Annotated in this window: 42 protein-coding genes and 4 tRNA genes (2 of these 46 only partly in view); 24 read left to right on the top strand and 22 right to left on the bottom strand. The window is 45.5% G+C overall.

Annotation, left to right across the window (positions count from 1 at the left end; all coding sequences use genetic code 11):
- Window positions 1-6,159: the start of an Ig-like domain-containing protein gene (locus B5Z18_RS22255; protein WP_143313658.1), read on the bottom strand. 6,831 nt of this gene lie to the left of the window's left edge; the window shows 6,159 of its 12,990 coding nt (coding positions 1-6,159); its start codon is at window positions 6,157-6,159; its stop codon lies off the left edge, out of view.
- Window positions 6,160-6,792: 633 nt separating this feature from the next.
- Here B5Z18_RS22255 and B5Z18_RS22250 point away from each other — a divergent pair.
- From B5Z18_RS22250 to B5Z18_RS22230, 5 genes are all read left to right on the top strand, one after another.
- A complete protein-coding gene (locus B5Z18_RS22250) occupies window positions 6,793-9,390 on the top strand; it encodes an NACHT domain-containing protein (protein WP_133256125.1) in 2,598 nt (865 codons plus the stop codon).
- A 21-nt stretch (window positions 9,391-9,411) separates the two neighbouring features.
- Window positions 9,412-10,332 (top strand): transglutaminase-like domain-containing protein, encoded by a 921-nt coding sequence (locus B5Z18_RS22245; protein ID WP_235015985.1) that lies wholly within the window; start codon window positions 9,412-9,414, stop codon window positions 10,330-10,332.
- Between the two features lie 16 nt (window positions 10,333-10,348).
- Window positions 10,349-12,199 (top strand): chloride channel protein, encoded by a 1,851-nt coding sequence (locus tag B5Z18_RS22240; protein ID WP_079471687.1) that lies wholly within the window; start codon window positions 10,349-10,351, stop codon window positions 12,197-12,199.
- A gap of 73 nt (window positions 12,200-12,272) precedes the next feature.
- Window positions 12,273-12,878 carry an NAD(P)H-dependent oxidoreductase gene (locus B5Z18_RS22235; RefSeq protein WP_079471686.1) on the top strand — a complete coding sequence of 202 codons (606 nt, stop codon included), beginning with the start codon at window positions 12,273-12,275 and terminating at the stop codon, window positions 12,876-12,878.
- A 1-nt stretch (window position 12,879) separates the two neighbouring features.
- Window positions 12,880-14,772: a monovalent cation:proton antiporter-2 (CPA2) family protein gene (locus tag B5Z18_RS22230; protein WP_079471685.1), complete on the top strand. Its 1,893-nt coding sequence runs from the start codon at window positions 12,880-12,882 to the stop codon at window positions 14,770-14,772.
- Window position 14,773: 1 nt separating this feature from the next.
- Here the strand turns inward: B5Z18_RS22230 and B5Z18_RS22225 are convergent, their stop codons facing one another.
- The 3 genes from B5Z18_RS22225 to B5Z18_RS22215 all read right to left on the bottom strand — a co-directional run bounded on the left by B5Z18_RS22225 (window position 14,774) and on the right by B5Z18_RS22215 (window position 16,627).
- The gene (locus tag B5Z18_RS22225; protein ID WP_079471684.1) at window positions 14,774-15,025 is read right to left on the bottom strand and encodes a hypothetical protein; all 252 of its coding nucleotides are present in this window, start codon (window positions 15,023-15,025) and stop codon (window positions 14,774-14,776) included.
- Between the two features lie 7 nt (window positions 15,026-15,032).
- A complete protein-coding gene (locus B5Z18_RS22220) occupies window positions 15,033-15,254 on the bottom strand; it encodes a hypothetical protein (RefSeq protein ID WP_079471683.1) in 222 nt (73 codons plus the stop codon).
- A 191-nt stretch (window positions 15,255-15,445) separates the two neighbouring features.
- Entirely contained in the window at window positions 15,446-16,627 is a 1,182-nt protein-coding gene (locus B5Z18_RS22215) for a DUF5009 domain-containing protein (protein WP_159454389.1), read from the bottom strand.
- Window positions 16,628-16,767: 140 nt separating this feature from the next.
- On the opposite strand from B5Z18_RS22215, the gene B5Z18_RS22210 reads away from it, so the two are divergent.
- From B5Z18_RS22210 to B5Z18_RS22200, 3 genes are all read left to right on the top strand, one after another.
- Window positions 16,768-18,819: a M13 family metallopeptidase gene (locus B5Z18_RS22210; protein WP_079471681.1), complete on the top strand. Its 2,052-nt coding sequence runs from the start codon at window positions 16,768-16,770 to the stop codon at window positions 18,817-18,819.
- Window positions 18,820-18,960: 141 nt separating this feature from the next.
- Entirely contained in the window at window positions 18,961-20,061 is a 1,101-nt protein-coding gene (locus tag B5Z18_RS22205; protein WP_079471680.1) for a carbohydrate-binding family 9-like protein, read from the top strand.
- 5 nt (window positions 20,062-20,066) lie between these two features.
- A complete protein-coding gene (locus B5Z18_RS22200) occupies window positions 20,067-21,155 on the top strand; it encodes a family 10 glycosylhydrolase (protein WP_079471679.1) in 1,089 nt (362 codons plus the stop codon).
- Between the two features lie 81 nt (window positions 21,156-21,236).
- On the opposite strand, the gene B5Z18_RS22195 is transcribed toward B5Z18_RS22200, so the two are convergent.
- Window positions 21,237-23,525, bottom strand: coding sequence for a GH92 family glycosyl hydrolase (locus B5Z18_RS22195; protein WP_079471678.1), 2,289 nt, complete (start codon window positions 23,523-23,525; stop codon window positions 21,237-21,239).
- Between the two features lie 63 nt (window positions 23,526-23,588).
- The gene (locus B5Z18_RS22190; protein ID WP_079471677.1) at window positions 23,589-24,806 is read right to left on the bottom strand and encodes a glycosyltransferase family 87 protein; all 1,218 of its coding nucleotides are present in this window, start codon (window positions 24,804-24,806) and stop codon (window positions 23,589-23,591) included.
- A 338-nt stretch (window positions 24,807-25,144) separates the two neighbouring features.
- On the opposite strand from B5Z18_RS22190, the gene B5Z18_RS22185 reads away from it, so the two are divergent.
- Complete coding sequence (locus B5Z18_RS22185) at window positions 25,145-26,992, top strand: ABC transporter ATP-binding protein (protein ID WP_235015983.1); 1,848 nt, start codon at window positions 25,145-25,147, stop codon at window positions 26,990-26,992.
- A gap of 80 nt (window positions 26,993-27,072) precedes the next feature.
- On the opposite strand, the gene B5Z18_RS22180 is transcribed toward B5Z18_RS22185, so the two are convergent.
- Complete coding sequence (locus tag B5Z18_RS22180; RefSeq protein ID WP_079471675.1) at window positions 27,073-27,444, bottom strand: hypothetical protein; 372 nt, start codon at window positions 27,442-27,444, stop codon at window positions 27,073-27,075.
- Window positions 27,434-27,919, bottom strand: coding sequence for a sigma factor-like helix-turn-helix DNA-binding protein (locus tag B5Z18_RS22175; RefSeq protein WP_133256126.1), 486 nt, complete (start codon window positions 27,917-27,919; stop codon window positions 27,434-27,436). Before B5Z18_RS22175 ends, B5Z18_RS22180 begins: the two co-directional genes overlap by 11 nt.
- Window positions 27,920-28,062: 143 nt before the next feature.
- Between B5Z18_RS22175 and B5Z18_RS22170 the strand changes: the two genes are divergently transcribed.
- The 6 genes from B5Z18_RS22170 (at window position 28,063) to B5Z18_RS22145 (ending at window position 35,898) form a co-directional block, all read left to right on the top strand.
- Window positions 28,063-28,479, top strand: a complete 417-nt coding sequence (locus tag B5Z18_RS22170; protein ID WP_079471673.1) for a very short patch repair endonuclease — start codon at window positions 28,063-28,065, stop codon at window positions 28,477-28,479.
- A 57-nt stretch (window positions 28,480-28,536) separates the two neighbouring features.
- The gene (gene dcm, locus B5Z18_RS22165; protein ID WP_079471672.1) at window positions 28,537-29,817 is read left to right on the top strand and encodes a DNA (cytosine-5-)-methyltransferase; all 1,281 of its coding nucleotides are present in this window, start codon (window positions 28,537-28,539) and stop codon (window positions 29,815-29,817) included.
- Between the two features lie 4 nt (window positions 29,818-29,821).
- Complete coding sequence (locus B5Z18_RS22160) at window positions 29,822-31,075, top strand: type II restriction endonuclease (RefSeq protein WP_079471671.1); 1,254 nt, start codon at window positions 29,822-29,824, stop codon at window positions 31,073-31,075.
- Window positions 31,076-31,387: 312 nt separating this feature from the next.
- Complete coding sequence (locus B5Z18_RS22155; RefSeq protein WP_079471670.1) at window positions 31,388-34,159, top strand: EcoRII N-terminal effector-binding domain-containing protein; 2,772 nt, start codon at window positions 31,388-31,390, stop codon at window positions 34,157-34,159.
- 2 nt (window positions 34,160-34,161) lie between these two features.
- Window positions 34,162-34,914, top strand: coding sequence for a hypothetical protein (locus B5Z18_RS22150; RefSeq protein WP_079471669.1), 753 nt, complete (start codon window positions 34,162-34,164; stop codon window positions 34,912-34,914).
- 9 nt (window positions 34,915-34,923) lie between these two features.
- On the top strand, window positions 34,924-35,898 hold the full coding sequence (locus tag B5Z18_RS22145; protein WP_235015982.1) for a ComEC/Rec2 family competence protein: 975 nt from the start codon (window positions 34,924-34,926) through the stop codon (window positions 35,896-35,898).
- Window positions 35,899-35,954: 56 nt separating this feature from the next.
- Here the strand turns inward: B5Z18_RS22145 and B5Z18_RS22140 are convergent, their stop codons facing one another.
- Window positions 35,955-36,683 carry a hypothetical protein gene (locus B5Z18_RS22140; RefSeq protein WP_079471667.1) on the bottom strand — a complete coding sequence of 243 codons (729 nt, stop codon included), beginning with the start codon at window positions 36,681-36,683 and terminating at the stop codon, window positions 35,955-35,957.
- 18 nt (window positions 36,684-36,701) lie between these two features.
- The gene (locus B5Z18_RS22135) at window positions 36,702-36,914 is read right to left on the bottom strand and encodes a helix-turn-helix transcriptional regulator (protein ID WP_079471666.1); all 213 of its coding nucleotides are present in this window, start codon (window positions 36,912-36,914) and stop codon (window positions 36,702-36,704) included.
- Between the two features lie 164 nt (window positions 36,915-37,078).
- Here B5Z18_RS22135 and B5Z18_RS22130 point away from each other — a divergent pair, with 164 nt between their 5' ends.
- Window positions 37,079-37,375: a hypothetical protein gene (locus B5Z18_RS22130; RefSeq protein WP_079471665.1), complete on the top strand. Its 297-nt coding sequence runs from the start codon at window positions 37,079-37,081 to the stop codon at window positions 37,373-37,375.
- A gap of 471 nt (window positions 37,376-37,846) precedes the next feature.
- Here the strand turns inward: B5Z18_RS22130 and B5Z18_RS22125 are convergent, their stop codons facing one another.
- The 3 genes from B5Z18_RS22125 to B5Z18_RS22115 form a co-directional block, all read right to left on the bottom strand.
- A complete protein-coding gene (locus B5Z18_RS22125) occupies window positions 37,847-38,122 on the bottom strand; it encodes a hypothetical protein (RefSeq protein ID WP_079471664.1) in 276 nt (91 codons plus the stop codon).
- Between the two features lie 172 nt (window positions 38,123-38,294).
- Window positions 38,295-38,591, bottom strand: coding sequence for a winged helix-turn-helix domain-containing protein (locus B5Z18_RS22120; protein WP_079471663.1), 297 nt, complete (start codon window positions 38,589-38,591; stop codon window positions 38,295-38,297).
- Window positions 38,588-38,971, bottom strand: coding sequence for a response regulator (locus B5Z18_RS22115; RefSeq protein WP_159454388.1), 384 nt, complete (start codon window positions 38,969-38,971; stop codon window positions 38,588-38,590). Before B5Z18_RS22115 ends, B5Z18_RS22120 begins: the two co-directional genes overlap by 4 nt.
- Before the next feature lie 899 nt (window positions 38,972-39,870).
- On the opposite strand from B5Z18_RS22115, the gene B5Z18_RS22110 reads away from it, so the two are divergent.
- The 5 genes from B5Z18_RS22110 to B5Z18_RS22090 all read left to right on the top strand — a co-directional run bounded on the left by B5Z18_RS22110 (window position 39,871) and on the right by B5Z18_RS22090 (window position 42,019).
- Window positions 39,871-39,944 (top strand) — tRNA-Ile (locus tag B5Z18_RS22110).
- 7 nt (window positions 39,945-39,951) lie between these two features.
- Window positions 39,952-40,025: transfer RNA gene (locus B5Z18_RS22105), tRNA-Gln, on the top strand.
- A 65-nt stretch (window positions 40,026-40,090) separates the two neighbouring features.
- Window positions 40,091-40,165, top strand: a tRNA-Phe gene (locus tag B5Z18_RS22100).
- Window positions 40,166-40,658: 493 nt separating this feature from the next.
- Window positions 40,659-41,753: a slipin family protein gene (locus B5Z18_RS22095; protein ID WP_079471661.1), complete on the top strand. Its 1,095-nt coding sequence runs from the start codon at window positions 40,659-40,661 to the stop codon at window positions 41,751-41,753.
- A 56-nt stretch (window positions 41,754-41,809) separates the two neighbouring features.
- Entirely contained in the window at window positions 41,810-42,019 is a 210-nt protein-coding gene (locus tag B5Z18_RS22090; protein ID WP_079471660.1) for a YwbE family protein, read from the top strand.
- Here B5Z18_RS22090 and pth2 read toward each other — a convergent pair.
- A complete protein-coding gene (gene pth2, locus B5Z18_RS22085; RefSeq protein ID WP_079471659.1) occupies window positions 42,016-42,411 on the bottom strand; it encodes an aminoacyl-tRNA hydrolase in 396 nt (131 codons plus the stop codon). The genes B5Z18_RS22090 and pth2 overlap by 4 nt on opposite strands.
- A 23-nt stretch (window positions 42,412-42,434) precedes the next feature.
- Window positions 42,435-42,992 carry a hypothetical protein gene (locus tag B5Z18_RS22080; protein WP_143313657.1) on the bottom strand — a complete coding sequence of 186 codons (558 nt, stop codon included), beginning with the start codon at window positions 42,990-42,992 and terminating at the stop codon, window positions 42,435-42,437.
- Window positions 42,993-43,089: 97 nt separating this feature from the next.
- Between B5Z18_RS22080 and recD the strand changes: the two genes are divergently transcribed.
- From recD to recB, 3 genes are read left to right on the top strand one after another with little or no spacing between them, the layout of a single operon-like run.
- Window positions 43,090-44,910: an exodeoxyribonuclease V subunit alpha gene (gene recD / locus B5Z18_RS22075; protein WP_235015981.1), complete on the top strand. Its 1,821-nt coding sequence runs from the start codon at window positions 43,090-43,092 to the stop codon at window positions 44,908-44,910.
- Window positions 44,911-44,955: 45 nt separating this feature from the next.
- Window positions 44,956-48,165 (top strand): exodeoxyribonuclease V subunit gamma, encoded by a 3,210-nt coding sequence (gene recC / locus B5Z18_RS22070; RefSeq protein ID WP_079471657.1) that lies wholly within the window; start codon window positions 44,956-44,958, stop codon window positions 48,163-48,165.
- A complete protein-coding gene (recB, locus tag B5Z18_RS22065; RefSeq protein WP_079471656.1) occupies window positions 48,162-51,581 on the top strand; it encodes an exodeoxyribonuclease V subunit beta in 3,420 nt (1,139 codons plus the stop codon). The genes recC and recB overlap by 4 nt, the downstream gene beginning before the upstream one ends.
- Window positions 51,582-51,614: 33 nt before the next feature.
- Here recB and B5Z18_RS22060 read toward each other — a convergent pair whose 3' ends face one another.
- From B5Z18_RS22060 to hflX, 7 genes are all read right to left on the bottom strand, one after another.
- The gene (locus tag B5Z18_RS22060) at window positions 51,615-52,328 is read right to left on the bottom strand and encodes a hypothetical protein (protein ID WP_079471655.1); all 714 of its coding nucleotides are present in this window, start codon (window positions 52,326-52,328) and stop codon (window positions 51,615-51,617) included.
- A 67-nt stretch (window positions 52,329-52,395) separates the two neighbouring features.
- On the bottom strand, window positions 52,396-53,565 hold the full coding sequence (locus B5Z18_RS22055) for a glycoside hydrolase family 76 protein (protein ID WP_079471654.1): 1,170 nt from the start codon (window positions 53,563-53,565) through the stop codon (window positions 52,396-52,398).
- Window positions 53,566-53,797: 232 nt separating this feature from the next.
- On the bottom strand, window positions 53,798-54,487 hold the full coding sequence (gene tmk / locus B5Z18_RS22050) for a dTMP kinase (protein ID WP_079471653.1): 690 nt from the start codon (window positions 54,485-54,487) through the stop codon (window positions 53,798-53,800).
- 98 nt (window positions 54,488-54,585) lie between these two features.
- A tRNA-Asn gene (locus tag B5Z18_RS22045) sits at window positions 54,586-54,659 on the bottom strand.
- Window positions 54,660-54,796: 137 nt separating this feature from the next.
- Complete coding sequence (locus B5Z18_RS22040; RefSeq protein WP_235015980.1) at window positions 54,797-56,419, bottom strand: ArnT family glycosyltransferase; 1,623 nt, start codon at window positions 56,417-56,419, stop codon at window positions 54,797-54,799.
- Between the two features lie 72 nt (window positions 56,420-56,491).
- Window positions 56,492-56,833 (bottom strand): Rieske (2Fe-2S) protein, encoded by a 342-nt coding sequence (locus tag B5Z18_RS22035; RefSeq protein ID WP_079471652.1) that lies wholly within the window; start codon window positions 56,831-56,833, stop codon window positions 56,492-56,494.
- Window positions 56,833-57,671, bottom strand: the 3' portion of a protein-coding gene (gene hflX, locus B5Z18_RS22030) for a GTPase HflX (RefSeq protein WP_079471651.1). 352 nt of this gene lie beyond the right edge of the window; only the last 839 of its 1,191 coding nucleotides appear in the window; its start codon lies beyond the right edge, outside the window — the gene reads right to left on this strand; the stop codon is at window positions 56,833-56,835. Before hflX ends, B5Z18_RS22035 begins: the two co-directional genes overlap by 1 nt.

Genomic DNA, 57,671 nt, shown 5'->3' with positions numbered 1-57,671 from the left:
CAGGGTAAGCAATCTTGACAGGGTGTCTGTTTTAACCAGTGTATTATTATTATAGAGACGGATCAGTGTACCTCCCAGGAGACTAACATCCGCCAGTCCTACTGAGTTACCCAGACGTATCTGAACACTATCTGCTGCAGATCCTGCATGCGGGAAGATCAGCTGTTGATATACAGAGCCTCCGAGCGCACCAACAGGCACAGACAGTGTAGTGAAATTGGTTTTGACACTGTCGATATCATTGGTAGGATTATTTACGCTACACAGGATACAACCCAGGGTAGTACCTGAAGTCTGACTGGTAGGAACGTTACAATCCGGAGAAGGAATCACACCTCCTGTTACTTTCACATTTACAGCTGCGCGGGCAGATTCACAGGCACCGGCAATTCTTACCGCTGCATAGTAAGTGTAAGTACCCGGCGTATTAAATGGTCCTACCTGGATGGTGTCACCCATACCCTGAACAGTAGTTGCATCTCTATACCATACGATGGTAGCACCTGGTACCGGCTGCGCGCTTAAAACAGCCTTTACACCAGTAGTTACTACTACATCGCCGGTTACAACCGGAGCAGCAGGAGCTGGTACTACGCGTACTGTTGCAGCTTTCAACGTACCGGCTGCATTTTCACACTGACCGGTTCCGGATACACTTACATAATATGTATAAGCACCGGCAGTCAAACCAGTAATGGTCAGGTTACCTGTGCTGTCCAGTGCATAGCTTACCGCACCTTCTACCAGGCCGTTGGTAATCGGAGATGTTTTGTTTGCATTTTTATACCACTTGAATACAGGAGCTGTAACACCCGGTGCAGTTGGTGTTAATACTGCCGGTCCGCTGGTGCAGGCGGTAGTAGTGTCTGCGATCGTGATATCACCAGACTGGCTGATCGGGTTAACCGTTACCCTAACAGGTACACGGTTTGGATTCGCACAACCATTTGCGCCAACTGCCTGAACATAGTAGGTAAATGTACCTGCTGTTTTCAGGGTGTCTGTAACATATGTATTTGAAGTGCTCTTTACAATAGTGGTGGTAGAATCAGTATACCAGCGTACAGTTGTTCCTGCGGCCGGTGTTACAGTTAATGTGGCAGGTTGACCAGCACATACCACCAGGTTTTGTGTAGTAACGGTAGGATCAGGAACAACGGCACGTACATCATAGATGTCCAGTGAATTCAGCAGGTTGGCAACACCTGTCAGTTTTATTTCCACACGATCATAAGCGCCGCCTGCCGGAACAGTGGCATAATAGCGGGTACCGCTTAATATTCTCAATGTAAGCAGCTGAGATAATGTTTTGGTGCTTACAACGGTTGTTCCGTTATAAACAGTTACCACTGCACCACCGAGTAAGCTTACATCCGCCAGTCCGCCCGGTGAAGCCAGCTCAAAACGGATGCTGTCTGATGCCGCGCGTACTGCAGGGAAGATGAGACGTTGATAAACAGAACCTCCCAATAAACCTACCGGTATATTGAGGCGGGTAAAATTAGTAGTAATAGAATCGATGTCGTTGTTTGGATCAACAACGCTACACAGCACGCAACCCAGCGTAGTTCCGGTTACCTGGCTGGTAGGCATATTACAGTTGGCAGGTATAACCGGTCCGGTTACTGTAATCACGATTGGCAAGCGGTTGGATAAACAACCACCTGCCAGGCTATCGCCTACATAATATGTATATACTCCCGGACTTGCGAACGGAGGCAAAGTAATGGAATTGCCGGTGGCTATCGGCGCCAGTGTGGTATCGCTATACCACAACACGGTAGTGCCGGGAGCAGGAGTTGCTGTGATGGTTAACGGCAACCCGGTGCTGATGGAATAATTCTGTACTACTGTTGGCGGAGCCGGAGCGGTGGTGACCTTGATAGTCGCAGCTTTCAAACTTCCGGCGGCATTTTCACAACGGTTAGCACCGGATACACTTACATAATAAGTGTGATTGCCTGGTGTAAGACCGGTAACACTAAGCTGACCGCCCGCGGTGATGGTGAAGGTAGCGCCGCCTATAACAGCACCGTTTGTAATCGGATTGGTTTTATTGGCATTTGCATACCATTTGAATACAGGTGTAGTAACACCGGCCGCAGTTGGTGTCAACACTGCCGGTCCGCTACCACAGCTTGCTGTAGTATCTGCTATTGTAATATCTGCCGCAGTAGCTAATGGGTTTACAGTGGCTGTAACCGGGATACGGTTTGGATTAGGGCAGGTGCCATCCATTACCTGTACATAGTAGGTGAAGGTACCGGCTGTTCTTAAGGTGTCTGTTGTAAAGGTAGGCTGATTACCCAGGGAAACGCCACCGGTTGAATCAGCATACCACTGAACAGTAGTACCTGCAGCCGGAGTAGCTGTGAATACTGCAGGTAGGCCAGCGCATACCGCTACATTTCTGGCGGTAATAACCGGATCCGGAACAACGGAACGAACACCATAAATATCCAGGGAATTTAGCAGGTTCGCTAAACCGGTTAATTTTATTTCTACGCGGTCATACACGCCACCGGCAGGTACTGTAGCATAGTAACGGTTACCGCTTAATAATCTTAGGGTGACTAACTGTGATAAATTCTGTGTGCTTACCACTGTGGCGCCATTGTACACAGTTACTACTGCACCGCCCAGTAAACTTACGTCTGCCAGTCCGCCTGGTGAAGCCAGGTCAAAACGAATGCTGTCAGTTGCTTCGCCTAAGCCGGGGAAGATGAGCTGTTGATAAACAGAACCTCCCAATAAACCTACCGGTATATTGAGGCGGGTGAAATTAGTACTAACAGTATCGATGTCGTTGGTTGGGTTTACAACACTACACAACACGCAACCAAAAGTAGTTCCGGTTACCTGGCTGGTAGGTACGTTACAGCTGGTAGTAGTAACAGGCCCCGTTACAGTGATGGTGATCAGCACGCGGCTTGAAACACAACCACCTGGCAGGCTGTCGCCCGCGAAATAGCTGTATACACCCGGAGTGGTAAACGGCGGTAACGTAATAGAGTTACCGCTACCAATGGATGCCTGCGTAGTATCGCGGTACCAAACGATCGTTGATCCCGGAGCAGGTGAAGCTACCAATGTTAATGGTAACCCGGTAGTTACGGTGTATGACTGAACCAGGGTAGGAGGTGCAGGTGGGGTAGTTACTTTTACAGTAGCAGGTTTCAGGCTGCCGGCTGCATTTTCGCAACGGTTGGCACCTGATACGCTTACGTAATAAGTATGGTTACCCAGTGAGAGGCCGGTAACGGAGAGGCTGCCGGCTGCATTTATAGTAAAGGTAGCACCGCCAATAACAGCGCCGTTTGTAATAAGCGTTGTTTTATTGGCGTCTGTATACCATTTGAATACCGGAGTTGTTACGCCTGCAGCAGTTGGTGTGAGTGTGGCAGCACCGCTTCCGCAAACATTGGTAGTATCGGCAACAGTGATATCAGCTGCAGTACCCAAAGCATTTACAGTAACGGTAACCGGTATACGATTTGGATTCGCGCAGGTACCGTCCATTGCCTGTACATAATAAGTAAAGGTACCGGCTGTTCTCAATGTATCGGTAGTAAATGTCGGTTGACTACCCAGGGAAATGTTACTGGTTGAATCAGCATACCACTGAACAGTTGTACCCGCAGCAGGTGTAGCCGTGAATACAGCAGGCTGGCCAACGCATACATTTACATTGCCGGCGGTAATAACAGGATCCGGTACAAGAGAACGTATACCATAAATATCAAGGGAATTGAGCAAATTGGCTACACCGGTAAGTTTCACTTCCACCCGGTCGTATACGCCACCCGCGGCCACTGTAGCATAGTAGCGGGTACCGCTCAATAATCTCAAAGTGACCAATTGTGATAAGGTGTGTGTACTTACAACCGTTGCACCATTATAAATGGTAACCACGGCGCCTCCAAGTAAGCTTACATCTGCCAGTCCGCCCGGGGAAGCGAGATCAAGACGGATGCTATCTGTTGCATCACCTGCAGCAGGGAAGATAAGTTGTTGATAAACTGATCCTCCCAATAAACCTACCGGTATATTGAGGCGGGTGAAATTAGTAGAAATAGTATCTATGTCAAACCCAGGGTTTGTAACACTACACAATATGCAACCTAAAGTGGTTCCGGTTACCTGGCTGGTGGGCACGTTACAACTGGTAGTAGTAACAGGGCCGGTTACAGTAATCACCACAGGAACACGGTAAGACGTACAGCCACCGGTAGTTTTTACACCTGCGTAATAAGTAAACACACCCGGATTGGTAAACGGTGGCAGGGTAATGGAATTCCCTACCGCAATAGGTGCCTGCGTGGTATCGCTGTACCATTCAATATTGGCACCGGATACCGGGGTGGCTGTTAATACCAATGGTATGCCGGTTGTTACCGCGTACGCCTGAGAAAGTACAGGTGGCGCAATTTGCGCAGCTACAGTTACCGGAGCTGCCTTCAGGGCGTTAGCTGCATTTTCACAATGATCGCTGTCTGATACGCTTACATAATAGGTGTATGATCCTGCAGCCAGACCGGTAATACTTAATTTTCCGGTTATATCGATGTTATACTTAACGGCTCCTTCTATCAGGCCATTTGTAATAGGACCGGTTTTATCAGCATTTTTATACCAGCTGAATACCGGGTTATTATTAACGGTAGCAGAAGTAGGTGTAATTGTTACGGTGTCCGCCAGGCAGCCCTGCGTACTGGCAGGAACTGTGATATCTGCAGCGGTTGAGAAATTATTAACCTTTACTGTTACCAGTGTTTTGGCTGATTCAGTTGAACAGCCAACCCTGGTGGCAGAAACATAATAGCGGAAACTTCCGGCTACCCCTACAGGAGGACTGTAGCTGATACTATTGGATGCTACAATGGTGGTTTGGGTAGAGTCGTACCATGTATAAGTTAATCCGACTTCCGGATTACTTACATTCAATGTAAGCGGCGCATTTAAGCAGGTGGTCCTCAATGGTCCACCAGCTCCTGTTGACGGGCCCGCCGGGAAACGTTGTATTTCATGTACTCTCAGGGAGGCGAGGGCGCCTACCAGTCCCGATCCGATCTGCACCTGTACATGGTCGAAAGGAGCGGTAGGCAGGAAAGTTAATGCCTGCAAATTTCCTGCTCCTGAAAGAAGATTGAGATGTAATAAGTTGCCGTCGGCCTGAATATTATCAACCACGTTAGGACCATTGTAAGTAATGATTCTAACTGAACTGAGCAGCTGTAAAGTAATCAATGAGGCAGGATCAGAAATCACTACGCGGATAGAATCACCGCTTTTAGAGAGACCAGGGAATACTGCAGTTACCTGGGCACTGCTGCCTAATGCACCTACAACGCTGCTCAGCGTTGCATAGTTGGCTGCAGTGACAATACCATCGCCTGCTGCTGCAGGATTGGTTACCACACCGAGTGAAGCTGCCTGCCCGGTAACACCGTATAGCACATCTATTGCTGCGCCACAGTTTATTGTACCTGAAGCAGGTGTATCATAATATGCTGAAAATACCTGTATGCTGCCAGCTACTCCTGCTAATCCGCCATCTACTGTTACCCGTACCCGGTCGTATGTTCCGGCGGGAGCAGGTAAAAATATTTCCGCCTGGTTACCGCTTGCCAGCAGGGTTAATACTGAATTATTGGCGAATACAGTACCTCCTACCGGGGTACTGCCGTTATATGCCTGAACATAAACACCTCCAAGCAGATTTAGATTCACCAGGGTGCCGAGTGTACCGGCCGTACCGATTTTAACCACCGCCGGCGTGTTATTGGTAACTGGCGCCGGAAAGATCAGATCCTGTGATGCCGTAGCGCCTAAGAGTGTAACCAATGTAGAGATGGTGGATGCTGTAGTAAGGGAACCATCCACTGCCTGCGCGCCATTTGTTACACCACAACCAATGCAAAGCCCTGTGGCCCTGCCTATCTGGGTATTGGCATACACCCTGGTGGTGTACGTTTGCGCCTGACTAACCTGAGCGCCTATACTAAATAGTAATAATAGTAACACGAGACTTTTCCATACTATTGACCCGGCCTTATGAAAGAAGTGGGCAACGCTGGTTTTCACAGCATCCTTCCCTGCGAAGCTAGGGAAACAGAAAAGGGCAGTAAAAGGGCTATTAGGAGTAGCTTTTGAATGCATAGCATCAAATATTTGAATAAAAATTGTTCAGTTTCATTGCAATACAACAAAACTCTAAAGGGAGGCAGGCAGGTTAGGAATGGCTTGGGGAAGGGATACTGGTTGATAAAAAAGTATACTTCCTTGCGGTTATTTGTTAAAAGAATGTTACAAAAACGCTACGAATGTATATTGAAGGGCTGGTTTATTGATATGTCTTTCTTGTTCATTTCCGGTTAACAGTTCAGTTTGTTCAATCATAATTTTCACTGTTCATTTTGTTCATTCAGAAAGAGGGATTAGGAGAAAAACAGGCCGGAGAATGCGTGGTAACCTCGTTAAAACGGGAATAGAGAAAAAAAATTAGCGTCGTCAGCAAAAAGTTATACTTCCCTCCATCTCTTTCAAAGTTTAAAAAAATAATATATTAATATTATTTATATAAAAATATTATATTGTACGTCATCATATTTATATATGATATCCAGATAACAACTAAGGAGGTAGGTATTTATTATTATCTATTTTTATATATATAATTCAGTTTAATATTTTCTGTTCATTTTGTTCATTCAGCAATTCGAAAATCTAAACGCAAATACGATACGTAATTAAACAAGTACCGACAATTCGAAAATCCATTTATTGTCCCCTATGATTGATCTATCCTATGACTTTATCATTACCCTGCAGAATGAAGTTCTACGCAGGTTTGGTGTTGAAGTCATGTTGCCAGGAGATTGCAAACATCTCTCTCAGTCCATATTGGATAACACCACGAAACTGGTAAGCGAAACTACGCTTAAAAGGGTGTTCGGATTCGCTGTAGCTCAACACAGCTTCTCCAGATACACCCTGAATACGCTTTCGCAATATTGCCAATATAAAGACTGGGAAGACTTTCAGCAACATCACTACCGGAAGCTGAACACCGCTTCCAGGACAACCAATGCGTCTACTTCAGCCGCAGCATTGGATAATAGTAAATGGTCTGATTTGAAAAACAAAGCAGATGCCGTTTCCCATTACACCATGCTTACCCTCAAGAACCGCTCTGGTATTGCCTTCCCGTACACCGTTCACAGGCCATTCTGTAACGCCCACATTGAAAAATTCCTGGAAAGCGACTACGCGGCCACCGCCTTAATAGCGCCCTCCGGATGGGGCAAATCACTGGCATTGGTGCATCTCGCGGAATACTGCTGGTTTGGTAAAGAAGCCCGTTATAAACAGGATGTTTGCTGGTTTATCCACGCTCATGCCGCCGGCAGCCTCCTGCTGAAAGGATTCTCCCTTTCATCCTGGCTGGATAACCAGATGAACCTCGGTAACGGCGAAAACTTCCGCGAATACTTTTCCAGCCACTTCGATAAAAAAGGCGGACGCCTTATATTAATAATAGACGGCTTCGACGAAATCGCTGTAGCTGGCGAAAAACTCCGTTTACTATATTCCAAACTGGAAGACTTCGTATATTCCAACGATTTATACCCCTGGGTAAAAGTGATCCTTTCTATCCGGAGCAGCACCTGGGCCGAAATATTCCAGCACTCCCAGCAATATCCCGCCTTCCGGCGCTATTGGTACCTGGGCGCTGAAATGGATGAAGAAACCAATATCAACATGCCCCGGCTTACGGAACAGGAAGTGAAGTCTATTCTTTATAACCACCAGTTTGATCCTGCTACTGTACGACTGTTCTCTGAAAACTTCCTGCAAAAACTGCGTTATCCTTATTACCTGCAACTCTTTTGTCAGCTTAACAGCGGTCCGGATCAAACCTTTGTAGATGAACACCTTAGCCTGTTCGAGATTGTATCGCGCTTTATCCAGAACCGCGTGTTCAACTCCCAGAGCAATTCTTTCAAAATAAAAATCATCGAAAAATTACTGACCCTGCTCGATCTCGGCAGAACAGGAATCTATGCGGATAAAAATTTACTGCTCACTCAAAACGCTGATCTGTTCCCTGCCTACAAAGAACTGCTCGCCGATAATATATTAGTGGAAGAAAACCTGAGCCAGGAAATTATGTTCAACGTGAAGGTGCGCTTTGCCCACACCATGCTGCTCGAATATTTTGTGGCCATGCACTACCTGAAAGAAAATGGCCAGGAAATAAATGAACCACTGCTGATGGCGATACTCGAACACCTGCCACAGTCGCCATACCGTATAGGCGTATTCAGATGGCTGCTCCGCTATGCCATTAACCACGCGCAGATCGATGGCATCATCAAAATGTTGCATTTACCATTATCCAACATAGAAAAATCCCACCTGCTGGAATACCTGGTATTACATTACCAGCACGACGGCAACAATCAAGGAGAACTTAAATCCATCTTCCCGGCGGGCTTCTTCAAGAAAAACCCTATTGGCCCCTTTATCAGTGACGAATTTATTCATTTCAGGAAACGCAAAGTACTTACCGCTTTGCTGGGACTTGCTGAAGCCCGGGAAGATAAACTCAAAATCAGAAGCAAATTATTCACAATGGCCCTGCTGCAACTCGATGCAGAACAGTGCGAAATAGAACTCAACAACATAAAAAAAATCTACACAGCCGATGAATTTGAAGATGAACTTTGGGTAACACCTTATGAAATCCAGCTCTTCATCTATGAATTCCTCAAATTTGGTATTATAAACGAAGATATCCGGGAGAAGATCTATAACTATTTCCGCTACTGGACCGGCGGTGGCAAGAAGCCCATCAGTGAGCCCCAGGAAATCGTATTCCGGAATATGGGCATCGTTTTCACCCTGCTGGGAGATAACGAACACTTGCTGAGCTTTACTACCCGGATCTTTGAAACATATCCATCTTTACAACACCGTAAAACAGATTCACTCCGCCTCATGCTGCTCTGCTGGCAGGCACAAGCCTACCTCGGCCTCGGCCAAACAGCGTCTGCTGCGAGGATTTGCCGCCATACCGACCAGGTGATCAAGAAATATTCTGTCGATTATTTTGGTGGAAAATACCTGGAATCTGTGCAGAAACTGCTATACGCAGGCGTATATTTTAACGAACACGAATTCAATAAAGCCATCCGTACAGCAGAAACAGCCGTGGAAAACGCACAAAAACTGGATTTCAAAGTATTGGCGCTGATGAATTTCGGACTGCTGAACAAGATCTATCAGCAACTGCAAATGGATAAACAAAAAAATGATACGGTGCAGCAAATAGAACTCATCCGGAAAAGTACTTCCTTTAAACAGGCAGTTTCAAACTTTGCGAGGTGATTATGGCATAATTTTGCTTTATTGCGTAGCATAATGGCCATAGACGAAAGCAAATATACCGTAGTACAGAATATATTGTTCAACACATTGAGTCTGTTGACTTTACTATTGCTGGCACCCTATATCAACAGCTTTACGCCTCCACTCGTGGCAAATGGCTGGCACATCGATCTGCTATTGGCCGTAGTGGCTAGTTTCATAGTCGTTTATGTACTCCGCTGGATCTTCAGGCCACTGATCATTCCCATCTTTTTACTGGTATGCAGTGTAATGGTCGTTAACAAACTTAGTGACCGCTATACCTTTTATAATGTGCTCAACGATTATAAAGGTATGGTGCAGGGAAACCTCAACACCAAAGGCAGCAAGCAGCTGGATATCCTCAGTCTTTACCCGAGAAGGGTAGAAAGCTACCGCGATAAAACCGTTCGCGGCATGCGGGAAAAGATCAACTTCCAGGACTCGGTGGTCCGCAACTTCTCCGTGAAGCACTCCCTCGATTATTACGATGAGTATTTCTATAAATACGGAAAAATAACCCGGTTCCTGTCCCTGTTCCGGTTTATCAACAGCCAGTTCAAATATGTGCTGGACTCCCGCCGTGATGAATACTTTGCCACCGCACAGGAAACCATACAAAATGGCCTGGGCGGCGACTGCGACGATCACTCTATCCTGATGACCTCCTGTCTGCAATCGATCGGGGCGAGGTGCCGTATTGTACTGGTAAAAGGCCATGCCTACCCGGAGCTTTATTGCGGCGACAAAGAGGAGTTTGAAATCATGAAACAGGCTATCATCACGCTTTTTCCGAAACCCGCCGTGAAAGAAATATACTATCACGAGCTGAAGGGCGAGTACTGGATTAACCTGGACTACACGGCCCGCCGCCCTGGCGGACCTTATATGAATGATAAAGTTTATGCCCTGATTGAGCTTTGATCCTTAAATTTGCCGCATGAGTCAATTTAACCGCCTGCGGAAATACCATAGCTTTTTTCGATTCAAAAAGGATTTCGAACAATACAGTTTAAAGAGTGCCAAAAGCTATGAGCTCATATTACATTGGTTACACAGTAAAATGAGCCGCAGCCAGTTCCTCCTGCTCTCCGGTATCCTGGTAGGATGTTCCGCAGGATTAGCCGGCGTCATCTTAAAAAGCCTGGTCCACTATATTCATTATGTAATCACCTATAAAGTACATTTCAGCACCCAGGTTATTTTTTATGTAGTGTTCCCCTTTCTGGGAATTGTGCTTACTACACTCATGGTCATCTGGTTTTTCAAGGGGCAGTCGAGGAAAGGCATACCAGCTATCCTGCACGAAATAGCCCGGAACTCCAGCCTGATCCCTCCTGTAAAAATGTATTCCCAGATATTGCAGAGTGCCATCACCGTAGGGCTTGGTGGCTCCGCCGGATTGGAAAGTCCTATCGCTGTTACCGGCGCCGCCCTTGGTTCCAATTATGCACGTACCTATAAACTTGGTTATAAAGAACGCACGCTGTTATTGGCTGCCGGCGCTACTGCCGGTATAGCGGCCGCATTCAATGCACCCATTGCCGGGATGATGTTTGCTTTTGAGATATTACTTACCGGCGTGGTATTTTCTGATTTCATGCCGCTGATTGTGGCGGCCGTTTGCGGTAGTTTACTTTCTAAAATTATTTTACAGGAAGAAGCGCTGTTTCATTTTGAGTCAAGGGTTGCTTTTAACTATCACAACGTACCCTATTATATAGCCCTGGGCATACTCAGTGGATTTTACGCAAGATATTACGTAGTCATCTCACAAAAAATAGAACATTTCTTTCACTCGCTCAACTGGACAGCGTTGCAACGCGCCATCCTGGGCGGTGTGCTGGTATCCGCCCTCTGCGTGGCGCTGCCGCCTTTATTCGGGGAAGGATACTCCAGTGTGAAATCGCTGGCTGCCGGCAACGGCGAAGCTATTCTCCAAAACAGTTTCTTCCGGTATCTTCCCATACAAAGCTGGATGATACTGGTGTTTACCGGCTGCGTGTGTTTGCTGAAAGCATTGGCTGCATCCGTCACTATACAAAGCGGTGGTAACGGGGGGAACTTTGCGCCATCCCTCTTTGCAGGCGGCTTCCTGGGATTTTTTTATGCGATGGTTTGTCAGCAGATGGGATTCACTGATATCCCGGTTACCAACCTGGTAATTGTGGGTATGGCTGGTGTAATGGCCGGCGTGATGTATGCCCCGCTTACCGCCATCTTCCTGATTGCCGAATCCAGCTCCGGGTACGATCTTTTCATCCCGCTGATGATTGTTTCTACCATCTCTTTCCTGATGGCAAAATGGTTTTCACCTATCTCACCGGAAATCAAGGAACTGGCAAAAGACGGTAAAGTATTTACGCATGCCCATGACAAAAACATCCTGCTGCTCCTGAAAATGGAAGACCTCCTGGAAACAGATGTGCAAACAATTTCCATTGACGCTACCCTGCGGGATATCATAGAACTGGTGAAAGAAGGCAGCCGGAATATTATTGCCGTGGTAAGCCATGAACAACTGTTTGAAGGCATTATTACGCTGGACGAGATCCGGCCGGTTATGTTTAATCCCGAACTGTACGATACCATTACCGTAAAGAAACTGATGCAGGCCCCGCCGGCAGTAGTTAATTTAAAAGATAACATTAACGTGGTGATCAAAAAATTTGATGCTGCCCAGGCATGGAACCTGCCGGTGGTACAGGATAAGCAACTGGTGGGCTTTATCTCCAAATCCAGTATCCTCAATAAATACCGGTTACTTTTGCAGGAATATTCGGAAGGCTGACGGGGAATTTGTGAACACAGAAGGGCTACTTTTGAAACAAAATACCTAAATTTCTTTATACGAAAATCCGATAATGGCGAGAGTTCTGATAAATTTTGCACATCCTGCCCTGGAGAAATCCAGGGTACATTCCCAGCTGCTGCGGGTGGTTAAAAACATCCCGGGGGTTACTTTCAATGACTTGTATGAACAATACCCCGATCTGGATGTGGATGTGGCCCGTGAGCAAAAGCTGCTGGAGCAGCACGATATTATTTTTATGCAGCATCCTTTTTACTGGTACAGCGCACCGGCTATTGTAAAGCAGTGGCTCGACCTGGTGCTGGAACATGGCTGGGCATACGGGCATACCGGTAAAGCCTTACAGGGAAAATATTTCGGCAATATTATTACAGCGGGAGGCGCTGCACATTCCTATGAGCCGGATGGCCATCATGGACATACCGTGCATGAATTTCTGCTGCCTTTTATGCAAACCGCCAAATTGTGCAACATGCATTATACCGCTCCTTATGTGATATACGGCGTGCACCGGCAGGATACTTCAGATATCCAGGAGGATGCAGCCCGGCTGAAACAGGTGCTGGAGCGCCTCCGCGACGATAAATTTGATCTTACACCTTTGCCTGGCCTGAAAGATCTGACTCAAATACTTCAACTACCCGCTCAAACCAGATAATATGGATCAACATTCTTTGCTATTTCAGTCGATGGTATACCTGGCTGCGGCCATTGTATTTGTACCGCTGGCCAAAAAGATGGGACTGGGAGCTGTTTTAGGCTACCTGATCGCGGGTATTATCATTGGTCCTTCTTTACTGGGTTTTATAGGAAGGGAGGGAGAAGATATTATGCATTTCGCGGAATTTGGCGTAGTAATGATGCTGTTCCTCATAGGTATAGAGCTGGAACCGGCGCTGCTGTGGCGGCTGCGTTCCTCCATACTCGGGCTGGGAGGGCTGCAGGTGATATTGAGTGCCGCGGCCATTGCGGGCATTGCCTACCTCGTAGGACAACCAGTGAATACATCGCTGGCGCTGGGAATGATCCTCTCACTGTCGTCTACCGCTATTGTGTTGCAAACCCTGAATGAAAAAGGATGGATGGGCACTTCCGCCGGGCAGAGCGCCTTTTCGGTGTTACTGTTCCAGGATATTGCCGTGATCCCCATGCTGGCCATATTTCCTTTGCTGGCGGGGAACGCCGCCGCAGATGCTGCTTCGCACAATGCTTCCCTAAGGGATAATTTACCTGGCTGGGCGCAAACGCTGGTAGTGCTGGGAGCCGTAGCCATTATCATCATTGCAGGCAGGTACCTGGTGCGGCCGCTGATGCGTATCATTGCCCGCACGCGTGTACGTGAATTATTTACCGCCACCGCTTTGCTGATGGTGGTAGGCATTGCGGTGCTGATGAACCTGGTGGGCCTCAGTTCCGCGCTGGGCGCATTTCTGGGCGGAGTAGTACTCGCCAACAGTGAATACCGGCATGAGCTGGAAAGTGATATTGAACCTTTTAAGGGATTGTTACTCGGCTTGTTTTTTATTGCCGTTGGAGCGTCTATTGATTTCAACCTGATTATGAAGCAGCCCTGGCTGATCATGGGTTTAGTGGTGGGTATTATGGCATTGAAAGGTATTGTACTACTGTTGCTGGGAAAGATTTTCAAACTGAGCACCGATCAGAACCTGCTATTTGCCTTTGCCCTCGCGGATATCGGTGAGTTTGCGTTTGTGTTGCTGTCGTTCACCGGCCAAACAGGGCTGATGAGTAAGGAAATGACCGCCATGATAACAGCGGTAGTAGCCATCAGTATGGCGCTCACCCCGCTGATTATGCTGGTGTATGAAAAAGTGATCCAGCCATATTATACCCGGTCGGAAATAAAGGCCGAAAGGGAAGCGGATGAGATCAATGAAAAGAATCCGGTGATCATTGCAGGCTTTGGCCGCTTTGGCAGTATGACCGGGCGTTTCCTGCGGGCCAATGGCATTCATGCTACGGTGTTGGACCTGGATTCCGACCGGGTAGATGCACTGCACAACCTGGGTATTAAAGTATATTATGGAGATGCATCCCGTTACGACCTGCTCGTTGCCGCAGGCGCTAAGGACGCCAAAATGCTGATCATTGCTACCGATCATGCGGAACAAACGCTGGAGATAGTGAGAATGGCCCAGCGGTATTTTCCGCATCTGCAACTACTGGTAAGGGCAGAAAATAATGAAGATACTTTTGAACTGATGGACCTCGGCGTACTGCATATTTACCGCGAAACGGTAGACACTTCCCTGCGCCTTGGCGTAGACGCCCTGCGCATGCTGGGCGGAAGGGCTTACCGGAGCGAACGTGCCGCACGGACGTTTTTCCGCCAGGACGAACGTACCCTGAAAGGCTTATCTGCACTGCGCGACGATAAAAAGCAATATATCAGTTCCATGAAGGAACGTATTGATGAAATGGAAAAGCTCATTTCATCCGACCGTGTAAAAACATGGCTGGATGAAGGACAGGGCTGGGATCCTGAATCATTGCGTGATGAGATCCGGGGAGAAAAAATTGATGAGGAATAATTTACTGCTGAATATGCTGGATAATGAGTTCCGCCACATGATGTAACAAACCCACATCTACCGGGTTTAAATGATCGTGAATAGGCTTACTGGAAACAGCGCGTACATAGCCTTCTTCATCGGGCTCAAAAGTAATTTCATGCTCTTCAATGGCTACCTTATAAACCGTTTTAAATTGCTGATGAGCGGTTTGCACATCCAGGATGTGCGGATGCCCTTTGTATTCAAATTTAAGTGTGAAGAAGTCAGACATATCATTATTACCGTTGTGCAGTATTCACTTCGCTTTCATCGTGCTGGCGATGATAGTAACGTTTGATCCTGTTTTTTTCATCACGGGAAAACTGATGAATTAACCACAGGAAAAAACAAGCAAGACCGCTGATGATCAATATGTAGCCTATAAAACCCAGGGTATGGAACACTTTGAACCACATCCAGTCGTTGGTTAGGGCATACTGCGCTAAGATAGCTAAAATCAATCCTGCTGACGCTAATACAATTGCAATTTTTTTTATGGGGGGAACTTTGTGGATGTAAAAATCTGTTTCCAGGAATTAAAGGGACAAACGAAATGCCACACATATTTACGCGCTATACTCCATTACGGATGTAATTCACGTAGATATTTCTCTACATTACGAGAGCTATAACGGAGCAATGTGTAAGATTGTTACAGTTGCAAACGAATTCCCAGCTTGTTTAATCCCTTTACCAGGAAGAGCATGATTACTGCAAAAAAAGCGCACCAGGCAATACCCGGCAGTCCTTCTCCCAATACAGCCGGCAGGCTGATCCCCGCAAGCAACATTCCATAAAAAACAATATCCGGTAGTATATAGGTAAGCAAAGGATTGGAACCGGCAGGCCGGAAGAAAGCCGTCCACTTACTGATCTGTTTTACATCTATCAGAAAATATAACAAAGAAAATATGGCCACGCATATCGCGCTGCTATACAGGCACCAGCTGGGTGTAGCCTGGATCTTGGATAGTTTATAGGCAGGTCTTAACAGCATGCCGGCAATCAACAGTAAAGCAAAGTACCCCGTTACACGCGACACCAGCTTACTCCCCTTCAGACCGAGGTCTTCATCAAAATAAAATAATGTCAGCAACATACCCGACAAAACAATAGCCGTATGCGCCGCGTGGCCTGCCTGTGAAGTAAGCCAGCTCCATTCTCCCATGAATGGCTGCTTGCATAAAATATAATACCCGATACACACAGCAATCATCAGCATAATAGCGCCAGCCACCCCTTTAAATACCTGGTAAATAATACATGCATACAGGTATGCCCAGCCTATGAGTCCCAGGATGCCCCACCAATCCGGCGTTAACCGCTCCGTTCCATCTTCACCACCGCGAAAAATCAATGCCAGTATAATCAACCCAATCATGCCCACCCCTTTGAAACACCACGAAAGCCATGCGTTTTTGAACTTATAAACATTCCATACCAGTATGGCGGATATATAAAATAAAAGCGACCATGCGGCGCCACTCATCCCGGTAGCAGCAGCATTCACTTTTTCGGCATTTACCATAAAAATACCCAACACCCACAAACCCAATGTGCGCCAGGCAATATGCCGCTGCAACTGCCAGAAGGTATCTCCTTTTGCCAGCCGGCTATTGATGGCGAAAGGCACCGACATCCCCACTATAAACAGGAAAGCAGGGAACACAACATCTACAAATGTCATCCTGTCTTCATTACCATGCGCATGCTGCATCCATGAAGGGATACCGCTCACACCCGCCACACTGTTAACGAAAATCATGACAAGAATAGTAATCCCGCGGAAAGCATCGATAGATAAAATGCGGCCAGTCTTTAAATTGTTGATCATAAGCGTTGCAGGTAAGGAAATGACTTTGTACCAAAATACATTATTTACTTTATATTCTTCTGCTGCCGTTAAGCCCATTTTAATAATCAGGGTGATAAAAAATAATTACCTTTCTTCCGGTAACAAAATCTCAACAGCTTATGATAAAATCTATCCTCACCGGAACCGGTTTGGCTGCCATTACCTGTTTCACTGCATGTAACCAGGGGCAGAAACAACCCGATGCCAACGCTTCTTCCACCCTCGACGCAGTAGCCGCTAATGTAGACAGCACCGTAAATCCCACACAAGATTTTTTTGATTATGCCAACGGCGGCTGGATAAAACGCAACCCTATTCCAGCAGAATACAGTTCATGGGGTATCGGCAACCTGGTACAGGAAGAACTGTACAAACGCCTGCGTATCATCAATGAAAAAGCAGTAGAAAATCCGACCGATCCTATCTCCAAAAAGATTGCCGCCTTCTGGACCAGCGGAATGGATTCTGTCCGCATCAACCAGGATGGTATAAAGCCCATCGAAGCAGACCTGAAAGCGATTGATGCCATTACCACCATTCCGCAACTGGTGCAGGTAGCCTCCAAACTGAACATCACTACGGGCGCATTCTGCAGCCTGTACATCGCGCAGGATGCCAAAAACAGCGACGTCATTGCTGTGCAGCTGGCGCAGGGCGGCTTAGGGCTTCCTAACCGCGACTACTACTTCAACACCGATGCGCGTACCACCAACATCCGGAACGCATATCCCGGCCACGTCGCCAAAATGCTTCAATTTGTTGGCTACGACAGCACCGCCGCTAAAAAAGCCGCTGCAGGCATCATACAACTGGAAACAAGCCTGGCTAAAAACAGCCGCAAGCTGGAAGCACTCCGCGATCCGGAAGCCAACTATCATAAAATGGCTGTAACCCAGCTAAATAAAATTGCAGGGAATATCAACTGGAATGAGTTCATCAAACAACAGGGTATCAACAAATTTGCCGATACCATTATTGTTGGTCAGCCGGAGTTTTATTCCAACCTGAGCAACGCCGTTAAATCGCAACCACTCCAAACCTGGAAAGACTACCTCAAGTGGAACCTGATCAACTCCGCCTCTCAGCATCTCAGCGATACCATCGCCAACACCGACTTCGCGTTTTATGGCACCCTGCTCAAAGGACAGGACAAGCAGAAACCGCGCTGGAAAAGAGTGCTGGATGCTGAGGAAAGCGCAATGGGAGAGGCCCTGGGCCAACTGTTTGTAAAAGAGTTCTTTAATACTACCGCTAAAAAAAGATATGAAAACCTGGTAGAGGAAATACGTACTGAACTAAAAATACGCATTGAACACCTCGACTGGATGAGCGACAGCACCAAGCAAAAAGCATTGTACAAACTCTCCAAAATCACTAAAAAAGTAGGCTATCCTGATAAGTGGAAAGACTTTACCGCGATGGATATCAAGGAACAGTCGTACCATCAGAATATCGAAGCGGCTCACCAGTGGTGGCAAAATTACCAGATCAACAAACTGGGTAAACCGGTTGATCGTAACGAATGGGATATGACTCCGCAAACGTACAACGCTTACTACAACCCCAGCAACAACGAAATTGTGCTGCCCGCCGGTATCTTCACCGTTCCAGGTAAGCGCGACGAAGAACTGGACGATGCCATTGTATACGGCTATGCCGGCGCCTCCACCATTGGTCATGAAATTACGCACGGGTTTGATGATGAAGGCCGTCAGTTTGACGCAGCCGGTAACCTGAAAAGCTGGTGGACCAAAGACGACGAAAAGAAATTCAACGAGCGCGCGGCCGTAATGGTGAAGCAGTTCAACAACTATGTAGTTGTAGATACTTTACGCATCAACGGTAAAGCTACACTTGGTGAAAATATCGCGGATCTCGGCGGTATCCTTCTCGGATGGGAAGCTTTCAAAAAAACAGATCAATATAAGAAGAACGAAAAGATCGCCGGATACACCCCATCACAGCGTTATTTCATGGGTTACTCCCTGGGCTGGCTCGGACATACCAAAAAAGAATCACTGGCCAGGCAGGTGCTCACTGATGTACATTCCCCCGCTAAATTCAGGGTGAACGGACCTTTCAGCGATGTGGACGCGTTTTATGAAGTATACAGCGTGAAACCGGGAGATGGTATGTACCGGCCGGATAGCACGCGGGTGCGCATCTGGTAACGTACATTGTTTATGACACTTATTGTTAAGCCGGGCCTCACGCCCGGCTTTTCTTATGTTTTTATCGCAGGCAAAAAATTATCTTGATGTATATTTGGGGCTTCCGGCCTGGAATTAAAAGAATTGTCAACGAAAAAATAAATGAGAAGAGATCCTGCCAACATAAAGAAAATTATCGGTGTAATCAGTGTAGTCAGTTTAATGCTGGGTAAGCCAACCTTCGCGCAAACTGGCCTTGAGTTGTATAAACCGGCAAAGGAAACTCCCCTCCACTACGTGTGTAAGGAAACTAAAGACAAAGTGGTGATTGATGGTAAACTGGATGAAGCCGGGTGGCAGCAAGCTACCTGGACAGCCGATTTTAAAGATATTGAAGGCGACGCCAAACCCGCACCACCACTACGTACCCGGGTAAAGATGATGTGGGACCAGCAATACCTTTACATCGCAGCCACGCTGCAGGAGCCTCATATCTGGGGAACGCTGGTAGATCATGATGCTATTATTTTCCAGGATAATGATTTTGAAGTATTTATAGATCCCGATGGAGATACCCACCAATACTACGAAATAGAAATCAATGCTTTAAATACGGTGATGGACCTGTTTATGGGTAAGCCGTATCGCAATATGGGAGAGGCTTTGATCAACTGGGACACCAAAGGCATTATCACTGCTATACATATTGATGGTACGATTAATAACCCTTCAGACACCGATAAAGAATGGACAGTGGAGATGGCCGTGCCTTTCAGTGCCCTTAGCTTCTTCAATAAAAATCAACGGCCGGTGGAGAATAGCCTCTGGCGGATCAATTTCTCACGGGTAGAGTGGGACACAGACATTAAAAACGGCAAGTACGTAAAACAACAACGGCCAGAGCATAACTGGGTTTGGTCGCCACAAGGAATTGTGAATATGCATGCGCCGGAACGGTGGGGATACCTGTTGTTTACCAGTAAAGCCAATACTACTTTCCAGTTACCTCCGGCGGAGGAAGCCAAACAATACCTCTGGCAAATCTACAGCGCCCAACTGCAATACAGGCAAGCCAATGGGCGGTATGCCAAAAGTTTAAAAGAGCTGAAGATCCCTGAAAAACAAACCGGTACTAATAAAGAAGTATATACGTTATCAATGGAAAGCATTTCATCACAATACAATGCCAGTGTTTCCGGTAGTAATTTCCCTGGTTCCGTAAATATCAACCAGGAAGGTAAAGTGTATAGTAACAGAAAATAACAGCTATGGATAAACGTCTTTTTATAAAATCATTGGGTATCGGTGGATTGGCATTGGTAAAACCTACGCTGCCAGCCAGCGCTGCTGCTATAAAGGAAACAGCGCCCACGCTGGAAAAGAACGCCGTGCAACACCGGGTGTGGATCAATCCTGATCATAAAGATACCGCTGCCATCTTAAAAGCAAGATATGCTGCTTACAGAAGAGCAGGGATCACAGATATCATGTTTGAGGCAGATAGCGAACTACATTTTAAAACCGCCAAAGCTAATGGTATCAAAGCGCATCGCTGGATGTGGACAATGAACCGCGGAGAAAAAGAATTGCTGGCCAGTCACCCGGAATGGTATGCGCAAAACAGGAAAGGCGAGTCCTGTGCAAACCATCCTCCTTATGTAGATTACTACCGCTGGCTGTGTCCCAGTAAACCGGAGGTAGTGAATTATCTGAAAGACCAGGTGGAAAAAATCCTCTCACTGGATTATGTGGATGGCATTCATCTCGATTATGTTCGCTACTGCGATGTGATATTACCCGTAAATCTCTGGAGCAATTATGGTATTGATCAGTCGAAAGAATTGCCGGAGTATGATTTCTGTTATTGCGAACAATGCCGCAATGCCTATAAAGAAAAACATGGCGTAGATCCGTTACAGATAGAACATCCCGACCAAAGCCCTTCCTGGCGCAAGTTCCGCTACGACCGCATTACTAACGTAGTGAGCAACCTGGCGCAGGTAGCCCAGCAACATAAGAAACCAATTTCTGCAGCAGTGTTTCCTACTCCTGAAATTGCCAAACGTATCGTACGGCAGGACTGGACCAACTGGCCGTTGAACGCCATTTGCCCGATGATCTATCACGGCTTTTACAGGGAAAATGTGAGCTGGATAGGCGATGCGGTGGCAGAAGGGGTGAAGGGGCTGCATGGCGCATTCCCGTTGTATGCAGGGCTGTATCTTCCTGACTTCCACGGCAACTATAACGACCTCGGCGAAGCCGTGAAACTGGCCATCCAGAATGGAGCGGCAGGCGTTTCTATCTTTGGAGAAGTAACACCGGAGGTATTGCGGGTGCTGGGTGAAAATGCTTAAAACAATGGTAAATATTTCGGGGAGATGAAAGCAATAAATATGCTTTCATCTCCCCGAAAATTTTATACCAGTACCTTGAAATTAAAGGGCATTCGATGGTCTGTCTGCTACGGCTTTACCAAAGCTGAGGTTTGGTTTGTTCCCCATTTTAACTACCAGCGTTCCACCGGCCACCACATCCTGGTGGGTGATAAAGCTTTTCGTATATGGTTTACCGTTAAGAGTAACGCTTTGGATATAGATATTCTCTGCACTATTATCGATCGCCTGCACTGTAAAAGTTTTATTGGCGCCTACTTTAATAGATGCTTTGTCGAACAGCGGGCTACCTAATACATATACGCCGCTGGCGGAGTTTTCAGGATAGAAGCCCAGCGAAGAGAATACATACCAGGACGACATCGCGCCGCAATCTTCATTACCCGCAAGTCCTTCCGGCTGGTCGAAGTAGAATTCTTTCATTACCTGTCTTACTTTTTCAGCGGTTTTCCATTGGTAACCGGAGAAAGCGTACATATAGGTAACGTGGTGACTTGGCTCATTACCATGCGCATACATACCTATAAGGCCGGAGATATCGTTAGATGCTTCTGCGCCCATATCGCCTTTAGCGGTGAAGAGGCTATCGAGTTTACTGGTGAAGGCATCGTCGCCGCCCATGAGTTGGATCAGTCCTTCCACGTCCTGTGGCACCAGCCAGGTGTATTGCCAGCCGTTGCCTTCGGTGAAGTCGCCTTTTTCATGAACGGAGTTAAACGGATCGTAAGGTGTTTTGAAGCTGCCATCGCTCATACGCGGGCGTACGAAGCGGATGGTGCTATCGAAATAATTGCGGTAGTAAGCTGCGCGTTTTTTGTAGTATTCAAAATCGGCTGTTTTGCCTAATTTCTTTGCCATGGCTGCAATACACCAGTCGTCGATGGCGTATTCCATTGCTTTGGAAACGGATTCATATTCTTTGTCTGCCGGGATGTAGCCCAATTCTTTTACGTATTTCAGGCCAAGATCATCACGGTTGGCGGTAACTTTCATGGCTTCAAAAGCTTCTTCTGCGTTGAATCCTTTAAATCCTTTCAGGTAAGCGTCCACAATAGGAGGTACTGCGTGATAGCCCACCATACAGTTGGTTTCATTACCCATCAGCGGCCATACCGGCAATTTGCCCTGTTGTTTGTGGATGGTGAGCATCGAGTTCACGAAGCTGTTCACCTTTTCAGGATGCAGGATGGTAGCGAGTGGTGCGCAGGAACGATAAATATCCCAGAGAGAAAATACGGAATAGTTATCGAAGCCTGGGTTGGCATATACTTTTTTATCGGTGCCACGGTAGCTGCCATCATGATCGTTGAACAACGCCGGATCAATCATGGTGTGATACATGGCGGTATAAAATACGCGGCGTGCGGCCTCGTCTCTTGTTTCAATGCTTACTTTGGCCAGTTCCTTGTCCCATTTAGCATTGGCGCTGTTAATGGTTTTGATAAAGTCCCATCCTGGTATTTCCGCCTTGATATTAGCCAGTGCGTTTTCGCTGCTTACAGGGGAGATGCCTACTTTCAGCATTACCTGTCCGGGCGATTTATCGAATACGATAACGCCTTTGGCTTCTTTCGATTTTACTTCTTTACCGGTTTGTTTATTATCTCCATCAAATACCTGGAATTGTTTCACCGGCACATTTGATTTAATGGCAAACCAGAGGCGTTGGTCCTCCGCCCATCCTTTGGAGTAGCGGTATCCTTCGAGCGTATATTCATCTACCTGGCGGATAAATGTTTCCACCGGTGCATCCCAGCCGATACCTTCTTTCAGGTCGATGATGATATTGGCAGGTTGATTTTTCGGGAAAGTGTACTTATGAAAAGCCACTCTTTCTGAAGCGGTTAATTCTGCTTTAATGTTGTAGTCGTCCAGCTGAACGGCGTAGTAGCCGGGACGCGCGGTTTCGCGGTTATGAGAATAGTGGGAGCCATATCCGGAGGTGGGATCTTCCTGTGTGCCGCGGCTGGTTCTCACTTTACCGGTGTAGGGCATAATGAGTACATCGCCCAGGTCGCCGATACCGGTTCCGCTGAGGTGCATCTGCGAGAAGCCTATTAATACGCTGTCTGAATAGTGATACCCGGAGCACCAATCCCAACCTTTTACAATATTGGTAGGTCCTGTTTGTACTGCGCCATAAGGAACGCTGGCGCCAACAAATACGTGACCGTGGCCGCCGGAGCCGATATAAGGATCTACTGAAGCAACTGATTTACTTTCAACAAAGCCTGGCAATGGTGCTGACTTCTTCTGTGCACTTGTTTGAATGCCGTGAAACAGCATCGCTGATAACGCAAATGCACTACCTATCTTGATTCCCGTGTTCATAATCAAAAACCTTTAATAATCCGGCAATTTACGCCCGGATTATTACTTTTTCAGTTAATTTTTTCACAATACAGGAACGGGCTCCAGGTCCTTGACTGGCGCGGGGGAAACATCTTTTTTTAATAAATATTTCCGCGTGTAGATCTGATAAACGATCACCAGCCATAATACCAGGCAGGGCAAGGCTTTCACGGCATAGGGCATCGATATATTCTTCCTTACCCAGGGAGTAAGAATATCCGAGTGGGAAAAGCTGATCAGGAAAATGACAAAAAACATAAATATGTTGTTCTGTCTTGTGGATGGCTGCAATACATACCAGATACACACCGCCGGTATAGCGATGATGTAGGTAGGCGACTCAGAACTGGTACTGAAAAGCACCGGGAATATCAGTGTAGAGCAGAGAATATAGAAGCGATAACGGGAGTTATAGCGATCTTTTAACCGGGTATATTGTAAAAAGAAGAGTACTACCGCAGGAATGAGCACTACGTTATTACTCATGCCCGGCAAATGAAATACCCTTTTTATAAAGCCTCCGGCAGATATATCCTGGAACAGGGTATTCGCGCCTTCATTCAGTTCGTTTTTGTGTACCAGCGCAGCATACCAATCAAAGTAACATTGAATAATATATTGGGGAGAAGATATCACCATGGGCAATGCAAACATCACTGCACCCCATAAAAACAGGTACCCGATAAACCGCCTGGGATTAGGACTGAAAAAGAAAAATGCGAGTCCTACTATGCCATAAAACTTTGTAAGCGTTCCCAACACAATAAAGAAAGCGGCCCTATGTTCTTTTCCCTTAATAGTATTGGTAAAGGTGAGGATAACGAAAGCGCCGATGAACTGGTTCATCTGGAACCAGCTGCTGGCGCCCATCAGCTCCATTGAACACAACAGCAGGATAATATTCTGTTGCAGGCGTAAAAGCGGCAACTGCCGGATGGCGTAAAATAAAACAGCCGAACCGGTGAGCGACCACAACATGGCTCCCAGGTGAATCTCCAAACCTGCAAAAGGAGCTATCACGATGCTGAATACCGGGCCATAAAGATTTACATCGTAATAATCGGCCGGGTAGGGGATATATAAAGGCTGCTGGTGAATGACGTGAAAAAATACGTCTCTGAATATGCGATAGTTATTGAAATTATTCCGGGAAACCTCCATGAAGGCCCCGATAAAGGACAAGCCAAACCATAAACTCATGATCAGCCATTCCTTTTCTGCCAGGTAAGTCAGCACATTCCTTTTTTCACGCATATCCATAATTGCTAATTAAATAAAAGCTATAGTACGCAGGTATAACGCACCTGGAGGGGCTATCCCTCTATTGTAGTTTTTATTTATTCGGCCTGGATATCCGGATTTATAAAGAAATGTTACTGCAACTAAAGCGCAGTATTAATTCTCTGAAGCCGCCCATTGTTTAGATTGTTCATTTACAGCGTATACAACGCCGGCAATAATCACACAACAAACTATCAGTAAGGAAACGATCAATAATAACATAGCATCCTGGTTTATTCACATGAACCCAAATTTAAAACAAATCCTTTTAGATAATGCGCTTATGTTTGGAGAAGCAATTTTCGTAAATTACTTCTATGAGTGCAATGGCAGCTCCCCGGAAAAAACGCCCGGGGAAAGATGAAAAATTAACCTTCAAAGAGCGGCTGGCGGCCCTTCGTAACTTACCGGCATTTTTCAGGATGGTATGGCAAACCAGTCCGGGGCTCGCTATAGGAAATACTGTTCTCAGGGTGGCGCAATCGGCCATGCCGTTATCGTTGTTATATGTGGGTAAGCTGATCATCGACCAGGTGGTGCATCTCACCAAAGATCCAGGGCACTCCACCACCTGGCTGTGGCAACTGGTGGCGCTGGAATTTGGGCTGGCCATATTATCCGATGCGCTTAGTCGCGCTATTTCACTGCTGGATGGCCTTTTGGGCGACCTCTTCGCCAACCATACCTCCGTGAAAATCATGGAACATGCCGCCAAACTGGACCTCGACCAATTTGAAGACGCCGAATTTTATGATAAGCTGGAACGGGCCCGGCAGCAAACCTCCGGCAGAACCGTGCTGCTGGCGCAGGTACTGAGCCAGGTGCAGGACATCATCACGATCGTTTTCCTGGCGGCGGGACTAGTATTCTTCAACCCCTGGCTGATATTATTATTGTTGCTGGCCGTAATCCCGGCCTTCCTGAATGAATCGCACTTCAACGACCTGTATTATAAACTGGCCTGGGGCCAAACTTCCGACCGGCGTGAGCTGGATTATATCCGCTATCTCGGCGCCAGCGACGAAACTGCCAAAGAAGTAAAGGTGTTTGATCTTTCCAATTTCCTGATCAACCGCTTTAAATTCATCTCCAATAAATTTTATACCGATAAAAAAGTATTGCAGATCAGGGATTCCATCTGGGGAACCATTTTCGCAATAGTAGGTGCAGCCGGATATTATGCCGCCTATGTGATCATCATCCTGCAAACGATCCGGGGTCATCTCAGCATCGGCGATCTGGCTTTCCTGGCGGGGTCTTTCAGGCAGTTACGTACCACGTTCCAGGGTATCCTTATCCGGTTTTCCAGTGTTACGCAGGGCGCGCTTTACCTGCGCGACCTGTTTGAATATTTTGAGATACAACCTAAAATGGTTCCTGTGCTTCATCCCCGGGCGTTTCCTCGTCCTATTCAACAGGGATTTACTTTTGAAGATGTAGGCTTTAAATATATCAACTCCGACAAATGGGCTATCCGGCACCTCAACTTCACCCTTCATCCCGGCGAGAAATTAGCGCTGGTAGGGGAGAACGGCGCCGGCAAAACCACCCTGGTGAAACTACTGTCCCGCCTCTACGATCCGGTAGAAGGGCGCATCCTGCTGGATGGCATAGATCTCCGCGAATACGATCTCAAAGAATTACGTACGCAGGTAGGCGTTATATTCCAGGACTACCAACGCTACCAGATGACCGTTTCCCAGAACATCGCTGTGGGGAACATCGCTCAAAGCAACAACCTCCCCATGATTGAGGATGCGGCCAGGCAAAGTCTTGCTTCCCCGCTTATAGAAAAGATGCCGCTCGGCTACGAACAGATGCTCGGTCGCCGCTTTAACCAGGGCATAGAACTCTCCGGTGGCGAATGGCAGAAGATAGCATTGGCACGGGCCTATATGAAAGACGCCCAACTCCTCATACTGGACGAGCCCACCTCCGCCCTCGATGCCCGTGCAGAATACAACGTATTTCTCCGCTTCGCCGATCTTACCCGTGATAAAACTGCCGTATTAATATCCCACCGGTTTTCCACGGTACGCATGGCCAACCGCATCCTGGTGCTGGAACGGGGCACGCTGGTTGAAATCGGGAGCCATGAAGAACTGCTGGCCCGCAAAGGACGCTACGCCGAATTATTTGAACTGCAGGCCGCCGGATACAAATAAAGCGCCTCCCGGAAGGAGACGCTTTATAAAAACCTATGGCGGAAAGAAGAGGAAATCCCTCTTTCCCTACAGGACGCAGCTCAACGGCTGATACCCCTATTGTCTATTTTTTTATCCACAGGCGGCGCCTCCCGGAGATAACACCATTTCAGCGTAATGGCCAACAGTAACATAATCAGCGTAGCAATAACTCCTGCCCACGGTACCTGTTTCTTTTCCTTTCTTCCGGCTTCCACTTTTTTCCATGCCTGCTGCGGATGATACTTACCCATCTGTTTCAACTCTTCCTTCAAAGTAACTTCCTTGCTCAACTCTGCAAATAACAACCGGTTCTCCTCACTGGCATCTATCCATGCCTCGAGCTCTTCGCTTTCTTCTTCTGAAAGCGTGTTTTCCCAATACTTTACTATTAACCGGGACCGGTGGTAATATGATTCCAGATTACTCCGCAATGGATAGGAAGAAGTTTAATACGAGAAAAGTTTCCGGTTTCAGTCGCCAGTGCAATAACTCCTGTGCCCTTGCTTTCTGCGTTTTCACCCAACTCACCGGCATCGACATCTCTGCAGCAATCTCTTCATTTTTCAGTTCTTCTACATAGCTAAGCTTGAAAACTTTACCGCATCCCTCCGGCAGTGCGGCGATAGCCCGGTTTATTTCCCCACCTACTTCTGCCCTGAGAAAAGCAGTTTTTACAGTTGCTTTATGCTCCTGGCAGGCGTTTAACACCTCTTTATACAGGAACATTTTGATGGCCGGGAAATCATCATCTTCACACTCGTAATTTATGAACACTTTTTGAACAATATCCTCTGCCATAGCGGAATCCGCGATCAAAAGGTCGGCAAATCGGCAAAGGCGCAGGTATAGCAGGTCAAATAATGACTTCAGTTGGAGGTGAGATTGTTTTGGATGGTGCGTGGACATTATGGTAAAAATAGGGAGAAAAGGGGGGATTAGCAAAGGGGGGATGTTTTGCTCATTCATTGTTGACTTCTCAATTAATTCTATAGTTAATTATTTAGTTATAGTAATTTTATTGGCATTTAGATGTCGCAAACATAAATCTGATGACAGATGTCCACGATAAGCTAACCCGCAGTTATAATATGAGCCAGATAAAGGGCAAAGACACGAAGCCCGAAATATTGGTTCGCAGATATCTCCATGCAAAAGGATTTCGTTACAGGTTACATGTAAAAACCCTTCCGGGCAAACCAGATCTCGTTCTTACCAAATATAAGACAGTTATTTTCATCAATGGTTGTTTCTGGCATGGCCACAAGGATTGTAGATATTATGTGGTTCCCAAAACCAGAACAGATTGGTGGTTAGCGAAGATTAACAAAAATATAGATAATGATAATAATACCATTGCTGCCCTTGAGCAAAAAGGATGGAAAGTAATTATCATCTGGGAATGTGAACTAAAAAGACAAAAAATGGCACCCACTTTTGACCGACTAATTGAAAAAATAAAAAACTAATTTTTTTAGTAAATAAATTTATCGTTAATTGCGTCAAAATGTCAAAAACAGACCCAGATGAATGAATTTGCAGAATTATTAGAAGGTTCAGGATTGTCTTGTAAGGATGCCGCAGAGAAATATGCGGTAAGTCTCAGAACGGTTTATAGATGGCAAAAAGGAACATCCAACCCCAATACATTAATTATCAAAGACTTAAAAGAAATAATAAGGGCTGCCAATACGATTACTCCTCCACCTGTTCAAAATCCATTTACATTTATTGACCTCTTTGCTGGAATCGGTGGCTTTAGAAAAGCTTTCGAATCTGTAAACGGCTCATGTCTTTTTACAAGTGAATGGGACAAATCATGTCGGATCACTTATCAGGCAAACTACGCATGTGATCATCCGGTTGTAGGTGATATCCGCGAATATACAAGCAGTCGGGAGGCATTAGACAGAATTCCGAGGCATGATTTTTTGGTTGGGGGGTTTCCATGTCAACCATTTTCTCTTGCTGGTGTTTCCAAGAAAAACTCTCTTGGACGAGCACACGGATTCAAAGATAAAACACAAGGAACGCTGTTTTTTGATCTGGCGCAGATTATAGAACATCACAGACCAGCAGGCTTTTTACTTGAAAATGTAAAAAATCTAAAAAGTCATGACAAAGGAAGAACCTTTGATATTATATGCAAAACACTCACAGAGGAATTAGGTTACAAAATCGATTATAGAGTTATAGATGGAAAGAGCTGGGTCCCCCAACACAGAGAACGTGTTTTTATAGCTGGTTTCCGTGAAGATGTAGGGTTTAAGTTCGACGATCTTATTATTCCATCTGTTACTGAGGGGCCAAAACTTGGCTCCATATTGCACAAACCAGGAGAAATGGCGGAAGACTCGTCCCCATATACTATCGGAGATGGCATCGTTGCTGAGAAGTATACCCTATCTGACAAGCTGTGGTCCTATCTAAAAGGATACAAAGAAAAACACACTGCTAAAGGAAATGGCTTTGGGTTCAGCGTTTTTGGTCCGACTGATGTTACCCGCACTCTTTCTGCGAGATATCATAAGGACGGATCAGAAATACTCATCCATCAAAATGGTATGAGGCCGAGAAGATTAACCCCGAGAGAGTGTGCAAGGCTAATGGGGTTTGATCTGCCGAATGAATCCAATTTTAAAATTCCTGTCTCTGATACTCAGGCATACCGACAATTTGGTAATTCCGTCGTAGTGCCGGCCGCAAAAGCTATAGCCGAATTTATGAAACCGTATCTGCTTCAGGTAATGCGTGCAAATGATCCCCAAATGTTGATTCCATTCGATCATCCGGAAACAGTAGCTTAAATCCATGAGAATCGGTCACCTATCTCAGTATTTTGAAATCGTTGTTGCTAAAACACTTCGGTCAGTAGAAGTCGATCAGACAAAGTCCAATCAACATGAATATAATGGTACAAGGGAACTAAAAAGACTTATCCGAACAACAGAAGACAGGAAATTCAATTGTCGCTATATATGGTTAGGGGAAGAAAATGAAAGCCTAACGGCAGACGGCGAAGTAAAATGGTACAACGCCAGAATAAATAAGCCCAATAGAAGCCCTGAGTACAGATTATACTTTAAAAATAATGAAGTTACTCAAAAAGCTAAAGAAGGAGATATCATGTTTGTTGCACGTAAAACAAACGATACCCTTCTAATAATTATAAGCCCCTCCACAAGTACAGCTGCCAATCAATTATACTGGCTTTTTAATTTAACACCCCCTGAAGGAAATCTTTTTACGTTATCAGATATTTATTCATCTAAAGACAGATCCATTGATTTTTCTGCAAGATTTATTTTAGAAGAGATCGGTGTGGAGATTGACGAGCCGGAAGATGAATTAATTAATAGGTTGATAGCAAAATTTTCAGGCAATTTGCCTTCAACTACTGAATTTTCACATTATGCACGTCAAACATTACCTATAGCAGTAGATCTTAGAGAAGACCCCGACCATGCACTATTGCAGTTTATGAACTGGGAAGAAAAGCTGTTTAAGCGTATAGAGAAAAATAACATAGCTGATCGTCTGCGTCAAGGCTTTATGATTGAAGGCCAGGATCCGGATGTAGACGGATTTATAAACTATTCATTAAGTATACAAAATCGTAGAAAAGCCCGGGCGGGGAGCGCATTTGAGGAACACATAAAATATATTTTCGATGCACTTAATATTTCCTTTTCCCGAGGTAAAAAAACTGAAAATAAGTCAAAACCAGATTTTCTTTTCCCGGACGTAAAGTATTATCATACCGCTACATTTCCATCAGAATTATTGACTATGCTAGGCGCAAAAACGTCTCTCAAGGATAGATGGAGGCAAGTACTATCTGAAGCAACGAGAATTACACACAAGCATCTCCTGACATTAGAACCTGGAATCAGCGAAGACCAAACAAAAGAAATGCGTTCTCAAAAACTACAACTGGTAGTTCCTCAGGAAATTCACCAAACATTTACCAGTAACCAACGTAGCGAGCTTCTAACCTTAAAAGATTTCGTGAATATGATTCTAAGAAAACAAGTTAAGAGTTCTGAATTGGGGTATACATTATAATCAAAACATAATATATTCTGATTGGCCATGAATTCATAGAATCTTATGGCGCTAGAAAACTTGAAAAATGATGATACCCACTGGACTTAATTTAAGTCGGGGATCTCAAGGTGGCATCCCAAAAAGCAGTATACCTACTTTTTACCCAAAAAGTAAGAGATTTTATTTTTTATTAGACCCCTATTTATGATATTAAGCATTATTTATTTAAACAATAATATATATTGTCTAAATAATAGCTTAATAAACATGCCCTGATTTTTTTAATATATAAACCTTATTTTCGGATTCTATAACTATAAAACCCGAATTATGACCGAACTGCAGGGTGCCATAGCTGCTGTAAACTCAGGGATACTGAGTTTCTGTAAATTTGCTTCTTCAAATGACGCCGGTACTACCGGTGGACATCAGGCAGGATTATATATTCCCCGTAATTCTATACCCTTACTTTTCAATAAGCCCGGAGTAAAAGGACAACAGTTAGAGAAATGGGTAGATATTACCTGGTGGAATGGAGAAACCAAAGAGTGCCGCTTTATTTATTATGGTCGTAAAACGCGTAATGAATATAGGATTACAAACCTTGGCAGAACTTTTAATGAAGACGATTTAATAATCATTGTAAAACAGGAAGAAACGAAGTACGCTGGATTTTGTCTTACAAACCCTGATGACAAACAATACTTCCTTCAAACATTTGGACTAGCCAGAAAAGACACAAACAATCTATTACCCAAAAGTCAGAATAATCCACTTTTTGTCGGGGCAGAAAATTTGCCGGCAATGCCTGGAAACGAAAATTATATAGTTCCTGAAACAGTAGAGGATGTGGATCTGGAAGCCCTTATCCCGGCAGATTATCAATCGAGGGCCATCAGTTTTAAACCCAAAGCCCATATCCTCATACTACTGGGCGAAGAGCTCATAAAGAGTCCGGTCATGGCAATTTATGAACTTATAAAAAATAGCTATGATGCGGACGCAAAATCAGTAGACGTAAATTTCAGAAATATAGAAAATCTTGAGGAAGCCACGATCGTCATACAAGATACCGGTACCGGCATTACAGAAGAAGTACTGGAAAACGTTTGGTTCGAACCCGGCAGTGATTTCAGAAAACCAATTAATGAAGAAGGAATAAGAGTTATAAAAAGAAGCCCCCTTTTTAAACGAATTCCAATGGGAGAAAAGGGGGTAGGCCGGTTTGCAGTACATAAGCTAGGCAACAAAATCAGGATGTATTCAAGACCATCAGTAATTCACACTGATAATAACGGGGAATTTATCAGCAAAGAATTACTTGATTACGAACTTATAGTTGATATTGATTGGAGACGATTTTCGCAGAGCAGATATCTGGAAGACGTTGATATAACCTGGTATAAAAGCCGGAATAAAGAAAATTTCAGATTCAAAGACGATTCAGGAACATATATAGAGATAAGCGATTTAAAAGAAGAATGGACCAGAGGGATGGCCAGACAACTGAAACGAAATACGATCTCTATGTTATCCCCAAAAAATGATTACAGTAAGTTTAAAATTGATCTCGACTTTAATAATAACTGGCTGGATCATTTCCCGGAAACCGAACAAATTCTGCAATCAGCTCCCTATAAGTTAACAGTCCTGGTAGATGAAAATTATAAAATGACCTTTGAATATAATTTTCTATTGAAGAATAATGCACAGATTGGCAGTAGGAACATTAACGAACAAACAACAGATCCAATCGACAGAGCAAAATATGAAAGAAATATAAAAGAAGAGATAAAACCATTTTTTGAAAGCAGTTTCAGGGATAAAGGCTATGAGCAGAGTTTGCTTAAGGAAATGACCGAAAAATACTTATCTCAGCAAATGCCTTATGGGAGCTTAATGCTTGAGATATATTCATTTGATCTTGATGCCGAGTCACTCAGAGACACAACTGACTCTGCAAGGTTGGTGAGAGACTTATTAAAGGATCATGCCGGAATAAAGGTTTTTAAAGGAGACCTGCGTGTGTATGATTATGGTGATCCTGGTAATGATTGGCTGGGACTTGATCTAAAACGTATACAGAATAAGGAATGGTTTTCTAACAATCAAAATATTGGTTATATATATATGGACCCCGCTGTGTCCGGGACGCTAATTGAAAAAACTAACCGGGAAGGATTTATTGAAAATGACGCCTATAGTCACTTTAGAGTTATATTGGATTTTATCCTCACTCAATTTAGTGCCGAAAGACAATCTGATCGTCAAAAATGGTTACGGTTTAATAAAACGGGACCTATAGAATCCTTTGAGTCCCGTATATCTGCATTGAAGGGCTTAATCCTTAAACTGGAGTTAGAGCAGGCACAAAAACAAGAACTAATAAAAGAAACAGAAAGGGTAGAAGAAAGATATGAACAGGACAGGAATAACCTATTGATACCGGCAGGTGTAGGAATGACGGCGTCCTTTGCCATGCATGAAATTGAAAAACTTGTACCACGAATGCAGGAAAGTATCCGGGAAATGCCCGTTGATGTAAAAAAAATGCGTGGGCAAATGGATGAACTTAATGACTATGTTCAGGGAATTCTATCTGTACTAAAAAAAGGGGGTAATAAAGAGATATCACTTCTTGAGGTAATTAATCAGGCAGTAAAAAATTACACTACAAGATTGAGTGATCATAAAATTGTTGTAGAGACAAATATTAGTGACAATGCAGATAAGATAATTGCAGATAAACGAGTACTGATCACTATTATAATGAATCTTTTAGACAATAGTTTGTATTGGCTGGGGACTGTATACAGGCCACAGAGAGGTATTTATATATCAACCCTTCGGGAGGGAAACAATACTTCAGTTCTTGTGGTTGATAATGGCCCGGGGTTTAAAGATAAAACAGAAGATGTTGTATTGCCTTTTTTTTCAAGAAAAAAAGACGGGATAGGCATAGGCTTGTATTTGATAGATACAATTATGATTCAATTTGGAAAACTAAATATCATTCATGATAAAGAAACATTAAGGGCAAGAGGCGTCCCCGAAATGTATGATGGAGCTGCAGTGGAACTGATATTCAATAAAAAAGTATAAATATGCAACCAACACTTGGTCCACAGGTTATTTTAATTGATGATATTAAAAAAGAGGTTGAATCTCTTCAAGAATTTTTTACAGAACTTAATATCGGGACTAAACTTTTTGAAGTTGATTCCCTAGAACCAGCCTATCCGGATGTACCAATAAGCACCACAGAACTGGTATTTTTGGACTTATTTTATAACACCGGTTTTGGGGCACGATTTGATGCCTACGTATGTATAGAATGGATTACAAAAGTTGTTCCAGCCGGTCAGAAATATTTCCTGGTGATATGGTCGAAAGATAAAAGCTATACAGATGAGTTACTCCAGAAAATGAGAGAAATGGAATCTCCAATGCCCTATCAAGTGGAAGCAAGATCAAAACCTGAGTACATGTTGTCGGGTGACAATAAATACGATATCAGCAGATTACTTGGTGAACTTGGTTTCTTAACAAATCAGGAGGAAAAGTCAACCATACAGGAGTTTCATGGACGAGTCATTGCAATAGAGGAAGATTGCGTACTGATCAATTGTCTTATTCACAAAGAAACTTCCACATTTGAAGTCCGCCGGTTCGATCTTAAACTTCTCGAAAACATCAAATATACAAAGGGAAGTTTTTTAACAATCAGAATAGAAACGAAATCAGGAAGCAGAACCATTGACTTTCTTCCGGATAATATAGACAGATCAGACCTATTTATTAAACCAGATGATTTTGAGGACCTCGACGATGTATCTTTCCTGATAGATAACTATTAATTACTGATGATGAAAATAACATTCAAGGACGTAGGACAGGGAGACTCAATTGTGCTGGAATGGACACATAATGGGATAGCAAAGATTGGTATCGTGGATTGTAGTAAAAAAGGGAAAAGTAATCCTGTGCTCACACATCTAAAACAGGCGGGCTATAAAGAAATCGAATTTATCATCTTAACTCATCCTCATCGTGATCACTATTCCGGTCTACTTGAACTTCTTGAATATATAGAAAATAAAAGAATAACTGTACACCGCGTTGCCCATACAATTCTTTTCGAAGGTGGGAAAAAGTTTTGGAAGTATTTCGAAGCAGACAGACGCGATACGCTATTACTACGGAAAATTATAGGCAAATGGGAGCATTTGAAGCGTACCGGTGTTATCAAAAGGATGGACGGTTTGATGGATGACAAGACCTGGGAATTAGAAGAGCATATTCATCTTAGATGTCTTGCACCCTCACATGATGATATACAGGAATATATGAGGCTTGTTAAGCTTGAACCAGACATCAATAGTAAAGAGGCCAGTCAGGCCGCTAACCTACTTTCCGCGATATTTCGTTTGAGCATAAACAATTGCTACGCACTCCTTACTTCTGATGCTGAAATCTTTACTTTGCGTGGCATTGCCCAACGCAGTGACAAACAACTTTCGGACAGGAAGTTTATTGTATGCCAGCTCCCTCATCATGGATCGATAAAAAATCATCACAAATATTTCTGGGATTTAATAGAAAAAACAGATGGTCGTAATGCTGTTATTTCCGCTGGAAAACATCGGCATTATAACCATCCATCATACGAAGTGGTGACTCATTTTCATCAGGAAGGCTATCAGATGCATTGCACAAATATAATTAATGGAATGGAGCAATTTATACTCGAACAAAGGGCTATATCAAGAATGTTTGATACTTTTAGTGAAATAGCAGAAGATTATATGAAGTCTAATGATAAGGCTTTCACATTAAGCTGATAAACCGTTTGATGACTAACTATTCAATTACCTCAAATATCAGGCTTCAATTACTTTCAAGGAAACACCCCTACATTATCCACCACCATACTATACAACCTGTCAACAATCAACGGTCTTTCAGCCTCAAACCCTCTCTCATGCTCAGAAAACTCAGCATCAGTGGCCAGCTTATTCGCAATGATCGACTCAATTCCAAACTCCGTCCTTCCTTTGTATTGCTGATAAATTTCATCGCTACGTTTCTTTGCAGCGCGCAAATGATAAGCAACCTGCGGCAAGTCGAGCATCGTTTCCAACTGCGAAACCACTATATCTGAATGGAAGTAAATAGCGCTGCCGAAGCTCTCCCAATCTTCATAACTTAAAAAATCATGCAATACTAACAAGCAATATACGGGAGGAGGTAAATGTCCTAACTCTTCTAAAGGCAGCCAGAATTTCCGCTGAATATTCTTCGTGGACTCAATGCTTTGTACGATGAGCGTTAAGGCTTCTTCTTTGTTATTCTTTGCTTTTCTTAAGATACGCTGAGATAGGGTAAAGCGTTCTTCATCAATGCTGGCAATGGTTTGGACGATATCGTAATTATGGATTATCAAATGCTTCCTGGCTATGTCTGATGAAACAGCAGTTTTATTAGTAATGATTTGAATCATTTCTGCTTCAAATAGCAGCCTCGCTTGTTCTACATTTCCGTTTGTTTGGTTAAGCAGGTGAAGGCCGTGACGGGCGCCAATGGGGATTTGTTGACGGAGGAGGTTAAGACTGTCTTTATGTAACATTTAATTAAGGGTAGTAGATTATTTGGCTTTTCTAAGTACAAGCAATTCCCTTGCCTCAACATCCAATGCCTCTGCAATCTCAAACAAAGTTTCTACCGAAGGCTGAATTTTATTAGTACACCATTTAGAAACTGTATTTACATTAACGTCAATCGCTTCAGCTAACCATTTGTTTGCTTTTCCTTTCTCAGCCAGTACTGCCTTTATTCTATTGAATACTTTAACACTCATAAAAAAGCTTTAAAAGCATATTTATCATCAATTTAGGCAGAATAATTCTCATTATGATTCTAAAAAATATCCCTTAATAACATATTTATATCCATTTAACTGATTATAATATCCCTAATATTGATATTTTTATATAAATTTGTACTAATCAAAAATCTATTGTTATGCAAACCTTCCAATCCTTTTTTCATTACACACACTTATCCGAGACGGAATCTACTGATCCCATGCTCGCCATTAACCGTTTTTGCGAACTGTTCCCTCCGGCTGCCGCGCGACAAACACTATGGCTCTGGCTTTCGGAAACGCTCGCCGCTGAGGATACCCAATATGAAAATGCCCAGCACAGGGCGGATTTACTTCTACTTTACAACGAGTTGCTAAGGTTACTGGATGCCAATTACCTTTTAAGCCTATTAAAGGCCTCAAATAGCAACGAAACGCTGATAATATCACTTTGATATCAATTCCATCTCAAATGAGCAGCATTGGCCCCAAAGTTGGCTGTATAGGGGTATGCAGCAAGCTTGTAAACATCAGGATCTGGCGCAGATAAAGAGATTCAGGTGCCGGGGTCAATGCTTATTTGTGGAAACTATAATTTGAACTGACCAACCGAAAATAGCGGACGCAAGCGGTTCTAAGTGTATAGGAAGTGTATGGGGAGTGTATTGTGAGTGTATGGTGAGTGTATGGTGAGTGTATGGTAACAGTATAGGGACTGTATGGGAACTGTATAGGAACTGTATAGGGAATACGACACATACACGACTCCTAAGTACCGGAGAAGTATGCAAGAAGTACCGGAGAAGTATGCAAGGAGTATAGCTGCATTACAGTTCAGTTCGCCAAATATCCAATCATTCCCCTTGTCCACAAAAAAGCCCGGCATCCCTGCCAGGCCAGTTCTATAAACCCACTTTCCTTAGAGGTTAAACAATCTTATACCACGGCAACCCGTCACAGCCTTTTGGGTGGTGAACAGAAGGCCGGATACTGGTACCATTAATTTCAAACCAGGGAAAGGAGCTCCAGCCCTGCGGATGGTGAATAGTGGGATACAGTTTATCCTCTCTCACCTCATACCAGGGTAGGGAACGGGATCCGCCTGCGTGATGGATAGTGGTAAAAACATTATTGTCTCTTATTTCATATTCTGCTAATGAACGCCCACCATCAGGATGATGTAATGTTCTGTGGAGTTTCATGGTTAATAATTTTGTAGTAAATAAATATGGTTAACGGTTATACTTTGGGTTTACTAAACAGCAACGAATATAATAAAATATCTGGTTAGGAAAACATACCAATAGAACAAAATTCCTGATGTTTTTTATCAAAAGTCTATAAGGATAAACAGGCAAAAAATACTGCCGGAAACTACGGCATAATTAATTTATATCCTTTACCACGAACATTATAGATGCTCGACCCGGTGTGAAGCTTTATGATCCGCCTGAGCCTTGATATATACACATACAATTTATTGATATCATGATTATCTTTTCCGAAAGCCGTGTCCATAATATCCTCTCTCAACATCAATTTGTTAGCGTTATCATACAGGTACCTGTATACTTTCTTAACTTCTGGCGCCACTTTTCTTAGCTTTCCGTGGAAGCCATAAAACTCATTATCTTCAGGAGAATAATAAGGCCCTTCTATAGTTCCTTTCATAAGATGTAATTATTGGTGTGGGTTAGGGACGCCTGCAATCTGCCCGTCAATTCACGCAGGTTGAAAGTTTTAGGGAAATAACCATTCGCACCTCCTCTGCCAAATACTTCCGCCGATACGAGTGCAAGGTCTTCCCCTGATAAATAAAATATAGGGATGTGCTTATCCTTACTACGGATGCGTTCCCCAAGATCAATTCCGTTCAGGCGGGGCATCCTGATATCCAACAAACAGGAATGAAATGAGAATTCATTAAACAGCAGCCATGCATGTTCCCCATCATAGGCGCTATAAACTTCGAAACCTTGCTGATTGAGTATTTTTCTTACAATACCAGAAAAAATGGTATCATCGTCAGCGTGTAAAATCCGGTTTTTCATAATTGAGTTCAATTGGGTTATAGGTCTAAATAAGTTTAAAAACATCCACGAAATCCCAGCTATCCACAGCATCGTATATGCCTTACATTTATACTGATTGATACAAATAGAATTCATGGATTCAAATAATTCCTCAAAGAAAAAAACTATTCACCACTAAAATCGAAGTCTTAACGGAAAATTTTAATTCTAATAATCAAAGTGCGGAATAAAATATCAAAACAACAAAATAGGCTACAATAAAGGGTTTCAAAGTATCATATTTTGTTAATCACTATTAACATATATTTGATAAAGTTAGTAGTCCGAAATATTTGTTAATGTATCAGGCATTTACATTTCATTAATGAACGGCATTTTATTATGAAGTAAAGTACACGCATAAACGAATCAAAATCCCTCCTCATTTATCTAGCTAAAAAATATTTTTAAAAATTATTTGGAGATATTAAAAAAATATCCCCACCTTTGCATTGACAAAAAAACAATAAACATGTACCGCCCAATTTTTAACATACAATCAAAACACCAGTTTAGTCTGATACCAGGCTATACCAGTGGCGGGGCATGTTATGCCGAAGAATAAGTTGAAATAACAAATTCGATATAACACAGGCCCCGCAAGAGATTGCGGGGATTTTTATTTACACTTAAAACTAAAAATACGCATGCAAATGCATATTCATAACATACAATTTAGTAACGATCATAACAAACCACTGTTATCGGTTTGCTATCGCTATGAAATATTTCATCAACGACACCGGTGTCGACGAACATAAGTAACGCTTATGTATATACGTAGAAACCGGTCGTGCTGAACGCCCGGTTTTTTTGTGCTCAATAGTCGCGCAGCTAAATGCAAAACAGTCACGAAAAACACATACGCAAACAAACCCAGTCCGGTAGCTCAATTGGTCAGAGCACCTGCCTTATACGCAGCTGGCTATTGGTTCAAATCCAATCCGGACTACTTAAAAAGCCCTGTAGCACAATTGGTTAGCGCGTCTGCATTTGGAGCAGAAGGTTATTGGTTCGAGTCCAGTCAGGGTTACTAAAATACGGTGCTTGTAGTTCTAACAGGCGTAGCAGGTTCGAATCCTGCTACTCACACAACACGGATGAATAGCTCCAATGGTAGAGCAGCGGTTTGAAGCACCGCCCGTGCAGGTTCGACTCCTGCTTCATCCACCACGCAAATGAAAAGCATTTGCTAAAAAGCTTCCTCAACAGGAAGACGGGGATAGATGTCCATTCACAGCAACCCAGGCAGGAGTATCATACTACTCCGCAGTGCAGCCGTAATAACGAACTGTATGCTGTTGCTGCAATACACTATTCCCGCACACACATAGTCTGTGGGTAGAAGGTTCGAATCCTTTCCGTCCTTGAAAAACGGTAGCTCATCGGTAGAGCAATAGACAATCTCATAGGGAGATTAAATCAGAAAGACTGTAAATCCTTTACAACAACAAACAAAGCCAGGGCTCACTGCCCAGCCACCTCATCAAAAGGATGATACCGGCAGGCTGGCAAACACCCGCAAACAGGAACCACATCAGGCCCTTACCATCACTTAGCACTTCCGCCCTAACTGATGCATAAGGACTGATCAACACCTGCTTCCGTGTTCACCATCCGGACACCAGCACTGGCTTTTTTATCAACACCCCCAAAATGAAAGAAAATGAAAAGAGTAACCGTCAACGCCTACGAAAGAGGCCTGGTTTTTAAAAACGGCGTTTACCAGCGAATGCTGCAGGTAGGCCGCCACTGGCTGATCAACGAAGACGTAACCATCTTCGATATCAACAAGCCATTCATCGCTCCGGTAGAACTGAACATCCTCTTGCAGGATGCAGAGGTAGTCAACGCATTGCAGGTAGTGGAAGTAAAAGACACCGAAATTGTGCTGCACTACGAAAATGGATTGCTGAAGCAGGTATTGACCGCCGGCAGATATGCCTTCTGGAAAAATATCATCGACAATAAATTTGTTCGCGCAGATATCGCTAAAATAGCGATCACTGAAAACATAGATAGATCTACCCTGTGCCACCGTCTGGTAGCGCCTTACGTAAGATCTTTCAGCGTGGAAAACTACGAACAGGCCATCATGCTGGTAGATGGTAAGTATGCCATGACCCTCTACTCCGGCGTTTATTGCTGGTGGAAGAATAACATCACCATCACCATTAGTAAAATAGATACCCGCCAGTTGCAGCTGGAAGTAAATGGCCAGGAAATCCTGACCAAAGACAAGGCAGCACTGCGAATCAATGCATGGGCACAATACCGGGTAACCGATATCAATAAAGCCCTGTTGCAAAACAAGGAACACGAACGACAGCTGTATGTACAGTTTCAGCTGGCTTTGCGGGAATATATCGCAGCCCTGAACTTCGATGAATTGCTGGAAAAGAAAGATACCCTCGCGCCGGCTATACTGAAAGCAGTAAGCACAAAGGCGGAAGTTCTCGGCATTAACGTGACCAGCTTCGGTATCCGGGATATCATCCTGCCAGGTGATGTAAAAGACATCATGAACCAGGTACTGGTAGCCGAAAAAAAAGCACAGGCCAATATCATCATGCGAAGGGAAGAAACTGCCAGCACCAGGAGCTTGCTGAATACCGCCAAGCTGATGGAAGACAATCCCATGCTGTTTAAGCTGAAGGAAATGGAGTATGTGGAAAAAATCGCGGAAAAGATCAACAGCATCAGCGTCAGCGGAAACGGTGTACTGATAGATCAGCTGCGGCAAATCTTCATCTCTAAATAAAAAAGGTGGGTCATGGTATGATCCACCTTTTTTAGAAAATCCATAGCTTTGCAGTTATGGACGGACAATATAGAAAAGATATCTACCCTGGCCTGGAAGTGGCCATCATCCTGAAAAAAGATCAACGCAGCGGTAAAAAAACCTATGGCATTGTAAAGGATCTCCTCACCTCTGCCGCTTATCATTCCCGCGGTATCAAAGTACGCCTGGAAGACGGACAGGTAGGCAGGGTAGTGGAAACAGACGTGGTAGGAGACGAAGACTAAAGCAATTTCAGATCCTTCGTGATCCGGTCTATCTCCTCGTTTGAATTAGGCCCGATGGCACAGCAGGTTTTGGTGGGCACACCACCAAATTCTGTTAACCCCGAATCCGTGATCAACGTAGCATTCAACCCATCTTCCACCGCCTGCTGGTACACCCGCTCCAGGTCTTCTTCAGAATCTACCGACAAACAAATCTTTGTAAACCCCTTCGTCATCCACTCCGATACCTCTTCCGGATTCCTGATATTGGTTTGCAACGTATGCCCGCTGATGGTGGCATGCCGCGTTAAAAAAGCAATCGAAGCATGTGCACCCTGTGCAATCATTTTTCCTTTACGCATGTTCAGATCCTTGCGCATCACTATTACCTGCTTAACTATCCTGGATGACATATCTCACTGTTTAAGCAGCTAATTTACAAAATTACATAGCCAAAGTTGATGCGCACACTGGGATATACCGAATTACTGTAACCATCGTCCGTCACAAAGGAAACACCGAAGCGGCCTTCAAAACTAAAATGACGGCCCCAGCTGCGCTGCATCCCCCACGCGGGTGTAAAAACAGTCGTACCCCGGGGAGAATAATAGTCCGTAGTCGTAATAGGACTGCCCTGGTAGCCTCCCGTGAAACTGAAAAAATTTCCGGCATTATTATCTATCCGTTTATTCCGTTCAGCCCGCCGGGCAATACCATAGTATTGCCTGAACTCCGCCGAAAAAACCGGATAAAGCGCAAACTCCCATTCTTCTCCTAAATAGCTACCATTAGAATAGGAAACTCCCATTTCAATTCCCGCTTCCAGGTTAAGGGTTGCATATTTTAACAAACGCAATTCGTAATTTGCATTAACGCCCACCAGGGAAATATTTGCTTTCAACTGACCTGGTTTTCTCCAGAGATCTTCCTGAGCGCTGGCATGCAAACAAACAAATAAAAAAATAGTGCTAAGGGATAGCAATTTCTTTGGCATAGTGTATAGAAAATAGGTTTAGAATCCCCGCAATATATAGTGTTTCAGGGGAAGCAGAAAAAGTTGTACTTTAATCTTTTCAAGTGTCCGGATAAGAATGCGAAACATACCCACCTTAAATGATGTACACCAGCAATTTGCCGAGTATTTTGATATACCGGCGCTGAAACCGTATGCTTATCTGTTATCAAAGAAAGGTAGCGAAGGACACATCTGTCTTCATCTCGATAAAATAGCCGCAGAAAAAGAAAATCTCCCGGAGTCTTATCAAAAAATAGAAACCAGCAATCAGCTCCTGGAAAGCATTCCACTGATAGGTACACAGGGCAACGATAAACAACCCTTTGTGATTTACCAGAACCGGCTGTACCTGCAACGCTATTTCCGGTATGAAACAGAATTCCTCCAGCGGATCCGCGATTTCCTGGTAAAGGAAAAAACATACCTGCCCGAAAGGATTACCCTGCTGCAACAACAACAGCCGCTGATCAGTAAACTGTTTGCCGGTACCGCCAGCAGCGGTGATAATAACGATCCGGCCGACTGGCAGCTGGCAGCCGCCATTACCGGGGTATTGAATAATTTCACCATCATCACCGGTGGCCCGGGTACGGGAAAAACCACCACCGTTGCTAAAATACTGGCTATCCTGTTTGCTACTGATCCGGCGCTGAAAGTAGCGCTGGCAGCGCCTACCGGTAAAGCCGCCGCCCGCATGGCGGAAAGCCTGCGCAATACTACCATCGAAGTAGATGCGCACATCACTGAAAAATTCCGGCTGCTGCAACCGGCTACCATACACCGTTTGCTGAAATCTATCAACGGCAGTCCGTACTTCAGGCACAATAAAGACAATCCGCTCAACTACGATGTAGTGATCATTGATGAGTGCTCCATGATAGATGTGGCGTTGTTCGCCAAACTGCTGGACGCCATCCACCCGGATACCCGCCTCATTTTGCTGGGCGACAAGGACCAGCTGGCCTCCGTGGAAGCCGGCAGCTTGTTCGGAGATCTCTGCCAGGCACAGGAACACCTGAACCGCTTTACTGCCACCCGCCGGCAGCTGATCAACAGTTTTATGCCGGAGCAAAACCGGCATATCCCCGCTACCGCGGAACAAAATGATGATCATCACCCTTTGTTCCAGCACCTCGTGGAACTGCGGCGCAGTCACCGTTTCACCGGCAACAAAGGCATTGGTAAATTCAGTAAGGCCATCATCAGTAATAATGTACCGGTAATTACTTCTTTTTTTCCGCCTTCGGCAGATGAACAGGTAATCGTTGACCCGGAAGCTTCGGTACCACTGTTCGAAGACTTCATTGCCGGCTACGCCGCCTTCATCGCAGAAAAAGATATTGCCACCGCGCTCAAACTCCTCAACGCGCAACGTGTACTCACCGCCGTGAGAGAGGGCCCGCAGGGATTATACGCCGTCAACAAACAAATAGAAAAGTATTTATTTGATAAAAAACTGATCACCACCAATACGGAATTCTATGAAAACCGCCCGGTGATCCTTACCCGTAACTATTATGAGCATGGCCTATTCAACGGCGACACCGGCATCATCCGCGCAGATGAAAACGGAGTACTCCTTGCCTGGTTTGAAGACAGTACCGGCGCATTAAAAGCCGTGCTGCCCGGTTACTTAACCCAGGCAGAAACCGCCTTTGCCATGACCATCCACAAAAGCCAGGGCTCCGAATTCGGAGAAGTACTGGTACTATTGCCGGATACCACCGATGTACCCATTCTCACCAGGGAACTGCTGTACACCGCTGTAAGCCGCGCAAAAAATAAAGTGTATGTACAGGGAACGCCGGAGGTAATACTCATGGCAGCAGAACGTTTCGTGGAAAGAGCCTCCGGCATCGCCTCGAGGTTCAGGGAAGTGAATACAGCAGTAAATTAAATCATCTGCTTCGGGAATGGCGGAGTACAAACAAAGAACTTATCAATGGCATTGTTTTTAAAAGTTTCGAACTCACTGAACAGTTTATCATCCGGGCTGGCGCAAAACCTCCGCGATGCAGGCAACAGCGTGTTCCAACCTCACTATATCATTACCCAAACGGAAGGGATGAACAACTGGCTGAAACTCCAGCTGGCCAACCTTCTGGGCATTGCGGCCAACTGCCGCTTCATGAAGCCCAACGACCTGCTCTACCAGTTGTACGTAGTGCTGGGCGGTCCGCATTCAGAAGTACTGTCCCCGCAAAACCTCAGCTGGCTGGTATTTAAACTGCTCGGCCAGGAAGAATTCATCGCCAAATACCCGAAAGTTGCCGCCTACTATACCGCAGAAGAATCGGAAAGTGACCTGAAACGTATGGCCCTCGCGGAAAAAGTAGCCGACTTATTCGACCAGTACCAGGTATACCGCCCGGAAATGATCCAGGCATGGACCTTTACCGATACCCCTGAACTGGCCACCGCCGGATGGCAGCACTGGCTCTGGGTAAAAGTAAAACAACTCTCCGGTGGCTCGCTTCCGGATAAAACCATCGTAGGAAATTTTATCCTCGACGCACTGCGCAGCAACAGCCCCAAAACAGGATTATTAACCCGTATGCCGGTAGTACACCTGTTTGGCTTGTCCATCATCACCGCCTATCACGTAAAAATCCTGCATGAACTGTCGTCTTTTATAGATGTACATTTTCATATCATCAACCCTTCACCGGTTGTATTCTGGTTCGACGACCGCAACGAAAAACAACTGGCCCGCTGGCGGCAGAAAGGACTCAAAGATATCCAGGACTCCAAAGCCGGCAACGCCCTGCTCACCGGCTGGGGACGGGTTATACAGGACAGCTTCGGCCTCTTCTTTGCATACGATGCATTCATCAACGCCTATGAAGAAATTGATACCGTGGAACCGGAACCGGATAGCCTCCTGCATAAAATACAACACGATATTTTCACCGCAGCAGCCACCACCGCCGACCGCCAACTGATCACACCACAAGATATCAGCGATGGCTCCATTACCATCAACGCCTGCTACACCGTAGCCCGCGAAGTGGAAGTACTCTACAACTACCTGGTACACCTGGTGGCGCAGCGGAAAGAAGCATTATCTCCCCGCGACATCGTGGTAATGGTTAGCGATATAGATGCGTATGCACCCTATATCAAAGCCGTTTTCAACAACGCGCCTTATACCTTCCGGTATACGATTGCAGATGAAAGCTACACCGACAACGACAATCTCTTTAACGCCCTGCACGCCATCCTCACCATGAATGAGGAGAACTTCAAATCGGAAGCGGTGATGCAGTTGCTCGACTTCTCCTATATCCGCAAACGCTTTAACCTCCAGGACCCGGTACTCATCCGCCGGATCATTGAAGCCGCCAATATCCGCTTTGGCATCAACGGCAGCAAAAAGGAAGAAACACATTTCGTAAGCTGGCAATACGGTATCCAACGGATTATGTTTGGTATTTGTATGAGTGGGGAAGAAGAATACGGCCTCGGGGAAGACAGCTTCTTCCCATTGGATATTACCGAAGGCAGCGACGCACACGATGTAATCCGCTTCTGTCATTTTGCGGAAGTGCTGATGTCGTCCATCCTCGACAGGCGGCGTCCACGCACCATTGTGGAGTGGGTAGCCTACACCGAAAGGGTATTGCATAACATTGTATACGAACCGGTAGACGATATTGATGAAGACTACAACACCCTCATCAAACAACTCACCGCCTACAACGCGCTGAATGAATTTATGAGTGAAAAAGTAACCTTCGAAGTGTTTAGCCACAGCTTCCTGGATACGCTCACCGGCAGCACCCGCGCAGGATTGTTCGTAAACGGCGGCGTTACTTTCTGCTCCCTCATTCCTATGCGTAGTATCCCCTTCAAAGTGGTAGCGCTGATGGGACTGAACTACAATAAATTTCCCCGCCGCGAGAATAAGTCGAGCTTCAACCTCATGGAAAAAGACCGGCAAAAAGGCGACCGTAATGTGAAAGAAAATGATAAACACCTGTTCCTCGAAACCCTGCTTTCGGCAAAGGAATACCTGTACATCAGCTATATCGGGAAAGATGCAAAAGATAATACCGATCTTCCGCCATCTGTGCTGGTAGATGAACTGGTGGATTATATAGAAGCCGGTACCGCAGCGCCGGAAGCCGTGCGCAGCGAGCTGGTTACGTTACAACCTTTACAAAGCTTCAGCAGGAAATATGCCGGTACCGACAGCCGTCTTTTTTCCTATCTGAGCAATAAGGACACCGGCAAAAAAACATATCTCAACGAAAATAAAATTACTACTCCCTTAACCTTTGAAGAAATTACCCTGGAAGAACTGATCAGCTTCTTTAAAAATCCTTTCCGGGCCTACTACAACAAAGTGCTGGGCATCCGTTACAACGACAGCCAGCTGCTGCTCAGCGAAACGGAGATCTTTAGTTTGAACAGGCTGCAGCAATGGTCTGTTAAAAATGAACTGCTCCCGGCAGCCGGCGATAAAAAGAACACGCTGCAAACCACGCTGGTAAAGAAAGGTAAGCTGCCGCTCCGCAATATGGCCGCTGTTGCCATACAGAAAATGGAAGAACTGGTAGTACCCGTACGCAGCCTGTATGAAGCCGTTACCAAAGGTGCAGAAGAAAAACGCATCTCCGTTGAATTAACGGTAGATGACAGTATGTTGAAAGGAAATCTCCGCATCTTTGATCAAACCCTGGTACAGATGTCGTGGTCGAAGAAAGAGAGCAAATACCTGGTGGAAGCCTATCTCCGTTATCTTGCAGGAAAAGCGGCAGGCGTGGTAACAGACCTCTGCTATATTTCCGGCGCTAAAAAAGAAGACGCTTTCCAGGCAATTCCGTTAACACCTGAAGAAGCATTAAGGCGGTTAACAGAAATTGTAAAAGTTTATAAGACAGGCTTCAGCAAAATAATATCCTTTTATCCTGACCTGGAGATCACGGAAAAAGAATGGCTCTCCATGGACCTTAAAAAATTCAGGGACAAAATATCCGGGATGATCGACCGGCAGGAATCGCCGGACCCTTATCTTGTACAGGTATATGAACAGGGATTTTTTGAGAAAGAAGAAGCGCTGACCGGCTACCTCGATATTTATGAGCTGCTGATATTGCCGTTAACAACCTTGCTGCCGGCCTATTTAGAAACACCAGACAAAGAGAAATGATCGATAGCATTATATATAAACAGTTTGACGCAGGTACCGTTCCGCTGGAAGGCAGCAACCTCATTGAGGCCAGCGCCGGCACCGGTAAAACGTACTCCATCGCCATACTGGTACTACGGCTGATACTGGAACAAAAGCTGTCTGTCAAAGAAATCCTGATGGTTACCTTCACCCGCGCTGCCGTGGCAGAACTGGAAGAAAGGATCCGGCTGTTCATCCGGCAGGCATACAAAGTAAGCCGCGGACAGGAAATCAGCGATCAGAAAATCATGGACCTGGTGTTCAGCGTAATCGACTTCGATGATCCACGCCCGGTACAACAGCTCCTGCGCGATGCCATCCTGCTGCTCGATGAAACTTCCGTACTTACCATTCATGGCTTCTGCCAGCAAACACTGAATGAATTTGCGTTTGAAACTAACCAACTGTTTGGCGCTACGATGGTGCCCGATCTTACACCGGTCATTGAAAACGAACTGAATAAATTCTGGCGAAGAAATGTAACTACGCTCAATGCCAGCCTGCTGGAACAGATCTGGGAAGAAGATATGAAAACGGAGATGCTGAATGTGATCAAAGAACATCTCAGCGGAAAAAAATTCCTCGGCTACCGGGAAGATACTCCCGATGATATCAGTGAAACCCTGCAGGAGCAATGGATGCAGGAGCTGCAGCAGTTAATAGCCAAAGAACAGGAAGCCATTGAAAATATGTACGCCGGCATAACCGCCAACAGCGAACAGCTGGCAGCAGCCTGCGCAGCCAACCGGCACACCAAAAATGACTGGCCCGATTTAATTGCGGAGCCAGCAGAACTTGTCAGAAAAATAAAGGCCAAACGAAAAGAGAAAGCAAAATTTATTGACGCTGTTTTCCCGGATCTGCTGGCAGAAATAGATCAGGTAGAAGCGCTTACCAAACAACTGGAAGAGCATCAACAGCTGATCCGCCGGCAGGTATACTACGCCGCCATTAAGGAAATCAGCGAACAGGTACGCGCCTTCAAGGAACGCAGCAACATGATGGGATATGATGACCTCATCAACAACCTGCATACTGCGCTCGTAAAAAACAACAACGAAGAACTCATTGCTTCTTTGCAAAGTAAATACAAGGCCGTTTTTGTGGATGAATTCCAGGATACCGATAAAGAGCAGTTCGAGATATTTGACCGTGCCTTCGGCCAAAACACCATCCTGTTCTACATCGGTGACCCCAAACAAAGTATTTACGCCTGGCGCAAAGCAGACATATTTACCTATTTCAACGCACGCAACGGGGTACAGCACGTATACGACATGAACCAGAACTTCCGCTCATCTGAAAATATGATCCGGGCCATGAACGTGTTCTTTGAACCCACCCCGGGCTTCCCAACCTTTGATTTCGCGGAAGAAAGCGACAGCATTGATTATATACAGGTACACAGTCCAGATAACAACAGGAAAGGCTACCTCTATAAAGGCAGTACGCCGGAAGTGCCGATTGAAGTGATTGCCTGCGATAAAAAAGAAACTATCTGCAACAGCGTTGCCGCACAAATTGCGCAGCTGCTGCTGGATAAAAGCTATCGCATTGAAAATAAAGAAGGCGCCCGCGCCATCGTACCATCAGACATTGGTATCCTCGTGCGCACCGGGCAGGAAGGCAGGGACATTAAGCATGCACTGGCCAAACTGGGCATCCCCGCCGTTACCATCGATGAAGCAAAAGTGCTGAGATCCGCAGAGGCGCAGCAATTGCTGCACCTGCTCGAAGCAATGGAAACACCGGACCGTTCGTCCATCAACCGCGCATTGCTGGGGTCATTTACCGGCTACAACAGTCAAACCATCCTGCAACTGGACGATGAAACCATGCTGGACCTGTTTGGCAAATACCGCACACTATGGCAGCGCGATGGCGCGTACACTGCCCTCATGGAGTTTATTGCAGACTTCAGCGTACGCCAGGTGTTGCTCGATGGCCATACCGAAAACGGGGAACGGATCATCACCAACCTGTACCAGCTTTCCGAGCTGGTACACCAGGTACAGAGCCGCAAAAACCTTTCTATGCGTGATCTCATCTCCTGGCTCAAACGCGGCATCGATGGCATGACTACCGAAGGAGATGAATACGCCCAGCGCGTGGAAAGCGATGAAGACGCCGTAAACATAGTAACCATCCATAAAAGCAAAGGGCTGGAATACAAAATAGTGATGGCGCCTTTCCTGGATTTTGTAGAGAAATCCAAAATTGAATTTGTAAGTTTCCGCGATCCGGCAACCGGCGACTACCTCGGCACACAAAAAGCCCTGCTCACAGAAGAGCAGCTAAAAGCCTACCAGCATCAGCAGGAACAGGAAAACCGCCGCCTGATATACGTAGCCATTACCCGCGCAGTATATAAATGTTATCTCTTTAAAAATACTTATTACGCTTTTAAAGATTCTTCGTTGTCTGTTTTCCTGAAAGCACTGGCCGCTGAACCGCCGGATGCTTCACTGATACAGCTACAGGGACCATTGCCGGAAGTGCCCACAGAAAACTACCGCCAGCAGATCAACAAAGGACAGCTGGCCGTGAACCGCGCGCCGGTGTCCTTTCATTTGCAGGAGCAAAACTGGCGGAAGATGAGCTACACCATGTTAGCAGCAAAAGCCGAACACCAGCCACGGGTGCGTTCTTTCCAGCAACCCGACCCGTACGATAACTTTATATTTACCACGCTGCGCAGGGGCGCTAAAACCGGTAACCTGCTGCACTTTATCTTTGAAAGTATCAACTTCTCCGATAGCAGTAAGTGGGAACACTGGCTGGAAGAAGCCATCCGGAAATTTGTACCCGGTCAAAGGGAAGTATATCTCGAACGGCTCAACGAAATGCTGCAACATGTAATATACTCCACGATACATATTGATGGCGCCAGCTTCCAGCTGGCATCGGTAGGGCGGCACCAGCGACTGGCGGAATTTGAATTTGATTTTCCTGTGCCGGTGTTTAAGTCGAACCTGCTCAATAATTTGTCCGACGACCAGGTAAGTGTGAGCGTAAAACGGTTTTCCGAATACAGCAACCAGGAGCTGGAAGGCATCATGAACGGGAAAGTAGACCTGTTTTTTGAACACCAGGGGAAGTATTATATCCTCGACTGGAAATCGAATTACCTGGGCAACAGCGTGGCCGACTATGATGCGGCTGGTTTAGCGGCAGCCATGAACGAAAACAATTACCATCTCCAGTATTTTATTTATACGGTAGCAGTAAAAAAATACCTGGAAAGCCGGATCCCTGGCTTTAATTACGAGAAGCAGTTTGGAGGTGTTATCTATTGCTTTGTGCGTGGTGTAAGGAATGTAAGTGGGCAGGGGATATTTACCACCAAGCCGGATCTTAAAAAGATAAGATTGCTGGAGTCATTACTCACAAAATAAAAAGGCTGGTCTTTTGCGGACCAGCCTTTTTACTTATGGCTTTTTAAAGATGCTTTCATCTACCGGTACATTATTTTCCAGTTTGGCGATGTTAATTTTTATGCCAACAGGATCCTGCAGGATAGCGGTGCCATAACTATAGCCATCGGCTGTTTTCAGGAAATTGCTGATGTCTGTTACCAGGTTCATCTGCTGTCCCTGAATTTCCAGTGAATTGGATGTTCTGAGAACATTACCTGTTACCGGGTCTACAAAGCACGTAGTAGCGTTGCCGTTAGTATAGGTAACTTTCACTTTTGCAAGTTTAGCTCCATTCACCGTGTCGGGCGCCAGCAGTTCCAGCTTGTTACCTTTCTCATTGTAACGATAAAAATCACCGGTCAGATCCAGCTGTTTGCCCATCGCTTTGATGGTGGCGGAGTCCATATCTTCCGGATTAGTTTTACCCATCACAGGCAACTGCACCCAACCACCGGCATTGGTTAACACCTGGATGTTGGTAGTGCCCATCGCTTCAAATTCGAGGCGCATGGCTTTGTCCTGCAACACCCATCTCTTAAAAGGGAAGCTCATTCCCTGCATTTCCATTGTGCCCTCTGCGTACTGGCTTTTCAGCACTTTCAATTTTTCGGGGCCACCGAGTGCTGCCACGTTTTTATTAACGATATCCGTCAGGGTTTGTGCCTGTGTGATGATGCCTGAAAATATTACGAGCAGCAGCAGTGCGATTTTTTTTGTGTTCATCATAACCGTTAGGTATGGGTTTGTTTCACACAAATTAATTATCTCCCGCAATAAAAACAAAAGCTGGAAATTAAAACAGCCAAACACCATTCATCATAGCGATGCCACAGGTGGTTTCAAATGAGTTCACGTAATTATCCGGGGTTCTGTGCCACCACTGGCCCCACATCAACCCATTGGAATTGCGGTAGTTCCAGGCTTCCGCCGCGTTGTAGTTAAGCCAGGCGGCGTAAGTGCTTTGATAACTATGGTCCTTTACAAACTTACAGGCCCAGCGGGCGAAGATGGCTTTGAAGCCCTGGCAGTCGTCGGTATCGTATTCATCCGGCAGGAGGCCCTGTGCATTGCACATACTGATTTTCGTATAGTCCATTGCTTTAGCCCCCATTGCTTTGTAGTTGTCGGAGGGGTAGGAGTTGTGGAGCATGCTGCAGGCGCCGATAAAGGTGCCCTGTGTATAAGTGCGGGGTCCTTCGGTAATTACGCCGGCTGCATTCATAGCGCCTTTCACTTCGCCGGTGCCGGGTACATATAACTTGGTCACCATCCAATCGACGATTTGTTTGGCTTTGGTTTTATAGGCGGCATCGCCGGTGGCCTGGTAGAGGTACATGGCGCAAATGGCTGCGGGTGCGTTTACGCAGGCATTTTTGGTATTGTTGGCGGTAGTCCACCAAAGGCCGCCGCCGAGGTTGGTATCCCATGCGCGGTTCCACACCATATCGAAATTGTTTTTGGCCATATCTTTCATGCCGCCATCATTGGTGATCTGGAAGGCGCGGATGCACATTAATGCGCCCCAGATTACATCGTCGTTGTAAATGTTGGAGGTCCAGAGCAGGCCATAGGCGTCGCGCATGCCGTTGTAGAGATACACCATTTTGTTTTTGAGATCCACGTCGTTGTTGATGTTGTACGCATCAATCAGGGTTTCAATGGCCTCCGCCTGCCGCCAGAAATCCATCCGGCCGGTTTGGTTTACATCCGAATAATAGTAGGCTTTAAACGAGGGGCCATAGGTGCCATACTGGTGGTAAAATGCGTTATTGTAGCATTGCATGGCCAGCAGTGCTTCAGATTTTACGGGTTGTACGGAGTTAATTGTTACCCCGTTGGAGGTAGTACTTTTAAGCGTATTTTCGGAAGATTTGATCATTTCCGGTTTCTTACAACCGGTAGCCAGGAATGCCAGGAGGAGCACTGCCATGCAGGTGCCGCGGAAAAGCGTTTGAGTTTTCATGTTTTTCAGTTTTGTGGAATAAAAAGATGTCAGTTTTTCAATATGCTCAGCCAGTCGTATATAAAGCCGTATAACGCAATAGGGGGAGGAGCCTGCGCGCTCATAACAGTGGAACCGGGTTTGGGCAGGTACTCACATACGAGGACAGGTAAATAACCGGTAATTACTTACAACCGGTTAAAATATTTTTTGGGAGATGCTAGCGGGGATGGCTACACGAAAGTGAGGATCTTTATAACTGCACCTGGCTATTGACCAGCTGAATAATTTCTTCGTGAATTTCCTGTATGGGGCGCATCTGTGCAGCTTCATTATAGCAGGTGATCCTGTTAATGGTTTTATCGGCTGTTAACAGCGCGTCGTATTCCTTTTTCACAGCGAGCTGCAGGGAGAAATCTGCTTCGTGGATATCATCCTTTCCCTGGAGATATTCCCTGTCTTCGTTTGCGCGTCTTTTAGTCAGCGCCGACTCTGTAAAAGAAAACGGTACATCCAGGTAAATGGAGAAGCGGGGTTTGGGGATCTTATTATAGTTGTATTCAAATTCATTGATCCAGTTGCGCAGGTATTGTTTCTCATCCTCTGTATGGAGTTTGGCGCACTGGAAAGCAATATTTGACAGCACGTACCTGTCTACCAAAACAAAATAACCATCGTTCAGCCATTGATTAATGGTAACTGCAAATTCTTTACGGTCTTCCGCAAACAACAGGGCTACCAGCTGCGGGTGTACATTTTTCACGTCCCCGAATTCGCCGCGGAGAAATTTAGCAATGAGTTCTCCAAACACTCCCTGGTTGCTCCGGGGGAAATGCACAAATTTGGTTTTCTCATTTTTTGACTCGAGGTATTTTGTCAGCAGGTCTATCTGCGTTGACTTCCCCGCGCCATCTAAACCTTCTACCGCTATAAATTTATCCATTATGGAACGATTGTTAATCCGGAAGTTAAAGAAAATACTTCGTGGCTATTGCACGGCTTCAAATAAAAAGAGCCTGGTAAAACTACCAGGCTCTTTTGCTCCCCCTGCTGGACTTGAACCAGCGACCCTCTGATTAACAGTCAGATGCTCTAACCAACTGAGCTAAGGAGGAGTGTTTCCCGTATCGTTTGTGCGATTTGGGATTGCAAAAATAGGGAAATTTTCATTTTTGCAAAATCTTATTTCATTTTTTTGAGAAAAAATTTAGGTCACTGCCTAAAACCAGCCACCATAGCGGGTTAAATAAAATTATTTTTTCACTGCCACCAGCTGTCTTTCCCCCAAAGCGCCCGCCCGCGTCGCCTTGCGGACAAAAGGCAAATCCAGTTTGCTCACATAAAAATGCGGGAACGACCGGATCACTGTGCAGGTATATCCTTGCTGTTGCAGGGAGGCCACTGCATCTGGCGTAGTGAAAATGAGTTCAGTGGCGGAATCGGGGCGTAACACCGGCGCCTGCATATAAAAATCGAATGCGTAGGAATTTGCCTGATATAGCGCTATGCTTTTACCGGGAAGATATGTATTGGCGTAGGCGGCGGCTGTACTTCCGCTCTGGTATTGCATCATATCGGGGTACAGAATGGTGTTCAGGTAGAGATTCAGCAAAATACTGATGGAAATGGTGCGGTAAAATACGGCCTGCCGGGTAGATTTATCCAGCCAGTAATGCAGCAAAAGGTAGAGCAGGAGCAGGGCTGCGGCCAGCAGAAGCCACGCATAATGCATAGCCGGCTTGTACAGGAGATCAATTACCACGCCGGCAACAGCTATCACGATGATGATGGTGTACTGTGTAACCCGGAAAAATTTCAGCCCTTTTTCTGTTTGCAGCGATAAAATATACTGTGCGGTAAGGATGGCAAAAAAAGGAAAGATGATGTTCAGGTAATGTGGCAGCTGGAACCGGGAAAGGGAAAACAGTGCGAAAGTGGCCAGGGCTGCGCAGATGCAGTAATATTCCCTTTGCTGTTTCCATTTTTTTATGAAGATGATGACCGCAGCGTATAGCATCACCGACCAGGGCAGGAAGGCCCACAGGAGGGTATGAAAAAAGAAGAACGGATCGCCGGAGCCTTTGATAGGACCGGTGTTCATGAAGCGCCCAAACTGGCTGTCCCAGAAGAAAAAGCGGATGCCTGATACGCCGGCGGCGCCGAATACAATTTTCTCCGGGTGCTGATCAAACTGCCGGTACAGGGCATACAGCTCCGGCGTAATGAAAAGCGCTATTAGTACTGCTGCCAACGCCCAGCGCCAGTGGAACAGTTCTTTCCAGTTGCGCGTAAACAGCAAATGGCCGCCAATAGCGGCACAAACCGGCACGAGGGCAAACAATCCCTTCGTCATGATGGCGAAGGCCGTAAAAAGGGTGCCCAGGAGGATGCCGCGGCGGTAGAAATGATATACTGCCGCGATGATCACCCCGGTGAGATAAGGCTCTGCCCGTACATCGTTGTTGGAAATAACCAGATGTTCTGCCGTGAGTAAGATACATACTGCCCAACGGGCTACTTTTTCGTCATATAAATGAAGCGCAAAACGGTAGGTATACCAGGCGCCCATCAGCAAAAAAAGAATGGCAGGCAGTTTATAAGACCAGGTGTGGATGCCGAAGAGCTGAAAGCTGATAGCCGCCATCCAGAAAGGGAAGTGGGGCTTGTCGAGCCAGTCGTGACCATCTGCATAAAGGTTCCAGTAGTCGTGTTTTATCACCATTGTTTTGGCGATACCGGCATATAGCGCGCCGTCGGGTTCCAGGATGGGTACAAAAAGGGCACTAAACTGCAATAGTACCAGCATAGCGGTGATGAGCAGCCATACTTGTTTTTCAGAGAGAACAAATGAGCGTGTAACAGTTGTAGTCAGCATAGCGAAAAGTTACAGGCATATACCGGTTACTTCAAATATGACGATCACTCTTAACAAAAAGATAATTGCTTTTTACCAGAACCAGCCGCTTTTCTCCATGCCCAGCCAGGGCCCGTCTTCACGCTGTTCTATAGGGTAGGTTTTCAGGTAGTATCCTTCTCCGCTGCTGTTGTAGCCATTTTTAAGGCTGAACTTATAACGGTGCAGCGGGCATACCACATTACCGGCGGCATCTATCACCCCATCGGCCATAATGCCACCGGCATGCGGACATTTATACGCAAACGCGAAAAGCTGCCCCTGGTGCAGGGTACAGCAAATTTTTTTGCCATTTACCTCCATTACGCTGATCTGTTTCTCTGCAAAGGGCAAACGGCCTTCTTCTAATTTATACCACGAATATTCTTTGGCCATTAGTAGAAGAATTCGGTTTTATAGGGGAAGCGCTCCTTGTACAATTGGGTTACCTTGTCCAGGATGGTTTTGCGCAATTCCTCGATGTTCCTTTTTTCCAACGCGGAAATGAATACACAGTTCCCCTGGGTTTTCGTTTCCCAGTCCTGTTTCAGGGTATTCAGGATATCCTGTTTAATTTCCGGCTCCAGCCATTTATCAAAGGTGTTGGCCTCGTACAGGTCCATCTTGTTAAAGATCATGATGGTGGGCTTCTCAAACGCTTTCAGTTCCTGCAGCGTGCGGTTCACCACTTCAATCTGCTCTTCATACTGCGGATGGGAAATATCTACCACATGGATCAGGATATCGCTTTCGCGCACCTCGTCCAGCGTGGATTTGAAGCTTTCCACCAGGTGATGGGGGAGTTTACGGATAAACCCTACGGTATCGCTGAGCAGGAAAGGCGTTTGATCAAATACCACCTTACGCGTGGTGGTATCCAGGGTAGCAAACAGCTTGTTTTCTGCAAACACCTCACTTTTGCTGAGCAGGTTCATGAGCGTGCTTTTACCAACGTTGGTATAACCTACCAGCGCCACGCGGATGAATTCACCGCGTTCCTTACGCTGGGTAAGGGATTGACGGTCTATATCCTCCAGGCGTTTGCGAAGCAGCGCTATTTTGTCTTTTACAATACGACGATCCGTTTCAATTTCCGTTTCACCGGGGCCCCTGCTGCCGATACCGCCTCCCTGTCTTTCCAGGTGACTCCACATACCGCGCAAACGTGGCAGGATATACTGGTACTGCGCCAGTTCTACCTGCACCCTTGCCTGTGCTGTGCGCGCACGGCGTG

The sequence above is a fragment of the Chitinophaga ginsengisegetis genome (assembly GCF_900168065.1).
Taxonomy (GTDB): Bacteria; Bacteroidota; Bacteroidia; order Chitinophagales; family Chitinophagaceae; genus Chitinophaga; species Chitinophaga ginsengisegetis.
This window is presented reverse-complemented; position numbering and strand designations above follow the sequence as displayed.

What these genes read in the sequence shown, in the direction of transcription:
- tmk (WP_079471653.1), bottom strand. Translation starts at nt 54,487, where the DNA reads ATGGATAAATTTATAGCGGTAGAAGGTTTAGATGGCGCGGGGAAGTCA.
- B5Z18_RS22130 (WP_079471665.1), top strand. Translation starts at nt 37,079, where the DNA reads ATGCAAACCTTCCAATCCTTTTTTCATTACACACACTTATCCGAGACG.
- B5Z18_RS22235 (WP_079471686.1), top strand. Translation starts at nt 12,273, where the DNA reads ATGGCGAGAGTTCTGATAAATTTTGCACATCCTGCCCTGGAGAAATCC.
- B5Z18_RS22160 (WP_079471671.1), top strand. Translation starts at nt 29,822, where the DNA reads ATGAGAATCGGTCACCTATCTCAGTATTTTGAAATCGTTGTTGCTAAA.
- B5Z18_RS22185 (WP_235015983.1), top strand. Translation starts at nt 25,145, where the DNA reads ATGAGTGCAATGGCAGCTCCCCGGAAAAAACGCCCGGGGAAAGATGAA.
- B5Z18_RS22140 (WP_079471667.1), bottom strand. Translation starts at nt 36,683, where the DNA reads ATGTTACATAAAGACAGTCTTAACCTCCTCCGTCAACAAATCCCCATT.
- B5Z18_RS22175 (WP_133256126.1), bottom strand. Translation starts at nt 27,919, where the DNA reads ATGTCCACGCACCATCCAAAACAATCTCACCTCCAACTGAAGTCATTA.
- B5Z18_RS22190 (WP_079471677.1), bottom strand. Translation starts at nt 24,806, where the DNA reads ATGGATATGCGTGAAAAAAGGAATGTGCTGACTTACCTGGCAGAAAAG.
- dcm (WP_079471672.1), top strand. Translation starts at nt 28,537, where the DNA reads ATGAATGAATTTGCAGAATTATTAGAAGGTTCAGGATTGTCTTGTAAG.
- B5Z18_RS22230 (WP_079471685.1), top strand. Translation starts at nt 12,880, where the DNA reads ATGGATCAACATTCTTTGCTATTTCAGTCGATGGTATACCTGGCTGCG.
- B5Z18_RS22195 (WP_079471678.1), bottom strand. Translation starts at nt 23,525, where the DNA reads ATGAACACGGGAATCAAGATAGGTAGTGCATTTGCGTTATCAGCGATG.
- recC (WP_079471657.1), top strand. Translation starts at nt 44,956, where the DNA reads ATGGCATTGTTTTTAAAAGTTTCGAACTCACTGAACAGTTTATCATCC.
- B5Z18_RS22200 (WP_079471679.1), top strand. Translation starts at nt 20,067, where the DNA reads ATGGATAAACGTCTTTTTATAAAATCATTGGGTATCGGTGGATTGGCA.
- recD (WP_235015981.1), top strand. Translation starts at nt 43,090, where the DNA reads ATGCGAAACATACCCACCTTAAATGATGTACACCAGCAATTTGCCGAG.
- B5Z18_RS22135 (WP_079471666.1), bottom strand. Translation starts at nt 36,914, where the DNA reads ATGAGTGTTAAAGTATTCAATAGAATAAAGGCAGTACTGGCTGAGAAA.
- B5Z18_RS22215 (WP_159454389.1), bottom strand. Translation starts at nt 16,627, where the DNA reads ATGATCAACAATTTAAAGACTGGCCGCATTTTATCTATCGATGCTTTC.
- B5Z18_RS22055 (WP_079471654.1), bottom strand. Translation starts at nt 53,565, where the DNA reads ATGAAAACTCAAACGCTTTTCCGCGGCACCTGCATGGCAGTGCTCCTC.
- B5Z18_RS22040 (WP_235015980.1), bottom strand. Translation starts at nt 56,419, where the DNA reads ATGCTGACTACAACTGTTACACGCTCATTTGTTCTCTCTGAAAAACAA.
- B5Z18_RS22150 (WP_079471669.1), top strand. Translation starts at nt 34,162, where the DNA reads ATGCAACCAACACTTGGTCCACAGGTTATTTTAATTGATGATATTAAA.
- B5Z18_RS22170 (WP_079471673.1), top strand. Translation starts at nt 28,063, where the DNA reads ATGACAGATGTCCACGATAAGCTAACCCGCAGTTATAATATGAGCCAG.
- B5Z18_RS22240 (WP_079471687.1), top strand. Translation starts at nt 10,349, where the DNA reads ATGAGTCAATTTAACCGCCTGCGGAAATACCATAGCTTTTTTCGATTC.
- B5Z18_RS22115 (WP_159454388.1), bottom strand. Translation starts at nt 38,971, where the DNA reads ATGAAAAACCGGATTTTACACGCTGACGATGATACCATTTTTTCTGGT.
- B5Z18_RS22210 (WP_079471681.1), top strand. Translation starts at nt 16,768, where the DNA reads ATGATAAAATCTATCCTCACCGGAACCGGTTTGGCTGCCATTACCTGT.
- B5Z18_RS22155 (WP_079471670.1), top strand. Translation starts at nt 31,388, where the DNA reads ATGACCGAACTGCAGGGTGCCATAGCTGCTGTAAACTCAGGGATACTG.
- B5Z18_RS22120 (WP_079471663.1), bottom strand. Translation starts at nt 38,591, where the DNA reads ATGAAAGGAACTATAGAAGGGCCTTATTATTCTCCTGAAGATAATGAG.
- recB (WP_079471656.1), top strand. Translation starts at nt 48,162, where the DNA reads ATGATCGATAGCATTATATATAAACAGTTTGACGCAGGTACCGTTCCG.
- B5Z18_RS22095 (WP_079471661.1), top strand. Translation starts at nt 40,659, where the DNA reads ATGAAAAGAGTAACCGTCAACGCCTACGAAAGAGGCCTGGTTTTTAAA.
- pth2 (WP_079471659.1), bottom strand. Translation starts at nt 42,411, where the DNA reads ATGTCATCCAGGATAGTTAAGCAGGTAATAGTGATGCGCAAGGATCTG.
- B5Z18_RS22145 (WP_235015982.1), top strand. Translation starts at nt 34,924, where the DNA reads ATGAAAATAACATTCAAGGACGTAGGACAGGGAGACTCAATTGTGCTG.
- B5Z18_RS22060 (WP_079471655.1), bottom strand. Translation starts at nt 52,328, where the DNA reads ATGATGAACACAAAAAAAATCGCACTGCTGCTGCTCGTAATATTTTCA.
- B5Z18_RS22225 (WP_079471684.1), bottom strand. Translation starts at nt 15,025, where the DNA reads ATGTCTGACTTCTTCACACTTAAATTTGAATACAAAGGGCATCCGCAC.
- B5Z18_RS22250 (WP_133256125.1), top strand. Translation starts at nt 6,793, where the DNA reads ATGATTGATCTATCCTATGACTTTATCATTACCCTGCAGAATGAAGTT.
- B5Z18_RS22035 (WP_079471652.1), bottom strand. Translation starts at nt 56,833, where the DNA reads ATGGCCAAAGAATATTCGTGGTATAAATTAGAAGAAGGCCGTTTGCCC.
- B5Z18_RS22205 (WP_079471680.1), top strand. Translation starts at nt 18,961, where the DNA reads ATGAGAAGAGATCCTGCCAACATAAAGAAAATTATCGGTGTAATCAGT.
- B5Z18_RS22125 (WP_079471664.1), bottom strand. Translation starts at nt 38,122, where the DNA reads ATGAAACTCCACAGAACATTACATCATCCTGATGGTGGGCGTTCATTA.
- B5Z18_RS22090 (WP_079471660.1), top strand. Translation starts at nt 41,810, where the DNA reads ATGGACGGACAATATAGAAAAGATATCTACCCTGGCCTGGAAGTGGCC.
- B5Z18_RS22080 (WP_143313657.1), bottom strand. Translation starts at nt 42,992, where the DNA reads ATGCCAAAGAAATTGCTATCCCTTAGCACTATTTTTTTATTTGTTTGT.